The sequence below is a fragment of the Pedobacter arcticus A12 genome (genome assembly GCF_000302595.1).
GTDB lineage: Bacteria > Bacteroidota > Bacteroidia > Sphingobacteriales > Sphingobacteriaceae > Pseudopedobacter > Pseudopedobacter arcticus.
This window is the reverse complement of sequence record NZ_JH947126.1, coordinates 277,223-334,893: the sequence shown is the minus strand read 5'-3', so window position 1 is coordinate 334,893 and position 57,671 is coordinate 277,223. Positions and strand designations below refer to the sequence as shown.

Sequence of the window (57,671 nt, the reverse complement as noted above, 5' to 3'; positions counted from 1 at the left end):
TTTACCAGGACTTGGTTTAAAATTTTGAGATTCTTTTAATTTTTCTAATACTTCGCGTTCTTCGTTACTTACAATTTTTGGAGTCCAGATATTGACTTGAATCAACTGATCACCTTTATGGTAAGAGTTTACTTCGGGGATACCTTTTCCTTTTAAGCGTAGAATTTTGCCACCTTGCGTACCTGGATCTAGTTTTATCCGAGCTTTACCATCAATTGTGGGTACTTCAATGGTAGCACCTAAAGTTGCATCTACAAAACTTACGTGTAAATCATATATTACGTTAATACCTTCTCTCTTTAAAGTTTCGTGAGGAGTTTCTTCAATTAAAATAATCAAATCTCCCGGAACACCACCTCTCGGTGCTGCGTTTCCTTTACCACTCATACTCAGTTGCATTCCTTCGCTTACACCAGCTGGGATGTTGATGCTAATGGTTTCTTCTCCACGCGTTACACCGTCGCCGTGGCAAGTATTACATTTAGACGTAATGGTACTTCCTTCACCATTACAGGTAGGGCAGGTGCTGGTAGTTTGCATCTGACCTAAAATGGTATTGGTTACTCTTCTTACCGCTCCGCTACCACCGCAGGTTTTACAGCTAGAAAAAGAATTTTTATCTTTTGCTCCGCTGCCGTCGCAAGTATTACAAAGTACTTGTTTATTAACTTTTATCTTTTTTTCAACGCCGTTGGCAATTTCTTCTAAAGTAAGTTTTACCTTAATTCTTAGGTTGGTTCCTTTCTGCACTCTTCTTCCGCCACCACGAGACTGTCCGCCACCGCCACCAAAGAAACTATCGAACGGACTGCCACCGCCACCTCCAAAAATATCTCCGAACTGGCTAAATATGTCTTCCATATTCATGCCTCCGCCACCGCCGTAGCCACCACCAAAGCCTCCTTGTGCACCAGCATGACCAAATTGATCATAACGTTGTTTTTTCTCGGGATTACTTAAAATCTCGTAAGCTTCGGCTGCTTCTTTAAATTTATCTTCTGCGCCTTTATCATCTGGATTTTTATCCGGATGGTATTTAATGGCCATTTTACGATAGGCTTTCTTAATTTCATCAGCTGGAGCGCTTTTTGAAACTCCAAGTATATCGTAATAATCTCTTTTGCTCATCTGTTTTTTAGTTTTGATGGATTGAAGGAGAGAATGATAGAATTATGCGAAATACATTTTATTCATTCATTCAAAACTCAAACCTTCATTCATTATTTTATGCTCCAACAATTACCTTAGCATAGCGAATTACTTTATCATTAAGCATGTAGCCTTTTTCAGCTTCGTCAATTACTTTTCCTTTTAAATCAGGAGTAGGGGCAGGAGCGTTGGTAATAGCTTCGTGGATATCGGCATCAAATGGTTGGCCGATAGACTCCATTGCTTTTAAACCTTTTTGTGCTAACAATGATGTTAATTTGTTTTGAATCAACTCAACACCTTCTTTAACCGGCTTAACGTCTGAAGCGGTTTCCATTGCTTTATTAGCTCGTTCGAAATCATCTAAAATCCCTAATAAAGACACAATTACATCTTTTCCAGCAGTTTGTAAAAGCTCTATACGTTCTTTGGTTGTACGGCGCTTGTAGTTGTCAAATTCTGCATATAAACGTACATACTTGTCGTTAAGCATTGAAACCTCAGATTTTAACTTGTCGGTTTCGCTAAGTTCTGCTTCCTCTGGTTGGTTAACTCTAGCCTCGTTAACTTGCTCTATCTCTTCTTGAACGTCCTCTTGCTCGCGAGTCTCTTCGTTGTGGTCTGTCATTTTAGTACTTTCTTCAGTCTCTGAAACCTTTTTTCTATTAAACATAGCTATAAAATATAACGATTTGCAAATACCAAACATACTGCCATTCCATAAAAGCAGTCAACCTGTCAGTTTTCAAAATGAAACACTTACAAGTTGACTGCTTTAGACTGTAGTTTTGTTCGGATGGATTGTTTTTATACGGTGGCGTCTTCTATTACTCTGCCGTTTTCGCACTTGATAATACGAGACGGGAAGGTACGAATGATGTGGTAATCATGTGTTGCCATTAAAACCGCGGTACCAGATTGACTAATTTGGCGCAGTAATATCATAATTTCTTCTGAAGTCTCTGGATCTAAGTTTCCAGTAGGTTCATCGGCTAAAATAAGTTCAGGATCGTTCAATAAAGCCCTAGCAATTACAACTCTTTGTTGTTCACCGCCCGAAATTTCGTGAGGCATTTTCTTCATTTTGCTACGTAAACCTACTTTCTCTAAAACGTCTTTAATCCTTTCGGCAATCAGGTTTTTATCTTTCCAACCGGTCGACTTTAAAATGAAAGCCAAATTTTGTTCGATGGTTCTATCGGTTAACAGCTGGAAATCCTGAAAAACGATTCCTAGCTTTCTTCTCAGAAACGGAACATCATTTTCTTTTAAGTTTTTTAGCTGATAGCCCACTACATCTCCATCTCCGTTCACAATGTGTAAATCGCCATAAATAATTTTTAACAAGCTACTTTTGCCCGAACCTGTTTGCCCAATCAAATAAACAAACTCGCCGTTATCTACGTGTAAATTAACGTTAGAAAGAACCAAGTGCTTTTGCTGAAAAATATCAATGTTGTTGAGTGTTATAACTGAATTACCAACCATTAGATGTCTAATTTTAAAATTTGTCCGAAGGGTAAATCTTTTACCGCTTCCATAATATAACCAACCTTATCAGCCAGTCCAATTTTTTCAAGTGATTTATCTGGTCTATCAACCCTAAAATAGGCTAAAAGTGTAAAGTGATCATCTCTTAACTGCACATAATCGGGGATTTTTGCAACTCCCTTAACTTTTATCACATACATTTCACTCTCCCTGTTAAACCAATGCAAGCAAAGGTAAAATTTTTAAATACCTATTTTTAATAATTTTTGAAATCAAACTAACGCAGTTAAAAAAGCAATTGTATCAACACCATCAGCGTAATCCCATAATTTAGGGCTTTGGCTTTCTCCGAGTTTTACTTTAGCGGTTGGTAATTCTACATCGCTATTGCTTACTACAACCTGTATATTGTCTTTTTCGGTATTAATATAATTTATCGCTTCTTCCAAAGAACCATATTCTTGATAAAAAACTGCAGATAGGGGCGATGTTATTTTGTCGCTTTCGGTAACTAACAAAAAGCCATTGTCAAAATGCTTGTTTTTATTGATCAAATAAATAGACTTGTTATAGTCGTAATTGTTTTGATACTTATGATGATTTAGAATCTCGTTAAATGGTTCTATAGCTTCAAAAAACGGTATAAAATTATAGTCTTTTGGCACCAGTAATTTGGATACGTTTCTACAGCCTAAACCATAATAATCAAAAATATCGTTTCCTAAAAGGTGAAGTTCTTCCTTGCTTTCATCACCGGTTAAAAGCGCTATGCTGTTTCTGTTTTTACGGATAATGTTTGGCACTTTAGCAAAGTAATAATCGAAATAACGAGAACTGTTATTGCTTCCCGTTGCAATCACGGCGTCAAAATCTTCTAACTTTTGAACAAATACAATCTGGTTTTCAAATGCAGGCTCAATTTCCGTTAACTTTTTCAGTAGAAAAGGAATTAGGTTATCATCCTGCGAAGACAGTTTTATCAAAGCAATATTACCGGTTAAAAGTACCGCCAATACATCATGAAAACCTACCAATGGTAAATTCCCAGCTAAAATTAAGCCTACTTTTTTGGGTCTTTCAAAATTGAGATGATATCCTGATAGCCAATTGTTTAAATCATACTGATTTAACATTTGTCCATTTGCTAACACTGCTTTACCTACCTCATCTTTGGTGAACCAAGCGTTTTTATGTTTGGCACTTTCAACTAGGTTTTGCAATTCATCATCGCCGTTTAATAAATAATCACCCAACTGCTTTATTGCTATAATCCTTTTTTCTTTACTAAAAATCGACATTATTGAAATTCAAATCCTTAAAATGTGTTATATTTGCGATTAATTAAGAACTACAAAAATACGTTTAAAGACGTAAGAAAAAACAAGATATGGCAATTATAATTACAGACGAGTGCATTAACTGCGGAGCTTGTGAGCCAGAGTGCCCAAACAATGCAATTTATGATGCAGGTCAGGCCTGGAAATTTTCTGAAGGAACTAATCTAAAAGGAATTATTGATTTTGGTGACGGAGAAACACTAAATGCAGACGAAGTACAGTCGGCAATTTCTGATGAGGTTTACTACATTGTACCAGATAAGTGTACAGAATGTAAAGGATTTCATGATGAGCCTCAGTGTGCTGCAGTTTGTCCTGTAGATTGTTGTGTGGATGATGAAGACGTAAGAGAAACTGAAGAAGAGCTATTAGCTAAGAAAGCTTGGTTGCACCAAGAAGACTAGTGTTTTTTATATTTATTTAGAAGCATCTGTCTTTTAGGCAGGTGCTTTTTTTATGGGTATATTTTAGCTGTTAAATTTTTTATCTTTGACCCACTATGCTATCATTTACAGAAGAAAACTACCTAAAAGCATTGCTTAAGATAACCATTGATAACAATGTTGTTGAGGTAGGTACAAACGAGCTTGCGTCGCATCTTGATGTAAAGCCAGCAACCGTTACAGATATGTTGAAGAAGCTTAAAGAGAAGCAATTGATCAACTATGAAAAATACGGTAAAATTAGCTTGAATGATAACGGACGTAAAATAGCTTTAGAGATTTTACGGAAACACCGTCTTTGGGAAACGTTTTTATACCAAAAACTGGACTTTAACTGGGACGAAGTGCATGAGATAGCAGAACAGCTTGAGCATATTAAAAGTGCGAAACTAATTAATAAACTAGATGCGTTTTTAGATTTCCCTCAGTTTGACCCGCATGGCGATCCAATCCCGACCGAGCAAGGTGAAATTAAAGTGACTTATAAGAAAACACTCTCCGAAGTTTCTGTAGGCGATGTTTGTAAACTGGTTGCCGTTAAAGATAATTCTGCCGCTTTTTTACAGTACGTAGTTAAAATAGGTTTAGGAATTAGCAGTATAATTAAGGTTATTGGGCGTCAAGATTTTGATGCCATGATGATGATTGATGTGGACGGTACAACCCACCATGTTAGTGAGAAATTTGCTGAGAATGTTTTTGTGCTTTAAGCTTTTTTAACCTTTTATATTAAGTAACTGCGATGCTAATTAATTTAGTTTTGTAGGTTTGTGTTTCGCTAAATAATTATCATGCACAAACAGATTGTCCATATTGATTTAGATTCCTTTTTTGTTTCTGTAGAGTGCCGTAAAAACCCTGATTTACTGGGAAAACCTGTGGCTATAGGCAGTACCACTGGTAGAGGTGTGGTTTCGTCATGTAGTTATGAAGCTAGGAAATTTGGGGTGCATTCTGCCATGCCTTGTAGTCAAGCGCAAAAGCTTTGTCCCAGTATAATCTTTGTCTCGAGTAGTTATGGTGATTATTCTGACGCATCTAAAGAAGTTACCCAAATTATAGCCGACGCTGTTCCCTTATTTGAAAAAAGTTCTATCGACGAGTTCTACATTGATTTAACTGGCATGGATAAGTTTTTTGGAACCTTAAAATACGCAACCGATTTACGGGAAAGAATTATTAGAGAAACCGGACTTCCTATTTCTTTTGGACTTTCGAAAAATAAAACAGTTTCAAAAATTGCTACAGGTTTTGCAAAACCAAACGGATTTAAGTATGTGCCGTACGGTACCGAGAAAGATTTCTTAGCGCCTTTAAATATCTCAAAAATCCCGATGATTGGTAAAAAGACGACAGAAAAGTTGAACCAATTGGGCTATCATACCATTGCTGATTTACAACGACTATCTAAAAGTTTGTTAATTGCTAAGTTTGGTAAACAGGGAGAAGTAATGTATTTAAAAGCTAATGCGTTAGATGAAAGTGTAATTAGTCCCTATGTTGATCGGAAATCAATCAGTACAGAGAATACTTTTGGACAGGATACTAGCGATACTTCGATTTTGGAAACATTTATCATCTCAATGACGGAAGATCTTTGTTTTAAAATGCGGAATGAGAATTTTGTGGCTGGATGCATCAGTGTTAAAATCAGGTACGATGATTTTAGTACGTTCAATCAACAGGTAAAAGTAAGCTACACATCTGCCGACCACTTATTAATTAAGCAAGTGAAGCAGTTGTTTGCGCAACTATATCAGAAAGGCAGATTAGTTAGATTAATAGGAGTGAGGCTTTCTGATTTGAACAGAGGTCATCATCAGATTCATTTATTTGATGATAGTGAAAACCAAATTCAGCTTTATAATGCTTTGGATATTATCAATAATAAATACGGCAGCAAAACAATTCACAGAGCAGCCACAACGGCTATCAAAGTAAAATCTCATAATCCTTTTGGGAAAGAGTAACTAATATTTTAGCCTTATAATCTTGAAATGTAACAGTTTGCATTCATTCTCAATGTTTTTACATAAAAAAAGCAGATTGATAATAAAATCAATCTGCTTTCCTGTGCTTGTTATACTTTATTAAAATCTAACCCCAAAAGTCAATGCAATTTTATTTGTGCGTGTTTCAATTGCTGCGTTTGGTTGATTGCCAGCACTCAAAGTGTAGTTGCTGTAATTTAAATTTTCGTTGGTATTGATTAGCGCCGCATCTAAATAATAATCTCCGAACCTATAGCCCACACCTCCAGAAATTGAGTTTACAGCATAATCTTTATCATCGAGATTTTGATACGGATTTCCTACAGAGCGGTAGCCTGCTCTTAAAAGGAAACTCTTATCTAACTTATATTCACCTCCAATGCTATAATTAATCGTATTCTGATAGATGCTCGTAATATCTCGTTTAGTATCCATATCTATCCTGTTGTTTGTAGACGAAAGTTTTATAGTTGAATAATCTACAAAACCAATGTCGGCAGAAATAAACCCCTTGCTACCAATAAAGTAAGAAATTCCTCCGTTTAACTTTAAAGGTGTTCTTAAGCTATATTCGAAAGGATACGAATCATCATCGCTGTTGCCAGTTCTTATATTGTATAGAGACTCTGAATAATTATCAGTTACAGAAAACCAAGTTGGTGATTCAAAAGACAAACCCAAGCGCAGTTCTTCGACAGGTTTGAATATAGTACCAATCTTTAAGTTGACTCCAGAACCTTGGGTGTCAAAGTACTTTACGTAATCTACATCGTAGTTTTGATCTGCACTTGTCCCTGGGACGCGATAAACACCAATTTCACTAACTCTTTCGGTAGATGTGTAGTTAAAGTTTGCCAATCCAAATCCAGCACCTAAAAATAATTTATTACTGATGTTAAGTCCTACAGAAAAATCGACGTTTCCATTGGTTCCTTTTCTTTTTACATCATAACCTTGATCAGAATTTGTGGAAGTAATAGCTTCGTAAGGATCTGCGAAAGTTGCATCGTAATAAGTCAAGTTAGACTTATTGGCGAGATGATGTACATTTGATAAAAGTCTATCTGGTGCAGCAGGGTAGCCGTCGTCATCAATATCTTTGTTTGAACCCTCTGTAAACAAATCTCCCAACCCATTATTGTTGGTTATTCCTTTAAAATTAAAATCGTTGGTAAAGCTTTTTCTTTGCTGATACCCTATTCCAAAATTCACACTTAATAGGCCTTTTTTGGTGTCACCACTTTTATAGGTTCTCGTATGAAATACTACGCCCAGGTTGCCAAAGTCTAAATTGTTATTTTTAATATCTGATTTTGAGTTAAATGCGTTTACTTTACTGTTGTTCAAGCTAAGTTCTGGCGTTAAGCTAAACTCAGACCTACTGAACATCCCCAAACCCGCAGGGTTGCCGAAAACAGAACTGATATCGCCACCAACGGATGATTTTTGACCACCCATAGCTCCAAATCTAGCATCAACGCTGTTTTCGAATTGTGAAAATCGAAAAGCATCGCTGGTGTATTGAGCAAAGCTGTTAGTGCTAGCCATTAAAGAAATGGCTAGTATTATTGTTTTTTCTAATTTCATGTCTAATAGTTAATTACCGTGATGGTCTGCCAGATGATGAACGTCCGCTACTTGAAGAACCGGAAGATGACGAACCGCTGGAACCACTACTTTCTGTTGAACGTGATGGGGTGTAGCTAGGTGTCTCACTTCTAGTTGGTCTACTCGTAGGGCGACTTACGGGTTCTGAACTTCCACCTCTAGAATCACTTCCGCTATCTCTAGTAGGACGCGTTGGTCTGCTACTAGGTTGGCTTGTTGGCTGTCGCTGCCCCTCAGTTCTCTGATCTGTTGAGGTTCCTGTAGGTCTTGTGGGTCTGCCGTAAGGATTGTAATTCCCATCACGGTCTGCACTTTGCGTTCTTCGGCCATTATCGCTAGAACTTGGTCTTGTCACCCTTTCGTTCGGCATTGGAATTCTACTGTTTCTATCCGCACCTCGCATATTGTCATTACTTCCGGAAGGTCTTGGCTTTAGTGTTCTAGTTGTTCCGTAATATCCACTGCCATAGTATGGGTTTCCGTAATAACCGCCTCCATAATAACCTCCGTAATAATTTCCATAATAACCAGGGTTGTAGTAAGAGTAAATACCCCAATAAGGTGAATTACCGTAAAAAGACCCGTAATAATTAAAATAGCTGGTATTATAAAAAGGCATATTATAATTGTAGAACGGTGTATTGTATCCTAAAGAAAAACCCCAACCGTTTCCATAAAAATTGTTAAAACCTAAGTAAGATGACGGGCCAAAAAATGGGTCATAAGAATAACGATCCATGTAATAATAATCCCGCCAGCTATAATTATTTCTCCAGTTGTCTATATCAAACCTCGAAGTGTTTTCATAACGATCATAATAATAGTCGTCATTACGATCATAGCCGTTTCTGTCAGAATAATTTCCTTCCTTATAAGACTTCTCCGGCACACTAGCATAAGTTGCTGGAATGGCTTCTACATCTTTAAAATATACGTCATCTGCATTTTGTGTTGCAAGCCGTTCAGTAGAGCAGGAAGCAAGGCTAGCTGTAACTACAGCAAAAATTAAAAATTTGAATCTATTGTAGGTAAACATGGCAATATGGTTTGTTGGTGTAAAGCTTTACTAATTAAATTTATAACTTTGACCAAGTAAATATTATTATAAAAATACAAAAATTATTCCAAATAAAACATGAGCAAGGGCTTAACAAGCAGATCAGAAGACTATTCCCAGTGGTATAACGAATTAGTTACAAAGGCAGACCTTGCAGAACATTCTTCTGTAAGAGGTTGCATGGTAATTAAACCTTATGGTTACTCCATTTGGGAGAAAATACAAGCAGTTTTAGATCAAAAATTCAAAGATACTGGTCATAGTAACGCATATTTTCCTTTATTTATTCCAAAGTCATTTTTTTCTAAGGAAGCTTCTCATGTTGACGGCTTTGCTACTGAGTGTGCAGTAGTTACTCACTATCGGCTTAAGAACGATGGCAACGGCAATATTATTGTTGACGAAGATGCCAAGCTAGAGGAGGAATTAATTGTAAGACCTACGTCTGAAACCATAATCTGGAACACTTATAGAGGATGGATTCAATCATACAGAGATTTGCCGATTTTAGTAAACCAATGGGCCAATGTGGTACGTTGGGAAATGCGTACAAGACTTTTCTTAAGAACCACTGAGTTTTTATGGCAAGAAGGGCATACCGCTCACGCAACTTCCGAAGAGGCTGTGGCAGAGGCTACGCAGATGCTTCATGTTTATGCTGATTTTGCTGAAAACTGGATGGCTATGCCGGTAGTTAAAGGAACAAAAACAGCTAATGAACGCTTTGCAGGTGCTTTAGATACACTTTGTATTGAAGCTTTGATGCAGGACGGTAAAGCTTTGCAAGCTGGAACTTCTCATTTTTTAGGTCAGAATTTCGCCAAAGCATTTGATGTAAAGTTCACCAGTAAAGAGGGTAAATTGGAACATGTTTGGGCCACTTCCTGGGGTGTTTCCACGCGATTGATGGGTGCTTTAATTATGGCGCATTCTGATGACCAAGGGTTGGTTTTGCCTCCGAAATTAGCGCCGATACAGGTGGTAATTGTTCCTATTTATAAAGGTGATGAAGAGCTTGCTAAGATTTCTGCGGAGGTTGAAAAGATTACAATTGCTTTAAAAGCCAAAGGAATTTCTGTTAAATATGACAATAGAGATACACAACGTCCTGGGTTTAAATTTGCCGAGTACGAGTTGAAAGGTGTTCCTGTAAGATTGGCTTTTGGTGGAAGAGATTTGGAAAATAACACGATAGAAATGGCTCGTAGAGACACGAGAACTAAAGAAACAGTTTCTAGAGAAGGTATTGCAGATGTAATTGAAAAACTTTTGGAAGATATACAGGCTAATATCTATAAAAAAGCGTTTGATTACAGAACAGAAATGACCACCGAAGTAAATTCATACGATGAATTTAAAAAGGTATTAGCAGAAAAAGGTGGTTTTATTTCTGCCCATTGGGACGGTACATCAGAAACGGAGACCAAGATAAAAGAAGATACCAAAGCAACAATTAGATGCATTCCTTTAGATAACAAAAAAGAAGAAGGGGTTTGTATGGTTACAGGAAAGCCTTCACAAGAGCGAGTTCTTTTTGCATTGGCGTATTAGAAAAAGAGAGCCTCATCCTAAATCCTTCTCCGAAGGAGAAGGACTTGCCTGTTTTGTTGGAAATAGATGGGATTTAATTTAAGAACATACTAAATATTTTAGAGTACTGGGAATATAAATTAGCCACACTAACTTTAGGAAAGGTTTGGAAAGATAAAGATGACGAACGATATGACAGAAAAGAATAGCAACAATGCAAGTACTCCCTCTCCTTCGGAGAGGGCTGGGGTGAGGCCTTTTGGTTTCGGTACAAAAGCGATACACGCAGGTCAACAACCGGATCCAACAACCGGTGCGGTAATGACACCAATTTATCAAACATCAACTTATTGGCAGAAAACGCCGGGAGATAATAAAGGTTACGAGTATTCAAGAGGAACAAATCCAACTCGTAAAGCGTTGGAAGATTGTATGGCTGCGTTGGAAAATTGTAAGTATGGTCTGGCTTTTTCTAGCGGAATGGGTGCTACAGATGCAGTTATGAAAACGCTGATGCCTGGCGACGAGGTAATTACTGGCAACGATTTATATGGTGGTTCTTATCGGATTTTTACTAAGGTTTTTGCAAACTATGGAATCAAATTTCATTTTATAGATTTAACAGATCCAGCTCATATTTTGGATTATGTTAATGATAATACCAAGATGGTTTGGGTAGAAACACCAACAAATCCGATGATGCAAATAATTGATATTCAAGCAGTATCGGCTATTACTAGATCAAAAGGTTTAACTTTGGTAGTTGATAATACTTTTGCCTCACCCTACTTACAAAACCCGGTTGATTTAGGTGCGGATTTAGTGATGCACTCGGTAACCAAATATATTGCTGGTCATTCTGATGTGGTGATGGGTGCTTTGTTAACGAACGATGAAGAACTTTATAAAAAACTTTGGTTTATCTATAATGCTTGTGGCGCAACGCCTGGTCCGCAAGATTCATTTTTAGTATTACGTGGAATTAAAACTTTGCATCTACGGATGAAAGCGCATTGTGAAAACGGAGAAAAAATAGCTCAGTTTTTAAGAACGCATCCTAAAATAGAAAGAATATATTGGCCTGGATTTATAGACCACCCAAATCATGATATTGCAAAGAAGCAGATGCGTGGTTTTGGCGGGATGATATCGATAGTTTTAAAAGACGCGGATTTGGCCGAGACATTTAGAATTGCTGGTTCTTTTAAAGTTTGGACTTTAGCTGAGTCCTTAGGCGGTGTTGAATCTTTAATCAATCACCCTGCATCTATGACTCATGGCTCCATTCCTAAAGAAGAGCGAGAAAAAGTGGGCGTAGTTGATAACCTACTGCGCTTAAGTGTTGGTGTAGAAGATGCTGACGATTTAATTGCTGATCTAAAGAATGCGCTGAGTTAAGGTTTTTCGATAGTTCCGTTAAAAGAAATAGCATCGCGATTATTACTGTTTACATTTAATGTTGCGGTGCCACTTTCAGATATGCTTAAAAACAATCTACTTGCTTTATCTGTGTTTTTGGGTACAATGGTAAGCTCAATTATTTTACCCAACTGTTTTTTATCGTAAGTAAATTTAGTAGTGGTAAACTGAATTCCGTTGTCGTTTGAGCCATAGGGAGCTTGTTGCGCTACGCCAAAATAGGGTAAATAACAGTCGAGCGTATCTTTGTTGATTTTTAAATAATAGGAACCATTTAGCTGTCTTAAGCGAGAATCAATTAGCGAAGCTCGCAGAGGATTTGCTTGCTGGGCCACAAACTTAAACGAATTGCTTTTTACCAAACTATCAATTAAAGATACTCTGGCTTGTTTTTCTTTCTGAGTTGCACATGCGCTTAACAAAAAACAAAACCCTATAATAAAGCATATTTTATAATTTAGACCTAAGTTTTTCATAATTAATATTTTAATTAAAACTAATAACGTTGAAAGTACCTTCAAAATTTTCTGACCTAAAGGATTTTTTAGATGCCAAGGTCGAAATTTATAATCAGCCTAATTTTATTGAATTAGACCCAATTTCTATACCACATCTTTTTAGTAGACAGCAAGATATAGAAATCATGGGTTTTTGGAGCGCCATGCTTGCTTGGGGACAGCGTGTAACGATTATCAACAAGTGTAAAGAGCTAATTGAGTTAATGGACGGTACACCTTATGATTTTATCATGAATCATGCGGATACTGATTTAAAGCGACTGCTGAATTTCAAACATCGCACTTTTAACGCTACAGATACGCTTTACTTTATTGAGTTTTTTAAAACGCATTATTCAAATTATCAATCTCTGGAAGATGCTTTTTTACCTTTTAACAAGAAAACCGATTTTAGAGAGGACTTTTTAGATACATCGATTAAAGAGCATATAGCCCCCACTCCAAAATCTGAAGTGTGTTTAGCCTCTAAACTTGCTATAGATACCGTAGAAGGTAATTTGAATTATTTTAGATCGTATTTTTTTTCCTTGGATGATTTTCCACGCCGTACCATTAAGCATGTTTCTTCGCCTTTGCAAAAATCAACCTGTAAGCGTTTGAACATGTTTTTGCGTTGGATGGTGCGAGCTGATGATAACGGTGTTGATTTTGGTATTTGGAAACGTATTACACCAAACCAGTTAATTTGTCCGTGTGACGTTCATGTGGATCGGGTAGCTAGGCGATTAGGTTTGATTAGCAGGAAGCAAACCGACTGGCAAACTGCTTTAGAACTCACTGGAAACCTACGGAAGTATGATGCTACCGATCCAGCTAAGTATGATTTTGCTTTGTTTGGATTGGGAGTAGAAGAGAAGCGAATGTCTGATAAAAAGGAACTATTCTCTAAAAATTAATACTTCATATAATCTGTGTAAATAGTTTGCATTAAAGCTTTTGAGTTTTTTAAAGCTTCGAATTTAGCTTTTTCATTACTAAACTTATCTTCATAAATGAGTTGCTTACCAATTGGGTCAAAACTAACCGCTTTTTTATTCTCGTTGATAAATCCAAAACCGTTGTTCCAACTGTAAAATGCAAAACCTTTTACGGCCGGCGATAACAGATTTTTACTGTAGTGGAAAGCAGTATCGCTAAGGTTTAATTGGTTTAAAAGCGTGGAGGCAAGATCAACTTGGGCGCCAACTTTTTCAACCCTTTGATTCTTAAATTCTGTTTTCAAAGCTCCTCCAAAAAATAAAATCGGTATATGATAACGCCCCGGTTCAAAAATGTCGTTTTGTTCTGTAGGTAAACGGTGACCATGGTCTGCAACCAGAATAAAGAGCGTATTGTTGTACCAAGCCTGCTTTTTTGCTTGGTTAACGTAATCGTATAAAATAGAATCGGTGTAAAAAGCCGTACTTCTGAACATATTGCTTACCGTTTTATCACCAAATTTATATTTACCTTTTAAATAAAAAGGTTCGTGGTTTGATAGCGTTAAAAGCGTGGTAAAGAATGGTTGTTTTTCCGCTTTCAGATCTTTTAAATGCGTTGTCATGGTTACATCATCTGCAACGCCCCATTTCGTTAATTTCTCGTTGGTTTTTATATCGTTAACATCTTTAACATTCTCAAACCCATGACTGATAAGGTATGATTTGAAATTAGCGAAGTTTAAATCTCCTCCGTAAATAAAAGAAGTGTGATAGCCGATGTTTTTAACCTCTTGTGAGATTGAGGGTAACTTTACCTGTTTGTCGTTGGTTTTGATGATGCTTTCCGTTGCCTGTGAAGGGAAACCACTTAAGATGGCTACAATTCCCTTGTCCGTTCTGTCTGATGCCGAATAAATGTTTGTAAACAGCAATCCTTCAGCAATTAATTTACTGAAGTTTGGTGTTACGTTTTTTTCGGGACCTATTTCTTTAATAACATCGGCTGTAAAGCTTTCTAAAATTATTAGAACGATGTTGGGTTTTGATGTGTTTAAAATTAAAGGAAACTCAACTGATTTGTTAAACAAACTATCTTTTATTGCTATTGCTTCTTCGGGTTTAAAATATAAATACGGATTACCTTTTATTTTGCTTTGGCTTAAGATGTTTGAGATTAAAAACCAATTGGTGTTAATGGCAGCTATATTTAATATCTGGTGCTGGCTAAAATACACTCGGCTGGTATTCATCGGTGCAACCGTTAAACTTCCTCTGATTGCTAAAAATGTTAATCCTATAATCAGGAAAGAAATTATTGGTTTTATAATCCATCTCGCTTTGTTTAAACCCAATGTAGCCTGAGGGAATAATTTGCGGTACATCAAAATGCCTAGGAATGCCAATACAAGAAAACCAATTATATTGCTAAAAATAGGAGAGGAAGAAGAAGAAGCTACAGCTTCTTTGGGCGAGTCTATAAAAAAGCCGATTGCTTTATAATTTAATTTAGTGCCCCATTCCCGGTATATATTTACATCTATAATAGCTGTGATGGCAGTTATCACCACTAAGATATAGCTGTAAATATGAATAGATTTTAATGAAATGCTTGATTTATTGAAGAACCATGCAATAATCACCAAAAGAAATGGTAACGCACAAAAATAGCCAGCCATCGAAGCGTCCATGTGCAAACCATGCCCAAAGGTTTTTAAAATATCGATAAAAGAAAATTCGGTCAGCTTTTTGAAATTCCAAAGTTCAAATACTACTTTGTTAAGTACAAAAAAGAGAACCCAAAAGATAAAATATCTAACAAAAAAAGAAAGGCTTTTAAGCATGTTGCAATTTATAAAAAAAGCAAAGCTTAAAAGCCTTAAAAATATAATTTTATGGGTGATTTTTAGCCGCCCATCTGACTTAGTAATGCGTTAAAATCCATTACTTCGTAACCTGCGGGTACTTGGAAATCAATATCAGCAACAGCGGTTTCATCAATGCTTTTTAAAGTCATTTTTGATTTCATGCCGCTAGCATCTTGGCTAAACTCAACAGGAACGCCTTTTACACCGTTAATTGGAGAGGTTAAGGAGTTTGTTGGTATTTGAATATCAGTAGTTGTCCAAATTTCACTTTGCACTCCTGACTCTTTATCCTTTAAAAGATATTTTACACAGTTATATCCAGCAATCTTTTTTTGTGCTGTGGTTGGTGTTACTTCAAAATCCTGTTCACCCGACTGTAACTCACGCATTTTTTTAGACTGGTCTTTGTTCATCTTTACAGCAATCTTTTTCCCCTGCATGGGCACTTCTGTTAAACTTAAGGTTTCGTTTGAGGCGTTGTTGAAAATTACAGATGTTGCGTACATTCCCATATCCATTTTAAATTTGCTGTAATCACCCTTGAACACTACTTTAAACTCTTTAGGTAGCATGCCAGCCATTGATTGCTGGTCGGCAGGTAAATTGTATTCTACCGCATAAGTTACTGTACCCTGTTTAATTGTTTTTTGTGCCTGCGCCATAAATGTATATCCCATACAAATGGCTATTGTTAATACTGCTTTTAGTTGCTTCAAAATATTTGTTTTTAAGTTAGATATTAGATGATTAACGATGTTACAAGATAAATTATTTTAATGTTGTTTAGCTATTGAGAAATCGAAATGAATTTTTTAAAGTTTATATTCTACAGCAAACTCTCTTTTTAAAGTTTTTATGGGGAGTTTTAGTATTTCTGCTTGCGATCTCAGGTTTTTAATAACAAAGTCTCTATTTCTGCCATCTATTAATAAAGTATTAAAATTATTTGATGATAAAATTTCAGTTAAGTTGAAAATGCGGTCGCTACTTAAAAGCAACCAATTTTCTTCTGACAGCATCTTGTTAAAACCACCTTTGCCAATTATTTTCAACGCCTTGCCTTCAAAATTATAGACTTTCTCAGTTTCGGTTAGGTGTGGATTCAAAAATTGGATGTTGTTTATATGGCAACTATCTAAATAGGGTTTTACCGAAAACACATAAGTAAACTCGTCGGTATCTAAATCGGTTACTAAAACTGCACTTCTTCCTTTTATAAATGCAATGGCAGTGTTTTTTCTTAGCGAAAAAAAAGTAACGTTTCGCTGTTGTATGTGGTTAAATTCTTTCCATGTTAAACTGATGATAAGGCATGCTGCTAAAATAATGCTTAGCCTTAAAAAAAGTAAGTTTTTTAACGAGAAAAGGATAGCGATAATCAAACAGTAACCCAAAAATATCTCAGTTTTATCAAACCAAACTTGAGTAATATTTGCATGTGGAATTTCCTCTATAAATTTTAACCCGGTATTGGTAAAAATGATAGTTTGTTCTAAGATAACAGCGAAAACTTTTAGCTGAGGAATTAGCGTGGCAAATAGTAAAAAAGCAAAACCAGCATACATAATTAGCGTTGCTGGTATCACTATAAAGAGGTTGCTTAATATAAAATAAACAGGAAATTGATGAAAGTAAAATAAACTAAACGGAGCTGTAACCAACTGCGCCGATATAGAAACAGCCATCACAGACCATGCAGCTTTGATGATAGGATTCTCGGGACTGTACCACAGGCTGACTTTTGGATAAAGATAAATTAAACCGCCAACGGCAATGTACGATAGCTGAAAACCAACATTTACCAAACTAAAAGGATTGTATAGTAAAATTAGGAATGCAGAAAGACCTAGAACGTTAAAGATGTTAACGTTTTTAGATTTTGCCTTGGCAATCAAAACAAAACTGATCATAATTGCCGCCCGCGTAACAGACGGAGCTAAGCCAGTTATTAACGCATAAAACCAAACCAGTGAGATTATCAAAAGCGTTTTTGCAATTATTAACTTCTTTTTACGGTTCATAAATCCCAGCAAAAAGTTTAAAAGAAAAGCCACAATGGCCACATGCATTCCAGAAACAGAAAGCACATGCATAGTTCCTGTATTAGAGTAAGTGGCCAGTAGCTCTCTGTCTAAGGTTTCTCGATAACCTAAAACCAAGGTAGACGCTACGCCTCTAGCATCTTTATCTGCCAAATAATTTTTGATTTTTGCAACCTGCTGATCTCTAAACGCTAAGGCAAAGGCTATTATCGGGTTTCCTTGGTCTGTTTCAATTACTGCAATCTGTTTTTGATTAATAAAAGTTTGATGATAAATGTTTTGTAATGCTAAAAAACGACGATAATTGAATTCAGCAAAATTATAGGGCGGTTCTGTTTCTTTATATTTTGATACCAATATAATACGATCGCCATATTTTAAACCTAAAGTTTTTGTACTATCTATCCGCAATGCAACAAGTAATTTTCCGGTAGTTTTGCTTAGCTTTTCACCGTCGATATTAGCATCAATAATTAAAACGAATCTAGCAATGTCTCCCTTTAACTTTGGGTTTTCCTCAATTACTCCAATCAGCTCTTTTGAACTAATTTTAGAGAAATGATTAGCGTAGTATATCTGTTTTCGATGATTGGTTATTACAATACCAGCCATTAGCACAGTAGTGTAGATGATAAATCCAGTAATGTCTCGCCTTAAATAAAGCCGCAGGCGCTTGTAAAAGATTGCGAAAAATAAAGTTATTCCGCAAAGGCTATAAAATGTGATTTCGTAAGCAGGGTTAGGAGCAAGGTTTTGCGTTGTAGAAATAGAAATCCCTATTATGAAACATAAAACCAACCTTAAAAATGGAACCTCGGTTTTATAGTAAGCAATCATAATCTAAAACTGTACCCTTAGTTGAACCTTCGCTTCTGAACGGTTATTTCCCTGAATTTCATCGAGTCCCGACCCCACAGTGATTACCCCATTAAATTTGGTGTAGCTGTACTTTACCCATAAATCAACGCCTCGTTTTACGTTATACCTCACATTCGTATAAAATTTAATCCCTTGATTTTGGAAACCAGGGATAGAAAAGCCATATAAAACATCGTTTTCGTAGGTATAGATCCGCGTATCAAAACCATCTGTATCAAACAAAGTGAAACGCATATTTCCCGACCATCTTGAACTTAAAGGACTATAATTCACATCCTGATAAGCTAAGAAACCGAATTTAGTAGTTGTACTTTCTTGGTTGTACTGAACAATTTCTAAGCGATTGCGTAAAGAGAAAATACTGTTCACCTGGTACTGAACCTCTGCTCGATAATTTGATTTTTTTTCGAAATCAAGTATGTTGGTAAATAACTTTTCCGGAGCATTCTTCTGTTTGTTCTGAAACTGGTAACGTAAGGTAAAGCGAGTTGTTTTATTTGGAGTATAGTTGAACTGACCTAAAATATCATAGCCACTTGATGGCGCATCCACTCCGAATTTCAACCACGGAAATTTGAATAGATCGGTATAAAAATCTATTCCAAACTTCCTGTTGGGCTTAATCTGTACACCGGCGTAAAAACCTTTTTCATTTACTGCAGTACTGCTTTCGCCGATTCCCTGGTTGTAAAACGAGTAATAATCTTTTTGGTAATTTCTATGGAACAAAACCGCAGATACAATAGGGGATAAGCTCGTTATTAAGCCGTTGATGTAGGCAAAGCCGTAATTTAGGCTATGTGCAACCTCACCAAAAAAGTACGTGTTATTTAGGGTATAGCTGTAATTAAAACCAACGTTAGTTAATTGGTTTCCGCTAAAATCAAATTTGTTGTATAATGCATTTCCGGGTGCGAAATTTTGCTCGTACTTAGAGTGGTACGCTGTTAAACCTAAAGATAATTTTTGGTAGTTATATTGTACGTTACCACCAAATACCAGCTGACCTACACGTCTTCTGTTTTTTAGCTCATTTTCTGTTCTGTGTAAGCCACTTTGCTGTAATGATGATATGTCTTCGAGGTTGGTAAGTGGGTTTAAAGCTACGCCCGCATCCAATTTGTTGTAAGAAATAAAGGGCGTGAAATCGAATCTGCCGAAGTTAATCTGCGTAGCAGCACCTCTAAAATAAGAGAATTCGTTTACCGAAGTGTACGGTTTTAAACCTAGATTTTGTTTTGCAACTGCAAAAATATCTGCTCCTTTACCAAAACCTAAACCGCTCCATAAAGTTAAGCCTTGTCCAAATTGCAATGAGTAATCGCCGAGGGCAATCTTTTTAAGCCGTTTTATATCCTTTACATATAAACTAGACGATAAAAAATCGGGTCCGGTTTGGTCGTTGGTGTTGTTCCAGTATTTTTCTCCCGCATCTTTTTCGAGGTTTAAAGAAAATTGAATATTGTTACTGAAGGAAAAGCGGTAGCGGGTGAAAACTCTTTCTGGAGTACCCAGATATCTAGATTTACCAGAAGAAGCAGGGATGGAAAAACCTTTTTGTTTTTCCAAGTATCTGCTGTATCTAATTAATAAGTCGTTTTCTCCATCAGTAAAAAGCTTTTTAAAACTAAAGTTTTCGAAGCCAGTGGGAGCGCTTATATCTGCAAAATATAATAGATTTCTAATTGCCTCTAAGTCAAGCCCTCGGATACTCTGTAACTCTAGATCACTAATTAGTTTTCCATTAGTTACAATGTGCTCGAAAATAGCATTGATCTGTAAGGGATTTAGAAAAACCAGTTCTTGAAGTTGTTCTTTGTTGGTTTTATTCAGATTTATCTTGTTCTTTTTGTAGTAATTAAGCCGCTCTACAAGTTCGGTATAATCGTAATCGTCGGTTTGGTTGGCTACCACACTTTCAATAATCTCTTCTATTATCGGGTCATTATCTTGCTGGGCAAAAACAGAATCTGCGCATCCCAATATCAATAAAATAAAGAATAGCCTAACCCTAAAATTCATAACCTAAAGATATTTGCGGTGAATATCCCAGTACCGGATGAGAGGCAACGGCGAAATCTATATTTATTTTTTGATAATGTACGCCAAAACCAGCATACTGCTTAAACGGATTAACAGAAATACCACCTCGCAAAGCAACAAATTTCACAACTTTGTACTCAAGGCCGGTCTTAAAATCAGCTTCGCGGTCTAGGACTTTTTCAAACTCAGTAGTAATCATCAGCTGATCAGAGAAGATATAAGTTCCGCCAAATTGGATATGTGCAGGGATAACTTGCTCTGCATCGTCACTATATTTACTCTGATTTGGGTTGGCAATGTGCGATGCAAGCCATAGTTTTGGCAATACATTATACTGTAAACCTACCTCAATGCTAGCTGTATTTGCATTTCCATAATTTGTAATACTTAGCTGATGATAGTTTAAACCGATACCGATTAGCAGTTTTGGACCAAAAGCTTTTGCCAAGCTAATGCCGGTTTTAATTTCGTTATAGGCATCTATACCATAAGAATTAAAAATTGCGCCAACAGTATAGTTTTTTAAGGGTAGCGTAAAAACAGCCGACTTATTACTTAACTCTTTAAGTCCAAACCGGTTTTCGTAACCTGCCGAAATAGTTGGTTTAGTTAATAATGCAATTCCAGCTTGATTTTTACTGGCCGACCAAACATCTTGAATAGCTACGCCTGCTGTACCCAACGCGGTTATTTTTGGACCATAGTTTTCTTGTGCTTTTATCTCAAGATGAAGAAATACACATAAAAGCGATAAGTAAAATTTCGTCATGCGTAATTGATTTGAGTTGAATTTAAGAAATCAAATTAAATTATCTGCATAAGCTTTCAAATTGGTGTTTTTTTTGTAGTTTAAGTGCATGACTGAGAGCAAATTGATGTGTGAAGTTTTGGTGATTGGTGATTCTGGAAACGTAAAACGTAGGCAAGAAGATGAGGTACTAAGCTTGCTCAAAAACCATTTACCCAATTCCACAGAGTCTGTACTTTTGTTTTTAGGAGATAATATTTATCCACATGGTTTACCGGCAGAAAACGATGTACTGCGTGATGATGCAGAGCTGGTTTTAAAAGCACATTACAATGCCGTTAAAGATTTTAAGGGTAAAACCGTTTTTATATCGGGAAATCATGATTGGAACAAGGGAAAGCGTGATGGCTTGGCTTACGTTTTAAGGCAAGAGGATTATCTGAATAATCTTTTTAGACCCCAACAAGTTTTTTTTCCGGAGAACGGTTGTCCAGGACCTAAAGAGGTTTTTAGTAATGAATTTTTAGCAATTATAGCCATAAATACACAATGGTGGGTTCAAAAAGGAGTGAGGCCAATTGGGAAAACCTGTGGTTGCGAACAAGAAACGGAAGAAGATTTTTTTGTTCAGCTTAAAGCATTATTAGAGAAGCATAAAAATAAGCGGATTCTGGTTGCAGGCCATTATCCTATTTATAGTAATTCTTTGCATGGCGGTAAGTATAAGATTAAACATCACCTATTTCCGTTTACGATTTATAAAAAAAATGCATATTTTCCACTACCTTTTATTGGATCTTTACTGCCGATGTATCGTAAATATTTTGGAGCAAAGGAAGATCTTTCGCATCCACGCTTTAGAGTTCTGAGAAAAAAGCTAAAAGCGATATTTAGAACGTATCCCGGCTTAACTTACGTTGCAGGGCATGAACACAATTTACAGTTTATAGAAAAGTACGAGAACAATTTTATCGTTAGTGGTGCAGCGTCAAAATCAACCTATGTTATGGATAGTAAGTATTCAAGGTTTGGTATGTCTGCAAAAGGATTTTTTAAGCTTAAATTTTACGAGGATTTACGCGTAAAAGTGGAGGTTTTGATTGTGGATGATCAAAATAAGGACGGTGAATTAGTCTATGATGGTTGGATGCGATAAGTTCGGGTCGATAATTACCTGTAAAGCTTTAGGTAGTGTTTCTAGATAAACACAACTTACCTTTGACATCAGTTCCCCGTCGTTTTGTAAAAGTGTTCTTTTTGTACAGGTCACCTCCGCTTTTTTACATTTTAATACCTGAAAAAATTCCGAGTATTTAATGGTGTTTCTAAACATTTGATAAGCTATATTTATAATGTGGTATTTTGGAAAAGGTTTTACAATACAGATTTCAAAGTAGCCATCGTTCAAAATCCCATCAGGGTTAATTACTGCGCTAGTCCCATATTTTGTTGCATTTGCAAACGTTAACGACACAGCTTTAACGTTCATGATTTTGTCATCGTATTTGATTTTGAACCTGTAGCGCTTCAGTAAAAACATTTCATAAAATAGATGTTTTCCGTACGTAAATAAACCTCTGTTTGGGTCTAATTCAAATCGTTTTACGATACGGGCATTTAATCCAACATCTGCCAAGTGGACAGATATTTTATCATTTACTTTTAATAGGTCTATTTTTTGGGTTTTTCCGTGTTTAATTAAATCTAAACACGCTGGTAAAGTAGCAGGGATTTGTAGCTCTTTAGCCATTCCGTTTGCAGAACCGCTTGGTATAATAAGCAAAGAGATGTTTGTTGATTGGATAATAGAAGCAACTAAGTTCACAGTTCCGTCTCCACCTACAGCGCAAACGATATGCGGGGAAAAATCGCTTACAGCTTTTCTAATTTCATCCTCAAAATTTTTCTGGCAAACCACAATCTCAAACAAATAATTATTTGATTCAGCGTGTTTTTCGATGGTTTGATTAATCAGTGTGTCAGCTCGACTACCCGATTTTTTATTGATAACAAATAAAACTTTTTGTTTTTCATCCATATCGGAGACTAAATCTGGGTTCTTTTCAAAAGATATTCAGTGACCTTATAATTGCTCCTTTAGCTCAAGCATAAAAGATTTGATTTTTTCCAAAGCTTCAATAACTTTTTGTTGCTCATCAACCTCTTTTTTGTTTTTCTTCATAAAGTCTTTGGCACCTTGTATGGTAAAACCTTTGTCTTTAATCAAATTAAAAATTATTTTCAGGTTTGTGATATCCTCAGGTCGAAAAAGCCTATTGCCTTTAGCATTCTTTTTGGGCTGTAGAATGTCAAATTCTTTTTCGTAAAATCTAATCATTGATGTGTTTACATCAAACATTTCTGCTACCTCTCCAATAGGGTAATATGATTTTTGGATTTCTTTTTCTTTATAAGGCATGGTTAATTTGTTAATCTAATGATTGATTGTCTCTTGAAGCCACTTCTAGCAAGGTAACATATTCAGATGGGGTTAAATCGTTAAAAAAGAAATTTATAGGATTTATGGGTTTTCCCGATTTATAAACCTCATAGTGGCAATGGGGACCAGTTGATGCTCCGGTATTTCCTACATAGCCAATAATATCTCCACGTTTTACCCGATCACCTTTTCTTACTTTAAATTTGCTCATGTGCGCATATTTGGTCACATAGCTATAACCGTGGTTAATCATAACTCTGTTTCCATAACCACGTTCAACACCCGCTGCAATTATACTACCATCACCTGTTGCATATATAGGAGTGCCAATTGGGGCGGCAAAATCTATCCCATCATGCATTTTTCTTATTTTATAAATTGGGTGCATTCTATAACCAAAGCCAGATATCGAACGTAATTTTCTACTATCAATAGGTTGGATTGCCGGAATACTGGCCATCATTTTTCCTTTTGAATTAACTGCTTTGGTTAATTCATCGTAAGATTTTGATTGTACATAAAGTTGTTTTGATATAATGTCCAATTTTTTGGTAGTTTCAATCATCAAACTACTATAGTCGTAGTTTTCTAAATCCTTGTACCGATTTACGCCTCCAAAGCCAGCATTTCTTACTTCTGGTGCAATTGGTTCAGCTTCTAATATTACGCGGTAAATATTGTCGTCTCTATCTTGCAGGCTCTTCATAACCACATTTACCTGCTTCAGTCTGCTCTGTAAAATTTCGTATTGCAAAGTAAGCGAGCTGATTTCTCGCTTTAGCTGTTTTTCTTTTGGAGAATCTAGAAAAGTATAGGCGAAGGCAATGATGATAAAAGAGAAAACCAAAGCCGTTGACAAAAAGCCGAATCCTTTCAATATTTTAAGCCCCAAGCTTAACTTAACCTTTTCGTATTTAAGTGTTTGAGAATTAAAATAATATTTTGTTTTCGCCATTAATTGTAATTAATAGGTTTTGTATATCTATTGAGCTAACAAATGTAGTAAAAATATAGAACGTAGGTTTTGGCGAAAAAATATAATGAAGCTGGTAAAAAGAGAAGCTGAAAGAAAGGTGCCAAAATGTAAATTTTACATTTTGGGAGAGATAGAATTGCCTTGAAAACAAAAAAGCATCACTAAATAGCGATGCTTTTTTAAATTTTAGATTTTTAAATCTTATTTAGCAGCAGTAGTATCTACAGCAACCATAGAAGAATCACCAGCAACTGTATCAACAGCAGCAGTATCAACAGTGATTGAATCTAAAGAAGTAGAATCTTGAGTTGCGTCAGTAGCTTTGTTAGAGTTACAAGCAACAACTGATAAAGAGATTGCTAAAGCGAAAAATCCGAATTTGAATAAGTTTTTCATGTTAATTTTGTCTTTTTAATTATGATTAATTTATCCTTAATGCCAGAAACTTTAAAAGGTAACCCGGTAACCTCGAAAAAAAACTTAATTTTTTTAAAATAATTGTAATGAGCTAAAAATCAAGTAAATTAAACGTTTGCGTAAGAATGTGAAAATTAAATTTTTTTTTACCGAATAAGGGTTACAATTTAGCAAAAACAGTATTAAACAGTGAGCAGAAAGATAAATCATTCAATACCAACAGATAATGAAATTATTTTAGGAATACTGAATAATTCGTCTTCTACACTTCAATATCTTTACAAAGCTTATTACCCGATGATCCTACAATTGATCATTAATAATAACGGTAGCGAGCATGATGCAAAAGATATTTATCAGGAAAGTATAATTATACTTCACGATAAAATTAAAAGTGGAGATTTTGAATTAACTAGTAAACTCAAAACATTTTTATATTCTGTTTGCAGAAGGCTTTGGCTAAAAAAACTAAGTCATAAAAGTAGATTTAGTGAAAATATAAAAGATTACGAAGATCATTTTGAAGTGGAACCTGATTTGGCGCAACACGAAGAAAAAGATCAGCAATTCGTATTGATGAATAGTGCTTTAACACAGTTGGGAGAGCCTTGTAAAACTATTATTGAGGATTTTTATATCCACAGTAAATCCATGCAAGATATCTGTGAGAAATTTGGTTACACCAATTCAGACAATGCAAAAACACAAAAATATAAGTGTTTGCAACGATTAAAAAAGCTGTTTTTTAATCTAAAATAAGAGATATGAAAAGTGAAATAGATTTAATCAAAAGAATTGAAGCCTACTATAGTCATGAAATGACTGCAGAAGAAGCGCTGGCTTTTGAGGAAGACCGCAAGACTAATTCTGCTTTAGACCATAAAGTGATTGCGCATTTAGATTTTCTAAAAACGTTGAAATCTTTTGGTGAAGTTAATGCTTTAAGAGTAGCTTTGAACCAGATTCATGACGAATTAGATGTGGATAGCTTAACGGAAGAGTATAAAGAAACACCTACTTTACTATCTGTATTGTGGGTTAGATATCGTAAAAACTTGGCCGTTGCAGCAACTGTTGCTATTTTCATGACGTTAATCACCTTGTTTTCTACTGGCCAGTTTAACAGTAGTGAACATGGTTCTAATTACAGTGAACTGAAACGAGATATGGAGAACATCAAACGTTCTCAAACGGCACTTATTAGAAATATCAACAGCACCAGCAAACAGCCAAAGGATATTAGCCAATATAGTGGTACAGGTTTTATTTTATCGGCAAATGGTTATTTGGTAACCAATTACCATGTAATTAAAGACGCAGATTCTGTGTATGTACAAAATAATAAAGGCGAATCTTTCAAAGTTGAAACAGTATATGTTGATCCAGAATTTGATATTGCCGTATTACATATTAAAGATACTACGTTTAAGCATTTAGCTACCGTTCCTTATACTTTCAAAAAATCGAACTCTGATTTAGGCGAAGATGTTTATACCATTGGTTATCCTAAAGACGATGTGGTTTACGGAAAAGGCTATTTAAGTTCTTCTACTGGTTTTGCTGGCGATTCAATTGCGTATCAAATCTCTATCCCGGTTAATCCAGGTAATTCTGGAGGTCCCTTAATGGATAGCAAAGGAAATGTGATTGGAATTGTAAGTGGTAAACAAACCCAGGCAGACGGCGCTGCATTTGCTGTGAAATCCGATTATTTAATGAGGGCTGTAAATAGCATTTCGCAAGATTCTTTAACGCAAAAAATTTCAGTTAATAAAAGAAATACATTGGCTGGATTGAACCGCACCCAACAGATTAAAAAGATGCAGGATTATATATTTATGGTTAAAGTATATAACTAGTTTTTATTAGCGTTTATTGAAAAGTCCTGCCGTTTGGTGGGACTTTTTTTGTGAATTCTATTTGGCTATGAATCTCTTGTATGAGTTTATAAGAGTTAGTTTATTTCTAAATATATAGAATCCATTAATTAGGTTTTTATGTTTTCCTTCTTAGCTTTTGTATAGTTAGGGCGTTTTAACACGCCATCCGTTGTATCTTTTTGCTCTTGTATAGCTACCTGTAAAAAGAGCAAAAAGGATGTCACTGCTGTCGTTAACGCATAGGATGGTCGATAACAAGATTCGGCTATCAGTCTAAAAATCAACAAAAAATTCTTCCCGATCTTCATAAAAAAAAAGACCCAGATAACTCCGAGTCTTTTGATAATTTCAATATTTAGAAATTCTTATTGAAAGGTTATTTCATAAGGTAGTTTAGCTTGCAAACCACTCATGTTGTTAACTTCTTTTATTTTTTGATAATACTGGTAACTTTTCCCCAGCTCTTGTTTTACAAAATAAGCTTTGATCTTTTCGTCAGAACTACCTAATAACCCCATTAAACCATCTTTAATTTCTGGATAGTTTGAGATTTTGTAGTCTTTAATTTTTGCTCTTTTTGCAGCTTCGGCAATTGCATCGTCCAAATGCCCAAGCTTATCTACTAATTTTAGTTTTAATGCTTGTTCGCCTGTCCAAACACGGCCCTGTCCAATACTGTCAACATAAGTTTGAGATAATTTTCTTCCGTCTGCAACACGTTTGGTAAAATCATTATACGTTCTGTTGACTTCATTTTGTAGAATTAGTTTTTCTGCATTGTTTAACGGGCGACTTACGTTCCCTAAATCTGCAAACTGACCAGTTTTAACACCGTCAAAGGTAATTCCTAATTTATTGTTGAAAAAGCCTTTCATGTTTGGAATTACTGCAAATACCCCAATTGAACCTGTGATTGTTGTTGGTTCGGCAAAAATCTCATCAGCTGCGCAAGCAATATAATAACCGCCAGAAGCCGCGTAATCACCCATTGATACAATTACCGGTTTTGCTTTTTTAGCAAGCAATACTTCTCTCCAAATCACATCAGACGCCAAAGCACTTCCGCCAGGGCTGTTAACTCTCAACACAATCGCTTTAACTTTATCGTTTAAACGAGATTTTCTTATTGCTTTTGAAATTCCTTCAGAACCAATGGTATTTTCATCTCCCTCGCCACTGTTAATATCTCCATTTGCGTAAACCACAGCAATCCTTTCTGATGATGACCCTGTGCTTTTAATTGATTTTGCATAATCAGAAATGCCAACGGTATTTAGGTTTTTGTCTTTTGCTATTCCAGTTTTCGTTTTTAGTTCCTCTAAAATCTCATCCTTATACTTTAATCCATCAATCAGTTTGTAGGTCAAGGCATCCTGTGGCGAACGCGATTTTAGACCATCAGCAATAGCGATAATAGAATCTTGTGGAATTTTACGGCTTTTAGATATTTCTGTAGTTAAGTGGTTGTAAAGTGAACCTAACAATGCAGTTGTTTGTAAACGGTTAGCATCGCTCATTTTATCCAGAAAAAACGGCTCTACAGCGCTTTTGAATGTTCCTACTTTTATAATTTGAGCTTCAATATCCAGTTTGTCTAAAGCGCCTTTAAAAAACATAACCTCAGAACTCAGTCCTTTAAGTTCTAGTATGCCTTGTGGGTTTAAGTAAACTTTGTTGGCAACTGATGCCAAATAATATGCGCCTTGCGTATAAACTTCACTATAAGCAATAATAAATTTCCCTGATTTTTTAAAATCCAATAAAGCCGTTCTTATTTCTTCAATAGTGGCAAAGCCAGTCATCATATAATTTACATCCAAATAAATCCCCTTGATATTAGGGTCGATTTTGGCATTTTTGATGCTTTTCAAAATATCGTTTAGACCTATTTTTTTCTCACCTTTTAAGGGTCCGAAATCCAAATCATCTAAAGGACTGGAAGCACTGCGCTCGGTAATTGGCAGATTTAAGCTGAGGTGTAAGATACTGTTCTCTTTAACCTCCACATTTTCCTTTGCGCCACTTACCAAGGCAGTAATACTGCCGATAACGATAAGTATAATAACAAACGTAGAAATGAGAACGCCGACAATAGACGCGAAAACAAATTTGAAGAATTGTTTCATTATAATGAGTTGGATTTAAATGCTATTTTGCAAATATAAATTTTAGATAGGCATTTAAAGCAATTGTTACAAATTTATGAACACGATATTTTTAGGTTTAGGGAGTAATTTGGGAGATCGGTTAAAAAACCTAAAGAAAGCAATTGAAGAAATAGAACTTTTAGTTGGAAACATCGCCCTAAAGTCTGCTGTTTACGAAACTAAAGCTTGGGGTAAAAATGAGCAACCAGATTTTTTGAATATGGTGATTGAGGTGAAATCCCGGTTTTCTGCTGAAGATGTTTTAAATAAAACGCAAAAAATTGAAACCGATTTAGGGAGAATACGTAAAGAGAGATGGGGGTCAAGAACAATGGATATTGATATGCTATTTTACAATAACGAAATAATAGTTACAAATAGACTTAATATACCACATATTTTGATTGAGAAGCGTAAGTTTGTGTTATTACCTTTGGCAGAAATTGCAGCAACATTTTCTCATCCGGTGTTGAAAAAAACGATAGATCAGTTATTGTTTGAAAGTACCGACAACTTGGATGTAATAAAATTGGATGCTGTTTTACAATGATTTTTAATGGATAAAGACAATAAAGTAGCGGTAGACCTTTCTTATTTAAAAGAAGTGGCAAGCGACAACATCGAATTTATGGTAGAAATGATAGATATTTTTCTTGCACAAACGCCAGACTATGTCTCAATTTTAAGTAACGCCGTTTCTGATGAAAATTGGAGTAAAATTGCCGAAATGTCGCACAAAATCAAGCCAACATTGGCTTTTATGGGTGCAAATGAAGCAAAAGAGACCATGGCGACTATCGAATCAAGAGCTAGGGAAAAGGATGACTATCAAGGTATAGTGGTTGATTTTGGTAAACTTAAAGAAGATTTTAATCTAATTTTCTCTGGTTTACAAGAAAAGAGAAAAGAGCTTTTAGCCAGTAGCTAAAGGCTCTTTTCTTATTGTAGCTAATTTCAAAAGTAATTAACTGCTGATTTGTGGTTAATTTCGCTGTTTATTAACGAATAGCATAAAACCTTCTGTTCTGTTATAAAGCACTAATATCCACATATTAGCTTTTCAAATATCCTTTAATGTAAATCTTTCCTCGAGTATATTTTATTGGCAATTGCTAAGTTCGGCAAATACCACGGTATTATACCGTACATCAATCTATAGGCTTAATTTCTGCGATCTAAAATGTAGTTGTGAAAAAACGATATATAAAACTAAAATTAAGGGTATCGCTATAAATTGTAGGAAAGCAAGCAACAGAAGCGAAACTATTAAGAAAATAAATTTATATTTATTCGCTTGCCATTGTAAGCCCGACATTTTCATAGAAAACAACCTTAATTCACTCACCAATAGGTACGAAAGCAACGCTGTTAAGGTAATTAAGAAATAAGGGTTTGAGATAAAAGAAAATGTATCTAATAAATAGGGGAGAGAGATGATCAAAAATGTATTCATTGGCGTATTTAAGCCAATAAAATCCTCGGTTTGGCGAGTATCAACATTAAACTTTGCTAACCTTAATGCAGAAAAAATAGTAATTAAAAAACCTGTGTAAGCAATCCAGCCTAAGCCGGAAAGCATTAAAAGTTTGTAGATGATCATCCCTGGTAAAAAACCAAAACTTACAACATCGGCCAAAGAATCAAGCTCTTTACCTATTTCCGATTTTACGTTGAGCAACCTTGCTGCAAAACCATCAAAAAAATCAAATATACCAGATATTATTACAAAAAAAGCAACCGTTTTAAGGTCGCCATTAAATGCATAAATACTTCCTATACAACCCGACAAAAGGTTCGCACATGTTAAAGCATTAGGAATATGTTTTTTTATCATTCTTTTTAAAAGATGAAAGAGTCAAGAAACAAGAGCTAAGACTTCTTGCTGAGTCTCTACTCTTGTCTCTAAAAATCTTGAATCTAAATATTAGCTGTTCATCGAAACCAAAAATTCTTCATTAGATTTAGTTCCACGCATTTGAGTTAGTAAGAACTCCATAGCTTCTTGAGGATTCATGTCTGCTAGGTGATTTCTTAAAATCCAAAGTCTCTGCAAGGTTTCTTTGTCTAACAATAAATCGTCTCTTCTTGTACTTGAAGCTGTTAAATCAATAGCAGGGAAAATACGTTTGTTAGATAATTTTCTATCTAACTGTAATTCCATGTTACCAGTACCTTTAAATTCTTCGAAAATTACTTCGTCCATTTTAGAGCCAGTATCTGTTAAAGCAGTAGCCAGGATAGTTAATGAGCCACCGTCTTCAATATTACGGGCTGCACCAAAGAAACGTTTTGGTTTGTGCAAAGCGTTAGCATCAACACCACCAGAAAGTATTTTACCTGAAGCAGGTGCTACAGTATTGTAAGCTCTTGCTAAACGAGTGATGGAGTCTAAAAGAATTACCACATCATGACCACATTCTACCATACGTTTTGCTTTTTCTAAAACGATGTTAGCAATTTTTACGTGGCGTTCTGCTGGTTCGTCAAAAGTTGAAGAAACAACCTCAGCTCTTACACTACGGGCCATATCTGTAACCTCTTCCGGACGCTCATCAATCAATAAAATAATCAAATAAACTTCTGGGTGGTTTGCTGCAATGGCATTTGCTACTTCTTTTAATAAATTTGTTTTACCAGTTTTAGGTTGTGCAACTATTAAACCACGCTGACCTTTACCGATAGGGGTAAACAAATCCATGATCCTTGTAGAATGATCACTTGGTTTCATAAACAAGTTTAATCTTTCTGTAGGGAAAAGTGGCGTAAGGTAGTCAAACGGAACACGGTCTCTTACTTCCAATGGTACTCTGCCGTTGATAGATTCAACACGTACTAAAGGAAAATATTTTTCACCTTCTTTAGGTGGTCTTATGCTACCTCTAACGGTGTCTCCAGTTTTTAAACCGAATAATTTAATCTGCGATTGAGAAACGTAGATATCATCTGGAGAGGTTAAATAATTGTAATCTGATGATCTTAAGAAACCATAGCCATCTGGCATAATTTCTAAAACACCCTCATTTATAATTACGTTATCAAAATCAAACGCACTTTCTTGACTTCTTTGTTTTCCGTTTTTATCGGGTCTTATCTGCTTTGGCTCCGATCTGTTTTCTGAAGTTTCAGTAACAGCTGTTGCTTCTTCATCTTGTGTTTCTTCAGCTACTGCAACTTGTTTGGTTTTTCTAGCCAAAGGCTTCGCCGAAACTTCGTTCTCTTCATCATCGAAAAGAGAAACACTTTGTTTTGCTGTAGGCGTGATCTTTTCTTCCGCAACAGTTGTTTTAACTGTTCTTGCTCTTTTCTTGGGCTTTTCTTCTGGCGTACTTTCTTCGCTAACTGCACCAGAATTTCTAGCTGCCTCTATTAAGTCTTGTTGTTCTTTAATTTTAGCTACCAGATCAGCTTTACGCAATACGTCGGTGTTTTCTACACCAAAACTTTTTGCCATTTCACGAAGCTCAGAAACAAGCTTGTCGTTCAATTCGTTTGTATTAAACATTAATATGAATTATTATCAAGGGATTATATTTGTGATTTATCCTAGGAAATCAGGCAACGTACATTTAAAGTTCTTATGATTTTTATCTGTTTTACTTAATCCGTAGACAAAGGATAAATTGAGATTATGATGCAATAATATCGATTAATTTGTAAATCCTAAAATTTTATATTATTTTTTTTCAAGTTCCTTATAAAATTTATCAATTTAGCGCCTAAAATAAACAGTATGACGCGTCAACAACTTATCGAACAAATAAAAATAAAGCAATCTTTTTTAACCATTGGGTTAGATACTGATATTAATAAAATACCTAAGCATTTATTAAATACAGAAGATCCAGTATTTGAATTTAATAAGCAGATTATTGACGCTACCAAAGATTTGTGCGTTTCCTACAAAATAAACACTGCTTTTTACGAATGTAGAGGCGTAGCAGGTTGGAATTCATTAATTAAAACCGCAGATTATTTGCCGAAAGATATTTTTTCCATAGCGGATGCAAAGCGTGGCGATATAGGAAATACATCAGCAATGTATGCCGATGCTTTTTTTAATAAAGAAGTTTCGGGGATGAGTTTCGACTCGATTACCGTTGCGCCGTATATGGGTAAAGATTCTGTTACGCCTTTTTTAAAATATGAGGACAAGTGGGTAATCTTGTTGGCGCTAACCTCAAACGAGGGTGCAAAAGATTTTCAGTTTACACAAAATGAAGAAGGTTTTCTGTTTGAGAAGGTTTTGAAAAAATCTCAGGAATGGGCTAACGATGCAAATATGATGTATGTGGTTGGCGCAACCAGAGGAGAAGCTTTTTTAGAAATTAGAAAATCCGCTCCAAATCATTTTTTATTAGTGCCAGGAGTTGGTGCGCAAGGCGGTTCATTGGCCGATGTTTGTAAATACGGAATGAATGAAGATTGTGGGCTGTTGGTAAATTCGTCCAGAGCAATCATATATGCATCGGCAGGAGTGGACTTTGCCCAAGTAGCTAGAGCAGAAGCTTTGAAAGTTCAACAACAAATGGCAGAAGAGCTAAAAGCTATTGGTTTTTAGATTTTTGGGTTCGTTATATTGAGTTTATTCTCTCTTCAGACCGTCATCCCGAGGATAAGAGGAATCTCACAAATAGAGTTTTTTTTAGCGTGTGAGACTTCTATTTGTGAGCTAAGTCAAATCGTTCAACATGCCGAGGTTTTTTACTAACGACATTTAACCATAATTATAAAAATAATTTGCATTTTTAGGAATGCCATCGTCCGAAGCCATTCTTCATTTTATATGGAAGTATAAGTTGTTCAGCCTTTTAGGTTTGTACACCGTTGATGGTGAGCAAATTCAGATTTTGCAGTCTGGAATTCATAATATGGATTCGGGACCAGATTTTTTCAACGGAAAGGTGAAAATTGGAGAGACGCTGTGGGCAGGAAATATCGAAATCCATTTAAAGTCATCAGACTGGTTAAAGCATAAACACAATACAGATAAAGCATATGACAACGTGATTTTACATGTTGTTTGGGACCATGACGCACCGATTTACAGGACAGACAAAACTCTTATTCCAGTTTTGGAGCTTAAGGATGTTGTACAAACATCGGTGCTTGAAAATTACGAGCTGTTAATCGCAAATAATTATTGGATCCCTTGCGAAGCACAGCTTCCTTTTGTTGATGATTTTACCAAAAGCCAATGTTTGGATAGGATGTTGATTGAAAGGTTGGAAGATAAGGCATCAGCAATTAAAAGTATTTATCAAACAACAAACAGCAGTTGGGAAGATACCTTTTATACTGTTTTAGCCAGAAGCTTTGGCTTTAAGGTAAATGCATTGCCGTTTGAACTGTTGGCTAAAAATCTTCCTCAGCTAATTTTAGCAAAGCACAAAAACTCGGCTTTTCAAATTGAAGCGCTGATTTTTGGTGTCGCGGGTTTTTTAGATTTTAATTTTGAGGATGAATACCCAAAAGAATTGAAAAACGAATTTCAGTTTTTGAGAGCCAAGTATCAGCTTTCGGTTTTGGATGTGAGTTTATGGAAGTTTTCTAAAACCAGACCTGATAATTTCCCGACAATTAGATTAGCGCAATTTGCTGGACTAATTTTGCAATCAGAGCACCTGTTCTCGAAAATTATCAATATCCAAAACAAAAAAGGATTTGGAACGCTTTTTATTTCTTTACCTACAAATAATTACTGGGAAACGCATTTTAGGTTTGATAAAAACGTAGAAAACAAAAGCGTAAATATGGGCTTAAGTAGTATTGACAATCTGTTGATCAATGCAATTGCTCCGCTTTTATTTTTCTATGGAAAAGAAACAGGAACAAAAAGACTTGTTGATTTAGCTTTAAATTTGCTTTTGGAAATTAAACCTGAAGAAAATCAAATTGTTAGAGGATTTAGGCAAAGCGGGGTAAAGGCTGGCAACGCTTTTGATACACAAGCACTTATTCATTTAAAAAAAAGTTACTGTGATTTAAAAAAATGCTTAAATTGTGGCATTGGTTTGAAAATTATTAAGAAACAACAGGATGATTGACAAGATATTAGTTTTTTTTGAACGCTACTCTTTTGGGGTTTGTACCTATTTGGGCGACAAATTCAAGATTTCTCAGTCTAAAATTAGGTTATTTTTTATTTACACTTCTTTTTTATCTGCTGGTTTTCCTTTGGTTTTTTATTTTTTCGCTGCTTTTGTTTTGGACATTAGAACCTTTATTAAGCGTAAAAAAATGCAGTATTGGGATATCTAATTGGAAGTAAAAAGATAAAAGTAGAAAGTCAAAAGTAAAAAGACTTTGCTAATGTTGATATAATTATTTATTCTCCGTCAAAAAATTCAAATAACTCCCCAAAGTAACTGGTATTCCAACCATCAACAAATTCATCGTAAACTTCGTCTGGGATGTTAGTATGAACTAATTCAATTGAACATCCCTTTTTATGCTCATGAAGTTTCATCGTAACAATTGAAGCCTCATCTTGCCCTTCAAAATACCACTGTTGAACTATTTTTTTGTTCTCTTCAAATTCTAAGTTTTTACCTACAATATCTCCATCAAATAAAGAAAATTCTGATTGAGCTTCGGTACTCATTTCGGCTTCGGCTCCGCTCCATAATTTAATACTCAAAGGAATGGTTAAGGCTAAATAAACCTCTTCTGGTGGGGCTGGTAATGTGTAATATTTTTTAAAATCTTTCATTTCGGAAATTAATGTTGAGCGTAAAACGCTTTTAAGAGCAATAAAAAAGCATCTCAATTAAAAAAATTAAGATGCTTCGAAATTAAGGTTATTTTGAAGATTTATTGTTTGAAATTGTAATTTAAACTAGTTTTTTTTAGCGGTTACCAAAACTACAACTCCTGCAACTAATATAATTCCACCTGCATAAGGCGGCCAGTTTACCGTCTTTTGTTTATCTGCAGAGATTTGAATTGGGCCTGCATCAACTACTTTTTCTTTTTTGGTGTAGGAGAAACCTCCCCATATTAGCATTGCAATTCCTACAACTACTAAAATAATTCCGACTGTTTTGTTCATGATAAAGTTTTTAAGGTTTGTAACTGCTGGTGTAGAATACAAGTTTTAAGCCAAGTTTTTAATCATGGAGGGAACAGGGTTTTACATAGAGGACACGCAATTGTTTGCGAAACGGGTATTTTGTAACCACGGAGAACGCGGAGTTCACAGAGCTGGTTGTGAAAAAATGTGAAAATCAGAACCGGACTCTTTTCTGTTGACGATAGGAAGCATCATACAAGCAGGTTCTACTGATAGCGGTAAATATCTATTTCATTATCCTCCAAATGCATTTTCACCGGTAATATCCATTCCAGTAATCAGTAGATGAATATCGTGTGTACCTTCGTAAGTAATTACAGATTCTAAATTCATCATGTGGCGCATAATTGGATATTCACTGGTAATTCCCATTGCACCTAAAATCTGCCGAGCTTCTCTGGCTATATTTATTGAGGTTTCAACCGAGTTTCTTTTTGCCATTGAAATTTGAGCAGGAGTGGCGCTACCTTCATTTTTTAATACGCCCAAACGCCAAACTAACAACTGGGCTTTGGTTATTTCGGTAATCATTTCGGCTAATTTCTTTTGTTGTAACTGAAACGATGCGATGGGTTTGTTAAACTGTTTCCGATCTTTGGCATATCTTAAAGCAACATCGTAACAGTCCATTGCTGCACCCAAAACTCCCCAAGCAATTCCAAAGCGGGCTTGGTTCAAACAGCTGAGTGGTGCTTTTAATCCTTGAGCATTAGGTAAAATGTTTTCTTTTGGGATTTTTACGTTATCAAAAACCAATTCTCCGGTGGCAGAAGTCCTTAATGACCATTTTCCATGAGTTTCTGGTGTAGTAAATCCTTCAAATCCTCGTTCTACAATCACACCTCTTACAATTCCATTTTCGTTTTTAGCCCAAATTACCGCTATATCAGCAAACGGTGCATTTGAAATCCACATCTTTGAACCATTTAAAATAAAGTGCGCTCCTGCATCTTTAATATTAGTGCTTAATCCAGAAGGATCAGAGCCATGGTTGGGTTCCGTTAAACCGAAACAACCAATAAGTTCGCCTGTAGCTAATTTTGGAAGGTATTTTTGTTTTTGCTCCTCACTGCCAAAAGTAAAAATGGGATACATCACTAAAGAACCTTGTACGGATGCCATAGATCTAATGCCCGAGTCTCCACGTTCAATTTCCTGCATCATTATTCCGTAAGAAATATAATCTAAGCCTGCGCCACCATATTCGATAGGGATTGTTGGCCCAAAAGCAGCCATCTCGCCTAATCCTTTTATCAATTGCTTCGGACATGCCGCTCGTTGTGCAAAATCTTCAATAATTGGGGTGATTTCTGCTTTTACCCAATCTCTCAAGGTCGAACGTATTAATTGGTGTTCGGGAGTTAGCAAATCATCCATCAAATAATAATCTGGATGTTTGTAAAGGTCTTTTTTTAGAGATTTTTTTTGGCTCATGGCATTGGCTTATATCCAAATTTAATTAAACTAATCAAGCTCAGCTAGCGTTTGATTTAATTTATTAATGCGTTTGTTCCATATTTTTAACAAAATCAATATCTGAACAAGAACTACAAAAGCCAATACTGTTAAAATGCTGTATTTGAAATTATTGAATCGAATGTTGTATGTAAAAAACAAAAGCAGACCAGAGCAATAAATCGTTCTAGAAATAATCGATAATAAAGCATAGGTTTTTAATCTCGAAATAAACCTTTTTAAAGCTTCCCTAAAATTAGATTGATCAACTAAACCTCGATGTAAAATGTAAGCATACAAGTTGTGTGTAATTGGAGTTAAAACGCTAGCAACCAATATCAAATTGATGAAAATAGGTTTGTCTGCACCGTCAAATAAACTATAGTAAGTTACTAAAAAAGCAATCCAGCCTATTAATTCTATGATGATCTGTTTCCTGATTTTCCTTAAAACTGGATGTTTGTTTTCTTGCAGAAGTTTCTTGATCTCATTTTCCGACGTTTTCGGTGTGGCTATATTTTTCCAAGTTGTTCTTAAATCCTCTAACTCCATATTATTTAATTAAAAGTTTTTGAATTTTAATTCTTATTCTATTCATTTTTACATTGACATTATTCTCACTTATTCCAATAATTTCAGCAATTTCTTTATAACTCAGCTCTTCAAAATAAAGTGTTAAAATAGCCTTCTCACTATCGTTCAGTTGCTTAATAACGGTAAACAATTGCTCTTGTCTGCTTGCTAATTCTTCGTTAGGTTCATCATCAATATATTCCGGTAAGATTGTGGAATAAATAACAGCCAATTTCTTTTTCCTAAAAATGGCTACCGCGGTATTTAAGGCAATCTTATAAATCCAAGTACTTATTTTTGCATTTTTTTGAAATGAAGGGAAAGCTTTCCATAGCTGGAGAATAATTTCCTGAAAAAGGTCTTCTCTATCTTCTTTGCTATCGCGATACAACTTGCAGATCTTGTGAATAAGCCCAATGTTAGTTTGAATAACCTCTAAGAATTCCTTTTCAATCATCGATTAATCTGCTTTAATATGATCTCCTTTTACGAGCGAATAATCTTTTTGAAGTATTCCATTTACTAAAATGTTATTAAAAAAGCATTTTATGCCTGTGGCTTTATTAAAGTTTTCCAGATCTTGTATATGGAAATGTAAATGAGGTTCTGAGGAATTTCCAGAATTGCCACTCAGTCCTAAAAAGGCACCTTTTTTAACAATATCTCCCTGCTTAACTTTAATTGTATTTTGTTTAAAATGAGCCAATAGAATATATTCCTTGTTGTTGGTTTTTAATAAAACGGAATTTCCAAGGATAAACATCTTATTAAGTTCTCCCGGAATATTGTCTTTCACTCCATCTACTGCATAAGCCACTTCAGCATTACAAGGCGCTATTATTTCTTTTCCAAAACAATAATAATCCTCATTTGTTTTGCCATCGGTTTTATAGCTTTTCCCATTTTCTTGAATGATCAAATCGAAAGCATTTTGCTGAAATTTAACAACAACATGGTAATTCTGTTCTCTGGTATCACCTCCCCAAAATACTGTCCACTCGTCTTTAAAAGGTAAACGCATAGGTGTAATGTTTCGCTTTGTTTCGGCGAATTTGTTTGGGTCATAAGGTAAAGCATATATGCCTCCTATTTTTTTGCCATCCATCGAAATAAATAAAGACACTACGCCTTTTTCTAATTCAGTTTTATAGACATTAAAATTGCCTTCATACGCTAGCAAATCCATTTTTTTGATAGTTCCAAATTTAGTTTGAAGTTGAGATAAAAAGTTCTTCGTGTCTTTCAAGGATAAACTCGCTTTTGCGTGGTCAGAGAAATTGGCATATATATGATCGAACTGACTTTCATTATATAGTTTTTGAAATCTACTTAGTACAATTTCACTATTTGAACTTTCGATTTGCGGATACGCAATAGCGAAAGTGAACATCAATATGATAGTGTAGCAAATTTTTTTCATGTTTATGTTATTGAGTTATTTCTCCTTTTTTAGCAAGTGAATTTCCGTGTTAATTGCATTGATGCTATCTAAAATTGCTTCGTTTTGGTCATTTAATTTTCTGATTTCTTGTTCCAGTTTTTCATCTCTGATTTTTGAACGACCTTCTGGCGATGATGCTTTATTACAGGCACTCATTGCTAGCAATAAAATAATGGCAATTGCTTTCATAATTTATTTTTCACTATTAGTTGTTTAAAGCGTTTAAACATTACATCAAATAAAAAATAAATTAATAACCATTTTGTAGATCTAAAGTGCAGTTTCAACGCCACTAACACAAGTGCTTTTATCCAGATACTGGTGTGTATAGATTTTGAAACCTCATTAAGCTCATCGTTTTTTCGGTTTTGATTAGTATAACTAATCCAATCATAGGGTTAATTCTTATCAAATTTAATAAATACTCACCGATATTATTTTGATTTAAATCTATTAACCATCATCTTTGAACATGAGTGAAACTTTAGCAACCGTTGGTTTAAATGGCGTGAAATTTAATGCAGCAATTGGTTGGTATCCCGAAGAACAGATTTTTAAAAACAACTTTATAGTTGATTTGTCGGTTAGTTTTAAAGCGAGCAAACCTTTTACCGAAGATAATTTAGGGCAAAGTATAGATTATATGCAATTGCATGAAATATGTAGAGAAGCTTTTGTTGAAGAAGTTAAGTTGATTGAATCTGTTGCTCAAAAAATTATTGATAAAATCATCGCTAGATTTCCAAGGGTACAGCAAGTAACTATTACTATTAAAAAGTTAAGTCCGCCTGTTAAAGCGCAGATAGAGAGTGTGTTTGTTAGTTTAATTTATAACAAATAAGAGAAGATGTAGTGTTCTTGCGTTAACGGTAGAATTTTGGGATACCACATCTAGTGAACGTGGCATCGGTTGATAAAAAAAAATTATGTCAATAAAGTAAAGCAGAATTCACTTGAATTTGATGCGTGGAATCAAGCAGGTTTTTGATCCGAGTGGAATAGGGCTTTCTGCTTCGACTGAGTTTATTCTGAGCGTATCGAAATGCTCAGCAGGACCTTGTTAATAAAACAATAAAAATGTCAATGATAACGAAGCGAAACATCACACAAGCAGGTGCTTTAGCATGGCAACCTAGCGTGTAAAATGTCTCATATCCTTACATGACGGGGGGTGACAGGAAAATAAGCTTTTTTACACCTCCTCAAATCTACAAATCAATACTTTTCAATCTCAAGGAATTCGCAATTACAGATACAGAGCTAAAACTCATCGCCAAAGCGGCAATCATCGGCGAAAGCAACATTCCAAAAACGGGATATAAAACACCTGCTGCAATTGGGATTCCGATTACGTTATAGGCTAAAGCGAAGAATAAGTTCTCTTTAATATTCCTCATTACTTTATGACTCAGTAGTTTTGCTTTTGCAATTCCGTTTAAATCGCCTTTCACTAAGGTTATTGAAGCACTTTCAATGGCTACGTCTGTTCCTGTTCCCATGGCAATTCCAATATTTGCTTGCGAAAGGGCAGGAGCATCGTTAATTCCGTCGCCCGCCATGACTACTTTTTTACCTTCGTTTTGTAAACGTTTGATTTCTTCTAATTTATCTTGTGGCAACATCTGGGCTTTGTAACCATTTAAACCTAGGTTTTCACTTACTGCTTTTGCCGTAGCTTCATTGTCTCCGGTAAACATAAATACCTGTAAACCTTCATTTTGTAGTTTTTTAATTGCAGTCTTACTTTCGGGTTTAATCTTGTCTGATATCACCACAAAACCAATGGTTTTTTTGTTTATGGCTAAGTATGAAACGGTTTTGCCTTTCTCTTGTTCCTGCTTTACGGATTTTGCTAATTCATCAGAGATTGATGCATTTATCTGCTCCATCAACTTTTGGTTCCCTAAAGCTAACTCATCGCCGTTAAGGTTGCCAATTACGCCTTTACCTGTAACCGCTTCAAAGTTTTTGATTTCTTTGGTTTCGATATTCTTTTCTTCGGCATATTTTAAAGTTGCATGTGCCAAAGGATGTTCACTACTGCTGTTTAAAGAAGCAATTAGCATCGTTAAATCTTCTTCGGAACGTTCTGAATTATAGCTTATGATTTGTTCTACAGACGGTTTTCCTTCGGTAATTGTACCGGTTTTATCAATTACCAGCACATCCATCTCGTTCATTTTTTCCAAAGCTTCAGCATTTTTAATTAAAACGCCAGCTGTTGCTCCTTTACCCACGCCAACCATCACAGCCATGGGGGTAGCCAATCCTAAAGCACAAGGACAAGCAATAATCAACACGGCTATCGCATTTACGAACGCAAAAACGTAAGCTGGATCTGGTCCGAAAATAGCCCAAACAATAAAAGTAATAACGCATACCAAAACCACAATAGGCACAAAGTAGCCCGAGATTCTATCAGCTAATTTTTGAATCGGCGCCTTTGAACGACTGGCGTTGTTGACCATCTCAATAATCTGCGAAAGCAAAGTTTCTGCACCCACTTTTTCGGCCGTCATCACAAAGGAACGGTTGCCATTTATGGTTCCAGCATTCACTTTATCACCGTCATTTTTTTCTACGGGAATAGGCTCACCAGAAATCATCGATTCATCAATAATAGGGTTGCCATCTTTGATACTTCCATCCACAGGAACTTTTTCTCCGGGTTTTACCCTGATCAAATCACCAATTTCCACATCGTCTATAGCAACTTTTTGTTCCTTGCCGTCTATGATTTTAACAGCTGTATTTGGAGCTAATTTTAAAAGCTCTTTTATGGCGCTATTGGTTTTGCTATGTGCTCTTGCTTCTAAAAGTTGTCCCAATAAAACCAGTGTAAGTATAACCGTTGCGGCTTCGAAGTAAACATAAACTGTACCTGCATGGCTTTTAAACTGATCGGGGAAAACATCGGGAAAAAACAAAGCCACCAAGCTAAAAAGCCAGGCAACGCCAGAACCAATCCCGATAAGGGTGAACATGTTCAGATTCCAAGTTACTACGGAGCGCCATGCTCTTTCGAAAAACATCCAACAGGCGTAAAAAACCACTGGAATAGATAAAGCGAACTGCATCCAATCCCAATATTTTAAATCCATTATTTTATAGATCGGATTGTTTGGAATCATATCCGACATGGCAATTAAAAATATAGGCAAGGTAAACCCGACAGCAATTTTAAATTTGCGAACCAACTTATCGTAGGCGGCATTATCCTCGTTCTCTTTTGGTTCCATGGGGACTAAATCCATCCCACAGATGGGGCAATCACCAGGTTGATCTTTAACAACCTCGGGGTGCATTGGACAAGTGAATTTTGTTTTTTCGGTAACTGCTTCGGGTACTAAATCCATTCCACAGACTGGGCAATCGCCCGGTTTATCATAGGTTTTATCTCCCTCGCAATGCATGGGGCAGTAATAAACCGCTCCTTTAATTGCTTTTTGCGGTATTTTTTTTATTGGGGAGGCTTGGTGCTCATTACTATAGCAAGATTTATTTTTTAGCGTGTAGTGTGTTCCTAATTCCTCTTGGAGTTTTTCGATGGTGATGGGTTCTTCTGTTTCAACCTCAGCTTGTGGTGGATCTAAACTTACCGTTGCTTTTACACCTTCAATTGCATTCAATTTATTTTCAACGTTGGTTCTGCAGCCGTTACAGCTCATCCCATCAACGATATAGGTCTGTTTCATGATTGTTTTGTGTTTAAATTGTTTTCCCGTAATACGGAAGCAAGTATTGCTCCAACAAAAACAAACTTACAAAACGATTACCGGCAAGTGGTGTGCTAAAGTCTGATAGATATCATTTTATCTTAAAAATGGCTATGGAAACCGCTAAGAATAAGACCGCTAATTAAACAATCCTTACAGTGGCTAAAAGTGATGAGGCAATCTAAGGAATCGGTAAAAACATGTAGTACTAAGCCAATGCCAATGATACTGAACGGCTTACGAAAGAATAGCAAAGCAAAATAAAAAGGGATGATGTAAAAGCTATGGAGCGGATGAAATCCGATACTACATCGGTCTGGCTGAAATATAGGGTTGGCCAAAAGGTGGTCGAGATCAATCAGCATTGTGGCTAATAGAATTAGGTAGACCTTTTTCCAATCGTTTCTAAAAAAATAGTAAGCGATAAAAAAGGGAACTATAAAATGTAAGGAATAATGAATTATAGTTTGCATTTTTCTGATCTATCAGTGCTTTAAATTTAGAAATATATTTTTGACTTTTGATCAGCTTGCTTACCATCACAAGACTATTGCCACGAAGAAAATAACTCCCTCTCCTTCGGAGAGGGTTGGGGTGAGGCTACCCCGCTTTTTCAATAATAATACTCGCTGCATTTCCTCCAAAGCCAACCGCATTAATCATTATTTTTTTTAGCGCTCTATCTTGATTTTGAGCTTGCAAATAAGGCGGAGCTATAAATTGGTTATGCTGTATCATCAACAGCGCCATCTCTAAACTCAAAGCGCCGGAAGCGCCAAAAGTATGTCCCAGTTTCCATTTATTGCAGGTTAATAGCGGGAGATGATTCCCGAAAACAGCTTCAATGGCTTTCATTTCTGCAACATCGCCTAAAACGGTACCTGGTGAATGCATTATAACTACATCAATTGATTGTGGATTGTGGTTTTTCAATGCTTTTTGCATGGCTTTTTGCATACACGTTGCATCTGCAGATAGGGAAGCTCCGTTTTTTATAATTTCCACACCGTAGCCTATACCGGTAATATTTGCAATGGCATTTTCTGGATTTGCTTCTAAACTGAAACAGGCAGCGCCTTCCCCTAAAATCATGGAGCTTTTCTGTTTATCTAAATCCATCGCCTTACAAGGAAAGTCCTCGGTTGAGCTGGAATAAATTTTTAAAGCTTTCATCTGTGCTAAGGTGAAAGGCGTTAATGGCGCTTCGCTTCCGCCAGCTAAAAAATGATCGGTGTAGCCAGAAGTAATCCAAACTACTGCGTTGATTATGGCATGTAATGCCGTACTGCAAGTAATGGAATGTGATATTGCTGGTCCATCTGTTCCTAAATCTGTAGCAACCCAACTCGCAATGTTTCCTAACGTTGTAGCAGGCGAACAAAGCGGATAAGTTTCTTTTTCCTGACTGGCGATAAAATCGGCGTGGTATTTTTCGAAAAGGGTGGTGGCTCCTCGAGATGAACCGATATTTATTCCAAATTCTTTATCGTTATTATTCCAGAGTGCATCTTTTACAGCCAACCTAGAAGCTTGGATAGCGTAAATTACACTTGGATCTAAATTTTTATAAGCGTGTTTCTCGTTTTTTATAGCATAAATTATTTCTTTCGAAGTCTCGGCTAATGGTGCGCACCAATCCTCCTCTTGTAAAAAGGTTTTCTTTTTGAAGAAATGCTGATTGCCTAAATAGTTTTGCCAAATTTCTTTTTTATCTGAACCCAAAGCAGAAACACTTCCCCAACCCGTAATACCAATTTTTGTCGCTTCCATGGGGGCAAATATCTTTATTTATCGTTTAAAAGCCTTCAAAATTTAAATCTACTTGCTGTTTTTTTGTGTATTCAAGGTAATTCATAAAGTATATTAGCATTAATAGTTTATTCTGAATAGCTTATTTTCACGCTCAGATTAAAAACAACGATAATCTAAACGGTTTTTTTATGTTTTTTCGGTTAGGTATTGGAGATTACAGAAACAAAAAAAGCTGTTCCCAAAGAGAAACAGCCTATATAATCGCAATTAAAAAATTAATTTCCTCTAATTCCCAGTTCTAAGCCTCGTAATTCTGCAAGACCTTTTAATCGGCCAATTACAGAATAGCCAGGATAGGTATTGCGGTTAAAATCATCTAAAATCAAATGGCCATGATCAGGGCGCATTGGAATATTTACAATTCCTTTTCCGCTAGCAACTCTTTTCTCTTGCTCATTCACTACGGCTTTCATAATGGCATACATACTGTTGCTGCCTTCTAAATGTGGCGCTTCATAAAAACTTCCATCAACTTCGCGTTGAACGTTACGTAAATGCCAGAAATGAACTTTATGCCCTAAACGCTCAATCATAGCCGGTAAATCGTTAGCGGGATTTGCACCTAAAGATCCGGTACAAAAAGTAATACCATTACTGTCAGAGTCTACCGCATCAACAATAAACTGCAAATCCTCTTCATCGCAAACAATACGCGGTAAGCCTAAAATAGGAAAGGGAGGGTCGTCTGGGTGGATACACATTTTAATTCCTTCTGCTTCGGCAGTTGGGATAATCCCTTTTAAAAAGTAAGCTAGGTTTTCACGTAACACTGTTTTGTCCACTTTACTATATTTTTCCAGATGTTCATTAAACTCTGGGATGGTAAAAACCTCATCTGTACCTGGCAAGCCAGCCATTATAGTTTCGGTGAGTAGCTTTACCTCATCATCTTTGAGATTTGCTAAGTAAGCTTTGGCTCTTTGCTGTACATCTTCGCTAAATTCAGTAAAAGCTTCCAGGCGCTTTAGGATATACAGATCAAAAGCAGCAAGGGCAATTGCATCATAACGTAAGGCAACTGCTTTGTCTGGTAAGGTAAATCTTAAATGCGTTCTTGTCCAGTCTAATACTGGCATAAAATTATAACAAACTACATTAATGCCAGCTTTTGAAAGGTTTTTTAGCGAGATTTTATAGTGCTCGATATATAAATCTCGCTCAGCGGTTCCAGTTTTAATACTCTCGTGGATGTTCACACTTTCTACCACAGACCATGTTAAACCTGCATCTTCAATCATTTTTTTACGTTCCATAATGTCGGCTTCTGTCCAAACATCTCCACAAGGGATTTGGTGTAAAGCGGTAACAATGCCGGTTGCGCCAGTTTGTTTAATATCCGCCAGTGTAACTTCATCTGCCGGACCAAACCATCTAAAAGTCTGTTCTAATTTTTGATCGTTCTTATTCATTTCGGTTAGTAAATTCTTTTTAACTGTATAGATAGCTTAAAGTTGGTTTTCTGTCGTCCTGTTGAAGAACGGTTATTTACGTTTACACGGATTGTTGTGGCGTATGCAACTTTGAGAACCAGCTCGTTTTAGTTATTAAGTTGTATTAAGGGGAAAGGAAAGCGCTTGCTTAGGCAGGGATTTTTGCTAAAACTTTTTTATCAACGTAGAAGGTTGCAAAGGGAAAAAAGCTAGCTATGCTTACCCAAAAAATCTTTTTTAAACTCCAGTTATAATTAACAGCAAATAGGATTGTATAGGCCACATATGCTAAAAACAGTGCACCGTGTATGGGTCCAAAGATTTTAGACACTATTGGGTTTTCAAAATAATACTTCATAGGCATTGCAATAAATATCAACACCAAAAGTGTGATACCTTCTAAAAAGCAAATTAACCTGAACTGTCCAATACTAGATTTTAAATTCTCAATCATTATTTTAAGCGTTTGTTTGTAATTTTGTAGCGTGGATTACTATTTTTTGGTCTTTATAATTAGTGCTAAAAAACAAAAAATCGTTTCCACCATCTTTCAGTTTAAATTGCTTCTTTAGCTCGTCGGGCTTTAAATTGAAATTTCTACAAACTAAGTTAATTTGTTTGGGAACTTGTGCCTTTGTAAAGTCATTAAACAAAATAGTTTTTACAATTTTAAATCGCTTACCGGGGAAATCAATCAATTCGTTTGAAGTGTAAATATGACTATGTTGATGAACTTTTGTAACCGGATAACGTTCTGTCAGCAATTTAAACATGCCTGCTTTTAATAAAGATGCATCAGGCTCGTATAAGTAATTCAATAGCTTTCCGGCCTTACTTTCTGCATTTCGCTCTTCGGCCAAAGTAAAACTGATTACTTTACTGTCCTGAGCGTTTAAAACCACACAATTTATAGTAGGTTCAGCAACAGCATCTTGTTCTAATACAAAAAGCAGCTCTTTACATTCGTTTTTTAAGCTCACTACATGCACTTCGCTAACGTTTTTCAAATCTTTTAAAGCCGATTGGATATCAAGCATTGGCGCTGCTTTGATTATTACACGTTTGGCTTTTTTTAGATACAATGCTTGGTTGGCAAGCACATCGGGTTCGCAATCTTTCAACATAAATACGCGTCCTGCATTTGCTCTACGAGACGGGTCGATATAAATGGTTTCGAAAAATTCTTCGCTATCTTTTAAAACCGCAGTGCTATCACCAACTACAGTGGTGACGTTTTTAATTCCCAAAACTTCGAAATTGTGTTTTACAATTTCTGAGAGTTCTTCGTTGGTTTCGCAATGCGTAACCGAATTTGCGTTTTGTGCAAAGTAATAGGTGTCAGAACCAAAACCGCCGGTTAAATCTATCAGGGAACCGTTGCTGATTAAGGAAGCTTTGTAATTTGCCGTAACTTCTGATGATGCTTGCTCTAAATTTAATTTTGGCGGATAAATAATGCCATTGGTTTTATACCAGGTTGATAGCTTTTTTACCGCTTTGTTTTTGCTTTCTATTTGTGTGGCAATTGTTTTAATGTCAACATCGGCAAAGGGAGAACCTTTTAATATGATTTTTGATAAATCTGTTTTTAGGTTTTTATTTATAAAATCCTGAACTTCTTTGCTGATTAGCTTTTTAAACAATTCCCTCATACCTTAATTACAAAATGAGCAGTATTTCTGTTCCGCTCCTCTAAATAAATCTCTCCGCTTACGTGTTTTTTTATCGCTTCGTTATTTGGATGACGGATGGTAATTAATTTTAAATCCGTGTTATATCGTAAATCTAAGTCGGCAGATAATAAAGTCTTAAATCTATCGAATTTATTCTCATCAAAGTCAAAACTAGCCGAGAAAGTTAATGCAGAGATTTGCAAGGTGTTTACCTTAATATAAGCATCGGCGAAAGCCTTGAAAATATCACTAACCTGATTCTCGGTTACAAAAGCCAGATCTTTGGTGTGCAGTGTAATTAATACCTGACTGTTTTTAACGATGATGATAGGAGTAGAGATGGCAATTGTAGCTTCTCTAATTACTGTTCCCGATTCGTGAGGGGCTAAAAAAGGCTTCACATAAAGTGGGATATGTTTGTTTTGTAATGGCTTAATTGTTTTTGGGTGAATAACGGTAGCGCCATAATAAGTCATTTCTATGGCTTCCTCGTAAGAGAGCTCATCAAATTTGATACAATCATCAAACAGTTTAGGATCGGCATTTAAAATCCCAGACACATCTTTCCAAACGGTTACACTTTCCGCATTTAAACACGATGCAAAAATAGCGGCGGTGTAATCAGAACCTTCTCTGCCTAGGGTTGTGGTGAAGTTTTCTGAAGTGTTGCCAATGAAACCTTGGGTAACAGCAAAACCGTTTGCTAATATTTTAGGAATGTCTTTCTGAATCAATTCCGAGGTTTTATCCCAGTTGATATGTGCTTCTCGGTAAACGTTATCTGTTTGAATATAAGAACGAGCATCTAACCATTTTGTAGTTAAACCGATGTGATTTAAGTACTGACCAATAATTTTACTGGAAACCAACTCGCCTATAGATACAATCTGATCGTAAATGAAATCATATTCGTCTACAGGTTCATCCTCAATGATCCAATCAATTTCTACAAAAGTATTGCTCACCTCATCATAAACGGAATGCTGTTGGTCAAAAAGCTGATGGATAATTTCGAAATGATAATTTTTAACTTCCTCAAAAATCTCATGGACATCGTTACGCTGGTTAAAATAGCTTTCTGCCAGTTTTTCTAAGGCGTTTGTGGTTTTGCCCATTGCAGAAACTACAATCAACAGAGGTTTGGATGTATAGGACTGTAATATTGTACCAATATTTTTTATTGCTGTGGCATCTTTTACAGATGCACCTCCAAATTTGAATACTTGCATTATTTGTTAACGTATTTTGAGATAAAGCTATTGGATTTAATAAGGTCTTTTATTGCTACATACGGAATCAACAAATCTGTAGTTCCGTCTGAGTAGGGTTTAATTTCGTAAACATTGTAGGTAAACAATAAACCTTTGGCTGTAATTGCGAAGTTATCATTTAATTTAAAAACCTTGTTTTCAAAAAAGTATTGGTCAAGAGGTTCGTCCGCGGTAATTCCTTCGTCTTTTCTAAAAATAGATGCTGCTACGGCGGTCAATTTCTTATTGTAATCTGCAACCAACAAGTCTTTAAGTGTAAGCTCTTTCTGATTTTTTAAGTCGATATTATGATAAACTGTACTGCCAATACCATGTGCACCACCAGTATAAACATATGTTTCAGCGGTAAATACCACTAAGTTTACGTCTTGAAAAGATACCTTTAAATTTTCGTCCCAAGTGTAACCACCTGGGGCGTCCGGATAATCTTTTTTAAAGTCTAGGTAATCTTTAAAAAATGACTGACTCGCCTTATCTAAGCTATAAGTTTTGTTTCCAGTCCAAGGCTCTGCAGTAACAATGCTTAGAACTTTATTAGACAAATACTTTTGGCTATCTCCAAATTTGGGATAAACGGCTTTAACATAAGCATAATCGCTACTGTCTTTCGGATTGCGACTTTTTTCTGTGGTTTTATAAAAGTGAACAATGCTATATTTTAAACTGTCTTTAAATATAGGCTTGTTAACTGTATCCGTCTCAGTAGTTGATTGATTAGTAGCTTCCGTGTTGGTTGCTTTTTTGTTTTGACAAGCAACAATCGTTAAACAACAGAGTGCAATTACAATAATTCTCATATTAGCTTTTTATTTGCTCATGCGATAAAGAGGCGTTAATCCAACCGCTTTCAAGTCGAGCTTGGTATTTATTATAGAAATTGATTGCTGGCTGATTCCAATCTAGCACTTGCCATACCATACCTTTGTAGTTATGATCTTTTGTTTCTTGAATCACGCGTTCAAATAGCATTCTACCAATTCCTTGCCCACGCATTTTTTCGGTAACAATAAAATCTTCCAAATATAAACGCGAACCTTTCCAGGTTGAGTACCGGATGTAATAAAGTGCAAAACCTTCTATATTACCATCGCAAACTGCTACAAAAGCTTTCCAAACTGCATTTTCTTCAAAACCAGCTTTTTTAAATTCGGCTAAGGTTACGGTAACTTCTTCTGGTGATTTCTCATACTCTGCCAATTCACGAATCAGCTCCAGCATTCTTTCGCAATCACTTTCTTTCGCAAACCTGATTTCTGTTTTCATATATAAAGAGCCTCACCCCAGCCCTCTCCGAAGGAGAGGGAGCTACTTGCTAATGGGAATAAATCGTGAACTAAAATTGCCATTTAATAAATATTAATGACCAATGAACTAATTGAACTTAAATTACCATTCGCAAGTACTAATCAACTAACAATCTAACCAACTAAACGACTTCCAAAAATATCGCTACCAATACGTACTAAAGTAGAACCTTGCTCAATGGCTATGCTATAATCGGCAGACATTCCCATAGAAAGCTCTTTAAAGCTGTCCTCGTTTCTAAAATAGCTCGATTTAATCCCTTTAAATAAGGTTTGTAACTCGTAGAACTCTTCTTTAATTTGTTTGGGGTTTTCGCTGTTGGTGGCAATTCCCATTAAACCTACAATCCTAATATTTTTAAGCGCTGTAAATTCTTGTGATTCTAAAAGCTCAATCGCCTCATCAAACCCTAAACCAAACTTAGTTTCCTCATCAGCAATATAAATCTGTAATAAACAATCAATTACACGGTTGTTTTTAAGAGCTTGTTTATTAATCTCTATCAGTAGTTTTAGGCTGTCAACACCATGTATTAAGCTTATAAAAGGTGCGATGTACTTTACCTTATTGCTCTGTAAATGGCCAACTAAATGCCACTGAATGTCTTTAGGTAAAGCTTCGTACTTTTCAAGCATTTCCTGCACTTGGTTTTCTCCAAAAATACGTTGGCCAGCATTGTAAGCTTCTAATATATCTTCGTTGGGTTTAGTCTTAGAAACAGCAACCAATTTAACCGCTACGCTTTCAATTTCGTTCTTTATTGCTTTTATATTGTCTGTAATGCTCATTAATGTTTAATTTTATACGATTATTTGCCAAAAATACGAATGCTTGCGCTATAACACGAACGTAAGTAGCTATGAAATGTTAAGTTTGGCGTTTTATTTTATGAGAAGATTATTATTACTGATTGCTGTTGTACTTTTTTACGTTTCCTGTCAGCAGAATAATGCGCCGAAAGGAGTAATTGAGCGTGGTGAAATGCTAAATGTAATGTTGGATATGCAACTGTCAGATGCAGCTTTGAACCAAGTTTACAACAACGATACCATGAAAATGCAGGCCAGAAGTAGGTATAGTTATGTTTTTGCGAAATATAAAATTGATTCTACTGCTTTTACAAATAGCCTTAAATACTACAGTAAAGATCCAAGCGATTTAGATTTTATGTACACCCAAGTTTCTGATAGCTTAACCCGTTTACAAGAAATTTTGAGACCAAAACACGATAGTTTAAAAATGCAGAAACGTACTTTATATGGATATATACTTAAAAACCTTAAAATAGATTCGTCAAAGGTTATCAATAACTTGAATTACTACACTTTAGATGCTAAAAAATTATATGCCAAATACACACGATCTTCGGATAGCTTAAAGCGCTTGCAAGACAGTATAAAAAAAGAACAGGTAGAAAAAATCAAAAATTTAAAGAAAGCGACAAAGATTAAGCATGATTTATCCACACAATAGTTTACATAAGTTAGGTTTTGATGATATAAAAACCTCAATCAAAAACTTATGTATGAGCGAGATGGGCAGGGGAATGGTGGATAAAATCCAGTTCATGAGCCAATATGACCAGATTAATAAGTTTTTAAGACAAACTTCGGAGTTTAAAAACATTATTGAGAATGATCAGCCTTTACCAATCCAGAGTTTTTACGATATCAAAAGGCTTGCAGAAAAAGCGAAATTAGAAGGCGCTTTTTTAAACGAAGAAGAGGTTTTTCAGATTTATGTTTCCTTGCAAACAGTTTTTGCCGTTATCAGGTATTTTGAAGAAAGAAATGGCTTATACCCGAACTTGGAAGCATTGTTTGAGCATCTTCCGATAGAAAAAGATATCATCAGACATATTGAGGCGGTAATTGACCCTAAGGGTAAGATGAAGCCCAATGCTTCTCGTTTATTGGCAGATATTACAACGGCTATTGCCAAAGCAGAGCAAGAAGCTTTGCGAAAGATTGACCAGATTTATAAAAACGCCCAGACCAATAATTGGGTTGCTGACGGAAGCTTAACGGTTAGAGATGGAAGAATCTGTATCCCAATTTTAGCAGAAAACAAGCGAAAAGTTAAAGGTTTTGTGCATGACGAATCTGCATCGGGGCAAACCGTTTACATTGAACCAGAAGAAGTATTTACGCTCAACAATAAAATCCGAGATTTAGAATTTGAAAAACGCCGGGAAGTGGTGCGTATTTTAACCGAGCTTACCAATCAGTTACGACCTTATGTGCCTATCATTTTTTCGTACCACAGCTTTTTAACCAAATTAGATTTTGTGAGGGCAAAAGCACTTTTTGCAATACAGACTGATGCTGAAATGCCTGTTCTGATGAAAGAGGCTCGTTTAAAACTGATTAATGCCAAACATCCTTTGTTGCTCCTGAGCCATAAAGAGAGCGGTAAATCTGTTGTTCCACTAAATGTTCACTTAGATGAGAAAGTAAGAATATTATTGGTTTCGGGCCCAAACGCGGGAGGGAAGTCTGTAGCGATGAAAACTGTTGGCTTGCTACAGATTATGACCCAGGCTGGTTTATTGATTCCTGCCGATGCAGAATCTGAAGTCGGGATTTTTAAACAGCTTTTCGCAGATATCGGTGATGATCAATCTATTGAAAGTGATTTAAGTACTTACAGTGCGCATCTGTCTAAAATGAAGTACTTTACAGAGCATACCTCTGCTAAAACTTTGATTTTAATTGATGAGTTTGGAACAGGAACCGATCCTTTATTTGGCGGGCCTATTGCCGAAGCGGTATTGGAACAGCTGAACCAGAAACGATGCTTCGGGATGATTACCACCCACTACTCTAATCTAAAACTTTTTGCAAATAGTGCAGAGGGTTTAGAGAATGCATCGATGATTTTCGACAATGAAAAGCTGCAACCGATGTATATGTTAGAAATGGGTAAGCCTGGAAGTTCATACGCTTTTGAAATTGCACAGAAGATTGGATTGTCTAAGCATCTGATTGACCTCGCGAAAAGCAAAATCAGTGTTCAGCAGCGTAAAATAGATACACTTTTAGTGGATTTAGAACGCGATAAAAAAGATGTTTTTGATGCTAAGCTAGCGCTCGATAAACAACAACGAAAATATCAGTCGCTTTTGGAAGAAAACGAAAAACTAAAGGCGTTTTACGATGAAAACAAACGAAATTTAATTAGAGAGGCTAAAACCGAAGCACAGCAGATTATAAAAGACGCCAATAAATTGGTGGAGAATACCATTGCTGGTATAAAGGAATCTAAAGCCGATAAAACCACCACCCAGGAATTAAGGGCAAATTTAAATACGGCGCTTAAGGCAAATGAAATAAAGCCACAAGCTCCAACAAAACAGCAACAAAAGGAAGTTGAAGATATTGAAGTTGGCGACTGGGTTAAAATGCCCGATTCGGAAAATTTGGTTCAGGTTTTAGAAATTGCAAAAGACAACTTGATTGTTGCTTTTGGCGAGTTGCGGTCGGTAGTTAAGAAAAAGAAGGTAGTAAAGGTTTCTAATAAAAGTGTTCCTAAGGCAGTTAAGCGTTTTGGTACGTCGGGCTATACCGAATCTTCCGCAAGTTTTTCTGCAGAGATTGATGTACGCGGAAAAAGAGGTGAGGATGCTTTAGGAGAAATTGAACGTTATTTTGACCGAGCGGTAATGTTTGGTTTTCCGTCATTCAAAGTGATTCACGGTAAAGGAGACGGTATTCTAAGAAAGCTGATTCGCAATTACCTAAAAGCATATCCACAAGTTGCTAAAATGGAAGATGAGCATGTGGATAGAGGAGGTGATGGAATTACTTATGTTTATTTGAGTTAATTTCCGTTTCGTAACCTCGACCTTAGGAGAGGTCTGTAAGTTCCTTTCCTATGTCTCAACTAAAAGTACAAGCTCAAAGCTTGTGAGTAAAAACGGGGTTCAAATTCCATCGCTTTCAGATTCCTCCTCGTACCTCGTTCGGAATGACGGCGTTTAATGTCACTCCGCTGGTACAAACTTCAACGCTGCAGAGTTAACGCAATAACGCAAACCAGTAGGGCCAGGACCATCATTAAAAACATGACCTAAATGTAAACCAGTTTTGGCTTCAATAACTTCATCCCTTGTCATACCGTATGAAGTGTCTTTTGTCCAGATCACTGCAGTATCATTAATTGGTTTTGTGAAACTTGGCCATCCGGTACCAGAGTCAAATTTGTCATCAGAACTAAATAAAGGTTCACCAGTAGCAAGGCTTACGTAAATACCTTTTTTATGATTGTTGTAATATGCATTTTTAAAAGCAGGTTCTGTCCCTTCTTTTACCATAACTTCAAAGGCTTGAGGACCTAAAATCTCTCTCCATTGAGATTCTGATTTCTCTATGGGAAACTTTCCTTTTCTCTCTTCAATAGAACTTGAATTTTCAGAAGTGTTTTTCTTAGATTGACCGCATGAGCTAAGCGCACTAACCGCTAGGGCACACACCAAAATATATTTTAAACTTTTCATGATTTATGTATTTAAACTATATACGATAATAAACGAAAGTCAGATTTTGTTTTACCATCCCGGAGAAAATGCCAATCCGAAAACTGGCTTTTTAACATCTTTACGGTTGAATGGGAAAGCCAAATAAGGTTCCAAAACAAAATAGCCAAAAACGTTTACCCTTGCCGAAATTCCAGCACTATAAGCAGGCACTTTAACACGCGTATCAAAACCTTTACTCGGGTCTGTTGCGTCTAAAAGTGGTGCGCCACTACGACCAAAATCTACTGTTTGACCCTTATCCCAAGCTAAACCAGCATCAAAAAATAAGTTAAGTTCCGAAAAAAGAAACTTTGATGGAATTACGGATAACTTTTCTGGACCGGTAAATGGCAGGCGGACCTCAAAGTTAAGCACTGCAACCCTGTTACCAATCAATTGATCAATGGTAAAACCGTTGGACGATGTACTCACATTGCCGTTATCTCCGTAAAAACTATTAGCCTCATAACCTCTAATCAAATAAGGATAACCTATAAATATTGGGTACAGTTGGTTGTTAGTGTCTCCTAAACGCCCGTAGCCGTAAATTCTACCAGCGAAAGTTACTGGCTTTGCCCTAACGTATTTTCTTAAATCAACCGTTGGTGCGGTATAAGTGTAGGTTCCGAAATACTGCTCAATCCCAATTCTGTAACGGTATCCGTTTAACGGCGATGCTATTCCCGAAACTGAGTTATCACCAACCAACGCAGTATTCAATTGGAAAATAGTATAGGGGTTTAGTCTGTAATTTCCATAACCACTACTGTTATTTTGGTTAGCTGGATCGTTGAATTCTTCTAAAGGAATTTTTCTTTTATCCTGATAGATTGGGTAATAAGTTACCGGATCATAATAAGTACTAAAACGATCTACTCTATAAGAATAATGGGAAGCTCCGGCACCAAACTCCAACCTGGTGATTTTGTTGAACGGATATGCAGTGAAGGCCTGTGCCGATTCTTCGAAAATCCTGATCAGATCAATATATTCTTCAACCGCGGGTTGATTGTATTTAGGGGTTGTTGCATTAAAATCGTACCCGTAAGTACCAAATTGGTAGGGAATATGAGAAACTGCACCACCCCAACTCCAACGGCTCTGCTCGTTTACGTAGGCTATTTGTGCTCCAGCATCATAGATTTCACCATTTACGGTAGCAGCAGCATAAATTTTATTTCTGCTCAATATGTCACTAAAAATTGCCTGTACACCGCCAGATAAGCCAGTGCCAAAACGACTTGTGGAAATCCCTGCGCCGTTATTGGCTATGTAATCTAACTTAAACTGTGGTTTAAATGGAATCCTTTTTACCGAGTCGGTTGGTAAATCATCATAAGCTGCAAAATTCTCTAAGTTTTTGTTGATGATATTTACGCCTACAGAATTTGCCGGGGGCAAAGTAGCAGCTGTCAAATCAACACTATTATTATCTACTGCCTTAGCTGTAAACTCAGTGCTTTTAGCATTGTACAAAGTATAGCGTTGCGCGAGCGATAGTAGGAGTAAACAATATCGTTATCTTTTGAGATACTTAGGGCAGGAGAGTTCTCTGTTATCCCACTAATGCCGGTAAAATAATCTGTAAGCTGTTCTGTTCTAGCACTTGCAAAATTGTAACGGTAAAGATTTCTAAAACCATCTCTGTTTGATAAGAAATAGAGGTTGGTGTCATCATCTGCAAAAAGCGGGTTAAAGTTATTTGCACCAGAGAAAACATTGATATCTGTTATAGATTTAGTTTCCAGATCTAAAACCGCCATTCCCATAGGTATGGTTGATCTAATGTCGTCACTTTTTGCACTCATCCGGTCGGTAGAAAAAACAATTTTTTTACCGTCGCTTGCATATGATGGCTGATAATCAGTATACATATCATCAGTAAGCTGGGTAACTTTTTTAGTGGTTAAATTGTAGCTAAACAAATCACTATGTCCGTTTTTCAAACCCGAAAAGGCAATATTTACCCCATCTGGCGACCAAGTTAAGTTACCGAATTGCTCTACTTCGCCCATTCCCTCGTTTAAAAGGGTTTTTCCATTTTTGATATCTACTATCACTAAGTTATTACGACCTTTTGAGAAAACACTAAAGGCAAATTTCTTACTATCAGGCGACCAAGCTCCGGCAGATTCTATAAAGTTAAACTCATCAATATGGCTGTTGCTGATTTTAGACGTTAGTTTCCGAATTACTTTTCCCGTTTTTGCATCCGCCAAATACAAATCAATTGAAAACAGTTCTCGTTCAGATAAATAGGCTAAATATTTTCCGTCGGGGCTGATGGCCGGAGCTACGTTCATTTCTCCACCTGTGATTGTATCCGCAACGCTAAAACCGATTGGTTTTTGTTCCAGGTCTTTTAAATAGGGCTTATAAGTGTTTTCTAAAGAGCTTTTCCATAATGTGGAAAGCGTTTTGTCATCTAAACCAAAACTTCTACGGATGGCCATTTCGTAACCATATTTGGCGGTAGCTTTAAAGAAAGGAAAAATCGTAGAATCACCATA

The 57,671-nt window shown here is 36.0% G+C and carries 56 protein-coding genes and 1 pseudogene (1 of these 57 cut by a window edge); 17 read left to right on the top strand and 40 right to left on the bottom strand.

What is annotated here, in order from left to right:
• From dnaJ to B176_RS0108360, 5 genes are all read right to left on the bottom strand, one after another.
• Nucleotides 1–1,128 carry the 5' portion of a molecular chaperone DnaJ gene (gene dnaJ / locus B176_RS0108380; protein ID WP_017258352.1) on the bottom strand. Its footprint begins 45 nt before the window's first position, so only the first 1,128 of its 1,173 coding nucleotides appear in the window; it begins with the start codon at nt 1,126–1,128; the stop codon falls past the left edge of the window.
• A gap of 97 nt (nt 1,129–1,225) precedes the next feature.
• On the bottom strand, nt 1,226–1,822 hold the full coding sequence (locus tag B176_RS0108375; protein WP_017258351.1) for a nucleotide exchange factor GrpE: 597 nt from the start codon (nt 1,820–1,822) through the stop codon (nt 1,226–1,228).
• 134 nt (nt 1,823–1,956) lie between these two features.
• Nucleotides 1,957–2,637, bottom strand: a complete 681-nt coding sequence (locus B176_RS0108370) for a cell division ATP-binding protein FtsE (RefSeq protein ID WP_017258350.1) — start codon at nt 2,635–2,637, stop codon at nt 1,957–1,959.
• Nucleotides 2,637–2,840 (bottom strand): hypothetical protein, encoded by a 204-nt coding sequence (locus B176_RS0108365; protein ID WP_017258349.1) that lies wholly within the window; start codon nt 2,838–2,840, stop codon nt 2,637–2,639. The genes B176_RS0108370 and B176_RS0108365 overlap by 1 nt, the downstream gene beginning before the upstream one ends.
• A gap of 72 nt (nt 2,841–2,912) precedes the next feature.
• Nucleotides 2,913–3,938 (bottom strand): acyl-CoA reductase, encoded by a 1,026-nt coding sequence (locus tag B176_RS0108360; protein WP_017258348.1) that lies wholly within the window; start codon nt 3,936–3,938, stop codon nt 2,913–2,915.
• Between the two features lie 89 nt (nt 3,939–4,027).
• Between B176_RS0108360 and B176_RS0108355 the strand changes: the two genes are divergently transcribed.
• The 3 genes from B176_RS0108355 to dinB all read left to right on the top strand — a co-directional run bounded on the left by B176_RS0108355 (nt 4,028) and on the right by dinB (nt 6,390).
• Nucleotides 4,028–4,381 carry a 4Fe-4S dicluster domain-containing protein gene (locus B176_RS0108355; RefSeq protein WP_017258347.1) on the top strand — a complete coding sequence of 118 codons (354 nt, stop codon included), beginning with the start codon at nt 4,028–4,030 and terminating at the stop codon, nt 4,379–4,381.
• Between the two features lie 95 nt (nt 4,382–4,476).
• Nucleotides 4,477–5,130, top strand: a complete 654-nt coding sequence (locus tag B176_RS0108350; RefSeq protein ID WP_017258346.1) for a metal-dependent transcriptional regulator — start codon at nt 4,477–4,479, stop codon at nt 5,128–5,130.
• Between the two features lie 81 nt (nt 5,131–5,211).
• Nucleotides 5,212–6,390 carry a DNA polymerase IV gene (dinB, locus tag B176_RS0108345; protein ID WP_017258345.1) on the top strand — a complete coding sequence of 393 codons (1,179 nt, stop codon included), beginning with the start codon at nt 5,212–5,214 and terminating at the stop codon, nt 6,388–6,390.
• Between the two features lie 120 nt (nt 6,391–6,510).
• On the opposite strand, the gene B176_RS0108340 is transcribed toward dinB, so the two are convergent.
• Complete coding sequence (locus B176_RS0108340) at nt 6,511–7,998, bottom strand: OmpP1/FadL family transporter (protein ID WP_017258344.1); 1,488 nt, start codon at nt 7,996–7,998, stop codon at nt 6,511–6,513.
• 13 nt (nt 7,999–8,011) lie between these two features.
• A complete protein-coding gene (locus B176_RS0108335; protein WP_017258343.1) occupies nt 8,012–9,055 on the bottom strand; it encodes a hypothetical protein in 1,044 nt (347 codons plus the stop codon).
• A gap of 99 nt (nt 9,056–9,154) precedes the next feature.
• On the opposite strand from B176_RS0108335, the gene proS reads away from it, so the two are divergent.
• Both proS and B176_RS0108325 read left to right on the top strand, forming a co-directional pair.
• The gene (gene proS, locus B176_RS0108330) at nt 9,155–10,627 is read left to right on the top strand and encodes a proline--tRNA ligase (RefSeq protein WP_017258342.1); all 1,473 of its coding nucleotides are present in this window, start codon (nt 9,155–9,157) and stop codon (nt 10,625–10,627) included.
• A gap of 159 nt (nt 10,628–10,786) precedes the next feature.
• Nucleotides 10,787–12,004 (top strand): cystathionine gamma-synthase, encoded by a 1,218-nt coding sequence (locus B176_RS0108325; protein WP_237739813.1) that lies wholly within the window; start codon nt 10,787–10,789, stop codon nt 12,002–12,004.
• Here B176_RS0108325 and B176_RS0108320 read toward each other — a convergent pair.
• On the bottom strand, nt 12,001–12,501 hold the full coding sequence (locus B176_RS0108320; protein WP_017258340.1) for a DUF4251 domain-containing protein: 501 nt from the start codon (nt 12,499–12,501) through the stop codon (nt 12,001–12,003). The two genes, B176_RS0108325 and B176_RS0108320, sit on opposite strands and share 4 nt — an antisense overlap.
• A gap of 29 nt (nt 12,502–12,530) precedes the next feature.
• Here B176_RS0108320 and B176_RS0108315 point away from each other — a divergent pair, with 29 nt between their 5' ends.
• The gene (locus B176_RS0108315; protein ID WP_017258339.1) at nt 12,531–13,439 is read left to right on the top strand and encodes a TIGR02757 family protein; all 909 of its coding nucleotides are present in this window, start codon (nt 12,531–12,533) and stop codon (nt 13,437–13,439) included.
• On the opposite strand, the gene B176_RS0108310 is transcribed toward B176_RS0108315, so the two are convergent.
• The 5 genes from B176_RS0108310 to B176_RS0108290 form a co-directional block, all read right to left on the bottom strand.
• Complete coding sequence (locus B176_RS0108310; protein WP_017258338.1) at nt 13,436–15,304, bottom strand: LTA synthase family protein; 1,869 nt, start codon at nt 15,302–15,304, stop codon at nt 13,436–13,438. The two genes, B176_RS0108315 and B176_RS0108310, sit on opposite strands and share 4 nt — an antisense overlap.
• Before the next feature lie 62 nt (nt 15,305–15,366).
• A complete protein-coding gene (locus B176_RS0108305) occupies nt 15,367–16,044 on the bottom strand; it encodes a DUF4412 domain-containing protein (RefSeq protein WP_154647929.1) in 678 nt (225 codons plus the stop codon).
• A gap of 96 nt (nt 16,045–16,140) precedes the next feature.
• Nucleotides 16,141–18,207: a ComEC/Rec2 family competence protein gene (locus tag B176_RS0108300; protein ID WP_017258336.1), complete on the bottom strand. Its 2,067-nt coding sequence runs from the start codon at nt 18,205–18,207 to the stop codon at nt 16,141–16,143.
• 3 nt (nt 18,208–18,210) lie between these two features.
• Nucleotides 18,211–20,271 (bottom strand): helix-hairpin-helix domain-containing protein, encoded by a 2,061-nt coding sequence (locus B176_RS0108295; RefSeq protein WP_017258335.1) that lies wholly within the window; start codon nt 20,269–20,271, stop codon nt 18,211–18,213.
• A complete protein-coding gene (locus B176_RS0108290; RefSeq protein WP_017258334.1) occupies nt 20,261–21,061 on the bottom strand; it encodes a PorV/PorQ family protein in 801 nt (266 codons plus the stop codon). Before B176_RS0108290 ends, B176_RS0108295 begins: the two co-directional genes overlap by 11 nt.
• Before the next feature lie 88 nt (nt 21,062–21,149).
• Between B176_RS0108290 and B176_RS0108285 the strand changes: the two genes are divergently transcribed.
• Entirely contained in the window at nt 21,150–22,196 is a 1,047-nt protein-coding gene (locus B176_RS0108285; protein ID WP_026063228.1) for a metallophosphoesterase, read from the top strand.
• Here B176_RS0108285 and B176_RS0108280 read toward each other — a convergent pair.
• The 4 genes from B176_RS0108280 to B176_RS0108260 form a co-directional block, all read right to left on the bottom strand.
• A complete protein-coding gene (locus B176_RS0108280; RefSeq protein ID WP_017258332.1) occupies nt 22,170–23,078 on the bottom strand; it encodes a diacylglycerol/lipid kinase family protein in 909 nt (302 codons plus the stop codon). The genes B176_RS0108285 and B176_RS0108280 overlap by 27 nt on opposite strands.
• A 45-nt stretch (nt 23,079–23,123) precedes the next feature.
• The gene (locus B176_RS0108275; RefSeq protein ID WP_017258331.1) at nt 23,124–23,459 is read right to left on the bottom strand and encodes a MerR family transcriptional regulator; all 336 of its coding nucleotides are present in this window, start codon (nt 23,457–23,459) and stop codon (nt 23,124–23,126) included.
• Between the two features lie 10 nt (nt 23,460–23,469).
• Nucleotides 23,470–24,435, bottom strand: coding sequence for a M23 family metallopeptidase (locus B176_RS0108270; protein WP_017258330.1), 966 nt, complete (start codon nt 24,433–24,435; stop codon nt 23,470–23,472).
• Between the two features lie 222 nt (nt 24,436–24,657).
• Nucleotides 24,658–24,852: a hypothetical protein gene (locus B176_RS0108260; protein WP_017258329.1), complete on the bottom strand. Its 195-nt coding sequence runs from the start codon at nt 24,850–24,852 to the stop codon at nt 24,658–24,660.
• A gap of 210 nt (nt 24,853–25,062) precedes the next feature.
• Between B176_RS0108260 and B176_RS0108250 the strand changes: the two genes are divergently transcribed.
• A complete protein-coding gene (locus tag B176_RS0108250; protein ID WP_026063227.1) occupies nt 25,063–25,632 on the top strand; it encodes an RNA polymerase sigma factor in 570 nt (189 codons plus the stop codon).
• A gap of 5 nt (nt 25,633–25,637) precedes the next feature.
• Nucleotides 25,638–26,732, top strand: coding sequence for a S1C family serine protease (locus B176_RS0108245; protein ID WP_017258327.1), 1,095 nt, complete (start codon nt 25,638–25,640; stop codon nt 26,730–26,732).
• Nucleotides 26,733–27,118: 386 nt separating this feature from the next.
• Here the strand turns inward: B176_RS0108245 and sppA are convergent, their stop codons facing one another.
• Complete coding sequence (gene sppA / locus B176_RS0108235) at nt 27,119–28,879, bottom strand: signal peptide peptidase SppA (RefSeq protein WP_017258325.1); 1,761 nt, start codon at nt 28,877–28,879, stop codon at nt 27,119–27,121.
• A 76-nt stretch (nt 28,880–28,955) separates the two neighbouring features.
• Between sppA and folK the strand changes: the two genes are divergently transcribed.
• Both folK and B176_RS0108225 read left to right on the top strand, forming a co-directional pair.
• Nucleotides 28,956–29,450 (top strand): 2-amino-4-hydroxy-6-hydroxymethyldihydropteridine diphosphokinase, encoded by a 495-nt coding sequence (folK, locus tag B176_RS0108230; protein ID WP_017258324.1) that lies wholly within the window; start codon nt 28,956–28,958, stop codon nt 29,448–29,450.
• A 6-nt stretch (nt 29,451–29,456) separates the two neighbouring features.
• Nucleotides 29,457–29,828, top strand: a complete 372-nt coding sequence (locus B176_RS0108225) for an Hpt domain-containing protein (protein ID WP_017258323.1) — start codon at nt 29,457–29,459, stop codon at nt 29,826–29,828.
• A gap of 225 nt (nt 29,829–30,053) precedes the next feature.
• On the opposite strand, the gene pssA is transcribed toward B176_RS0108225, so the two are convergent.
• Both pssA and rho read right to left on the bottom strand, forming a co-directional pair.
• Nucleotides 30,054–30,734, bottom strand: a complete 681-nt coding sequence (pssA, locus tag B176_RS0108220; protein WP_017258322.1) for a CDP-diacylglycerol--serine O-phosphatidyltransferase — start codon at nt 30,732–30,734, stop codon at nt 30,054–30,056.
• 90 nt (nt 30,735–30,824) lie between these two features.
• On the bottom strand, nt 30,825–32,402 hold the full coding sequence (gene rho / locus B176_RS0108215; RefSeq protein WP_017258321.1) for a transcription termination factor Rho: 1,578 nt from the start codon (nt 32,400–32,402) through the stop codon (nt 30,825–30,827).
• 228 nt (nt 32,403–32,630) lie between these two features.
• Between rho and pyrF the strand changes: the two genes are divergently transcribed.
• The 3 genes from pyrF (at nt 32,631) to B176_RS0108200 (ending at nt 35,158) form a co-directional block, all read left to right on the top strand.
• On the top strand, nt 32,631–33,458 hold the full coding sequence (gene pyrF / locus B176_RS0108210) for an orotidine-5'-phosphate decarboxylase (protein WP_017258320.1): 828 nt from the start codon (nt 32,631–32,633) through the stop codon (nt 33,456–33,458).
• Between the two features lie 193 nt (nt 33,459–33,651).
• Nucleotides 33,652–34,944, top strand: coding sequence for a DUF2851 family protein (locus B176_RS0108205; protein WP_017258319.1), 1,293 nt, complete (start codon nt 33,652–33,654; stop codon nt 34,942–34,944).
• Nucleotides 34,937–35,158 (top strand): PspC domain-containing protein, encoded by a 222-nt coding sequence (locus B176_RS0108200; RefSeq protein ID WP_017258318.1) that lies wholly within the window; start codon nt 34,937–34,939, stop codon nt 35,156–35,158. Before B176_RS0108205 ends, B176_RS0108200 begins: the two co-directional genes overlap by 8 nt.
• Nucleotides 35,159–35,225: 67 nt before the next feature.
• Here the strand turns inward: B176_RS0108200 and B176_RS0108195 are convergent, their stop codons facing one another.
• From B176_RS0108195 to B176_RS0108165, 7 genes are all read right to left on the bottom strand, one after another.
• Nucleotides 35,226–35,609 carry an SRPBCC domain-containing protein gene (locus tag B176_RS0108195; RefSeq protein WP_017258317.1) on the bottom strand — a complete coding sequence of 128 codons (384 nt, stop codon included), beginning with the start codon at nt 35,607–35,609 and terminating at the stop codon, nt 35,226–35,228.
• A gap of 126 nt (nt 35,610–35,735) precedes the next feature.
• The gene (locus B176_RS0108190; RefSeq protein WP_026063226.1) at nt 35,736–35,948 is read right to left on the bottom strand and encodes a hypothetical protein; all 213 of its coding nucleotides are present in this window, start codon (nt 35,946–35,948) and stop codon (nt 35,736–35,738) included.
• Nucleotides 35,949–36,203: 255 nt separating this feature from the next.
• Nucleotides 36,204–37,403, bottom strand: coding sequence for an acyl-CoA dehydrogenase family protein (locus B176_RS0108185; RefSeq protein WP_017258315.1), 1,200 nt, complete (start codon nt 37,401–37,403; stop codon nt 36,204–36,206).
• A 30-nt stretch (nt 37,404–37,433) separates the two neighbouring features.
• Entirely contained in the window at nt 37,434–37,976 is a 543-nt protein-coding gene (locus tag B176_RS0108180; RefSeq protein WP_017258314.1) for a hypothetical protein, read from the bottom strand.
• A 1-nt stretch (nt 37,977) separates the two neighbouring features.
• Nucleotides 37,978–38,454 carry an RNA polymerase sigma factor gene (locus tag B176_RS0108175; protein ID WP_017258313.1) on the bottom strand — a complete coding sequence of 159 codons (477 nt, stop codon included), beginning with the start codon at nt 38,452–38,454 and terminating at the stop codon, nt 37,978–37,980.
• Nucleotides 38,455–38,457: 3 nt separating this feature from the next.
• On the bottom strand, nt 38,458–39,417 hold the full coding sequence (locus tag B176_RS0108170; RefSeq protein ID WP_051130017.1) for a M23 family metallopeptidase: 960 nt from the start codon (nt 39,415–39,417) through the stop codon (nt 38,458–38,460).
• A 15-nt stretch (nt 39,418–39,432) separates the two neighbouring features.
• Nucleotides 39,433–39,627, bottom strand: coding sequence for a hypothetical protein (locus B176_RS0108165; RefSeq protein WP_017258311.1), 195 nt, complete (start codon nt 39,625–39,627; stop codon nt 39,433–39,435).
• Nucleotides 39,628–39,910: 283 nt separating this feature from the next.
• Here B176_RS0108165 and folB point away from each other — a divergent pair, with 283 nt between their 5' ends.
• The gene (folB, locus tag B176_RS0108160) at nt 39,911–40,279 is read left to right on the top strand and encodes a dihydroneopterin aldolase (RefSeq protein ID WP_017258310.1); all 369 of its coding nucleotides are present in this window, start codon (nt 39,911–39,913) and stop codon (nt 40,277–40,279) included.
• A 367-nt stretch (nt 40,280–40,646) separates the two neighbouring features.
• Here the strand turns inward: folB and B176_RS0108155 are convergent, their stop codons facing one another.
• The 10 genes from B176_RS0108155 to B176_RS0108115 form a co-directional block, all read right to left on the bottom strand.
• Nucleotides 40,647–43,133, bottom strand: a complete 2,487-nt coding sequence (locus B176_RS0108155) for a heavy metal translocating P-type ATPase (protein ID WP_017258309.1) — start codon at nt 43,131–43,133, stop codon at nt 40,647–40,649.
• A gap of 122 nt (nt 43,134–43,255) precedes the next feature.
• Nucleotides 43,256–43,627 carry a DUF6122 family protein gene (locus B176_RS21395; protein ID WP_083852697.1) on the bottom strand — a complete coding sequence of 124 codons (372 nt, stop codon included), beginning with the start codon at nt 43,625–43,627 and terminating at the stop codon, nt 43,256–43,258.
• A 127-nt stretch (nt 43,628–43,754) separates the two neighbouring features.
• Complete coding sequence (locus tag B176_RS0108150; protein WP_017258308.1) at nt 43,755–44,924, bottom strand: beta-ketoacyl synthase N-terminal-like domain-containing protein; 1,170 nt, start codon at nt 44,922–44,924, stop codon at nt 43,755–43,757.
• Between the two features lie 257 nt (nt 44,925–45,181).
• Complete coding sequence (uxuA, locus tag B176_RS0108145; RefSeq protein ID WP_017258307.1) at nt 45,182–46,375, bottom strand: mannonate dehydratase; 1,194 nt, start codon at nt 46,373–46,375, stop codon at nt 45,182–45,184.
• Nucleotides 46,376–46,544: 169 nt separating this feature from the next.
• Complete coding sequence (locus tag B176_RS0108140) at nt 46,545–46,850, bottom strand: DUF3817 domain-containing protein (protein WP_017258306.1); 306 nt, start codon at nt 46,848–46,850, stop codon at nt 46,545–46,547.
• A 4-nt stretch (nt 46,851–46,854) separates the two neighbouring features.
• Nucleotides 46,855–48,048 (bottom strand): THUMP-like domain-containing protein, encoded by a 1,194-nt coding sequence (locus B176_RS0108135; protein ID WP_017258305.1) that lies wholly within the window; start codon nt 48,046–48,048, stop codon nt 46,855–46,857.
• Nucleotides 48,045–49,298, bottom strand: coding sequence for an aspartate kinase (locus tag B176_RS0108130; RefSeq protein WP_017258304.1), 1,254 nt, complete (start codon nt 49,296–49,298; stop codon nt 48,045–48,047). The genes B176_RS0108135 and B176_RS0108130 overlap by 4 nt, the downstream gene beginning before the upstream one ends.
• Nucleotides 49,298–50,137, bottom strand: coding sequence for a DUF3298 and DUF4163 domain-containing protein (locus B176_RS0108125; protein WP_017258303.1), 840 nt, complete (start codon nt 50,135–50,137; stop codon nt 49,298–49,300). Before B176_RS0108125 ends, B176_RS0108130 begins: the two co-directional genes overlap by 1 nt.
• Before the next feature lies 1 nt (nt 50,138).
• A complete protein-coding gene (locus B176_RS0108120; RefSeq protein ID WP_017258302.1) occupies nt 50,139–50,603 on the bottom strand; it encodes a GNAT family N-acetyltransferase in 465 nt (154 codons plus the stop codon).
• Between the two features lie 155 nt (nt 50,604–50,758).
• Nucleotides 50,759–51,433, bottom strand: coding sequence for a YggS family pyridoxal phosphate-dependent enzyme (locus B176_RS0108115; RefSeq protein ID WP_017258301.1), 675 nt, complete (start codon nt 51,431–51,433; stop codon nt 50,759–50,761).
• Between the two features lie 100 nt (nt 51,434–51,533).
• Between B176_RS0108115 and B176_RS0108110 the strand changes: the two genes are divergently transcribed.
• Nucleotides 51,534–52,118, top strand: a complete 585-nt coding sequence (locus B176_RS0108110) for a DUF4296 domain-containing protein (RefSeq protein ID WP_161603018.1) — start codon at nt 51,534–51,536, stop codon at nt 52,116–52,118.
• Nucleotides 52,099–54,468: an endonuclease MutS2 gene (locus B176_RS0108105; RefSeq protein WP_017258299.1), complete on the top strand. Its 2,370-nt coding sequence runs from the start codon at nt 52,099–52,101 to the stop codon at nt 54,466–54,468. Before B176_RS0108110 ends, B176_RS0108105 begins: the two co-directional genes overlap by 20 nt.
• A 159-nt stretch (nt 54,469–54,627) precedes the next feature.
• Here B176_RS0108105 and msrB read toward each other — a convergent pair whose 3' ends face one another.
• The 3 genes and pseudogenes from msrB to B176_RS21385 all read right to left on the bottom strand — a co-directional run.
• A complete protein-coding gene (gene msrB, locus B176_RS0108100) occupies nt 54,628–55,140 on the bottom strand; it encodes a peptide-methionine (R)-S-oxide reductase MsrB (RefSeq protein WP_017258298.1) in 513 nt (170 codons plus the stop codon).
• Nucleotides 55,141–55,191: 51 nt separating this feature from the next.
• Nucleotides 55,192–56,637: a BamA/TamA family outer membrane protein gene (locus B176_RS21390; protein ID WP_051130016.1), complete on the bottom strand. Its 1,446-nt coding sequence runs from the start codon at nt 56,635–56,637 to the stop codon at nt 55,192–55,194.
• Nucleotides 56,595–57,671: pseudogene (locus B176_RS21385) on the bottom strand (tolB protein precursor); the annotation flags it as partial. The pseudogene B176_RS21385 and the gene B176_RS21390, both read right to left, overlap by 43 nt.

Excerpts from the sequence above, each read along its gene's own strand:
- B176_RS0108280 (WP_017258332.1), bottom strand. The coding sequence starts at position 23,078 with ATGGATGAAAAACAAAAAGTTTTATTTGTTATCAATAAAAAATCGGGT.
- B176_RS21395 (WP_083852697.1), bottom strand. The coding sequence starts at position 43,627 with ATGCAAACTATAATTCATTATTCCTTACATTTTATAGTTCCCTTTTTT.
- B176_RS0108120 (WP_017258302.1), bottom strand. The coding sequence starts at position 50,603 with ATGAAAACAGAAATCAGGTTTGCGAAAGAAAGTGATTGCGAAAGAATG.
- B176_RS0108320 (WP_017258340.1), bottom strand. The coding sequence starts at position 12,501 with ATGAAAAACTTAGGTCTAAATTATAAAATATGCTTTATTATAGGGTTT.
- folK (WP_017258324.1), top strand. The coding sequence starts at position 28,956 with ATGAACACGATATTTTTAGGTTTAGGGAGTAATTTGGGAGATCGGTTA.
- folB (WP_017258310.1), top strand. The coding sequence starts at position 39,911 with ATGAGTGAAACTTTAGCAACCGTTGGTTTAAATGGCGTGAAATTTAAT.
- B176_RS0108135 (WP_017258305.1), bottom strand. The coding sequence starts at position 48,048 with ATGAGGGAATTGTTTAAAAAGCTAATCAGCAAAGAAGTTCAGGATTTT.
- B176_RS0108335 (WP_017258343.1), bottom strand. The coding sequence starts at position 9,055 with ATGTTTACCTACAATAGATTCAAATTTTTAATTTTTGCTGTAGTTACA.
- msrB (WP_017258298.1), bottom strand. The coding sequence starts at position 55,140 with ATGAAAAGTTTAAAATATATTTTGGTGTGTGCCCTAGCGGTTAGTGCG.
- B176_RS0108260 (WP_017258329.1), bottom strand. The coding sequence starts at position 24,852 with ATGAAAAACTTATTCAAATTCGGATTTTTCGCTTTAGCAATCTCTTTA.
- B176_RS0108165 (WP_017258311.1), bottom strand. The coding sequence starts at position 39,627 with ATGAAAGCAATTGCCATTATTTTATTGCTAGCAATGAGTGCCTGTAAT.
- B176_RS0108275 (WP_017258331.1), bottom strand. The coding sequence starts at position 23,459 with ATGCCTTATAAAGAAAAAGAAATCCAAAAATCATATTACCCTATTGGA.
- dinB (WP_017258345.1), top strand. The coding sequence starts at position 5,212 with ATGCACAAACAGATTGTCCATATTGATTTAGATTCCTTTTTTGTTTCT.
- sppA (WP_017258325.1), bottom strand. The coding sequence starts at position 28,879 with ATGAAACAATTCTTCAAATTTGTTTTCGCGTCTATTGTCGGCGTTCTC.
- B176_RS0108155 (WP_017258309.1), bottom strand. The coding sequence starts at position 43,133 with ATGAAACAGACCTATATCGTTGATGGGATGAGCTGTAACGGCTGCAGA.
- B176_RS0108300 (WP_017258336.1), bottom strand. The coding sequence starts at position 18,207 with ATGATTGCTTACTATAAAACCGAGGTTCCATTTTTAAGGTTGGTTTTA.
- pssA (WP_017258322.1), bottom strand. The coding sequence starts at position 30,734 with ATGATAAAAAAACATATTCCTAATGCTTTAACATGTGCGAACCTTTTG.
- rho (WP_017258321.1), bottom strand. The coding sequence starts at position 32,402 with ATGTTTAATACAAACGAATTGAACGACAAGCTTGTTTCTGAGCTTCGT.
- B176_RS0108185 (WP_017258315.1), bottom strand. The coding sequence starts at position 37,403 with ATGAGCCAAAAAAAATCTCTAAAAAAAGACCTTTACAAACATCCAGAT.
- B176_RS0108225 (WP_017258323.1), top strand. The coding sequence starts at position 29,457 with ATGGATAAAGACAATAAAGTAGCGGTAGACCTTTCTTATTTAAAAGAA.
- B176_RS0108150 (WP_017258308.1), bottom strand. The coding sequence starts at position 44,924 with ATGGAAGCGACAAAAATTGGTATTACGGGTTGGGGAAGTGTTTCTGCT.
- B176_RS0108190 (WP_026063226.1), bottom strand. The coding sequence starts at position 35,948 with ATGAACAAAACAGTCGGAATTATTTTAGTAGTTGTAGGAATTGCAATG.
- B176_RS0108175 (WP_017258313.1), bottom strand. The coding sequence starts at position 38,454 with ATGATTGAAAAGGAATTCTTAGAGGTTATTCAAACTAACATTGGGCTT.
- B176_RS0108130 (WP_017258304.1), bottom strand. The coding sequence starts at position 49,298 with ATGCAAGTATTCAAATTTGGAGGTGCATCTGTAAAAGATGCCACAGCA.
- B176_RS0108140 (WP_017258306.1), bottom strand. The coding sequence starts at position 46,850 with ATGATTGAGAATTTAAAATCTAGTATTGGACAGTTCAGGTTAATTTGC.
- B176_RS0108310 (WP_017258338.1), bottom strand. The coding sequence starts at position 15,304 with ATGCTTAAAAGCCTTTCTTTTTTTGTTAGATATTTTATCTTTTGGGTT.
- B176_RS0108170 (WP_051130017.1), bottom strand. The coding sequence starts at position 39,417 with ATGAAAAAAATTTGCTACACTATCATATTGATGTTCACTTTCGCTATT.
- B176_RS0108290 (WP_017258334.1), bottom strand. The coding sequence starts at position 21,061 with ATGACGAAATTTTACTTATCGCTTTTATGTGTATTTCTTCATCTTGAG.
- B176_RS0108365 (WP_017258349.1), bottom strand. The coding sequence starts at position 2,840 with ATGTATGTGATAAAAGTTAAGGGAGTTGCAAAAATCCCCGATTATGTG.
- B176_RS0108195 (WP_017258317.1), bottom strand. The coding sequence starts at position 35,609 with ATGAAAGATTTTAAAAAATATTACACATTACCAGCCCCACCAGAAGAG.
- B176_RS0108180 (WP_017258314.1), bottom strand. The coding sequence starts at position 37,976 with ATGGAGTTAGAGGATTTAAGAACAACTTGGAAAAATATAGCCACACCG.
- B176_RS0108370 (WP_017258350.1), bottom strand. The coding sequence starts at position 2,637 with ATGGTTGGTAATTCAGTTATAACACTCAACAACATTGATATTTTTCAG.
- B176_RS0108200 (WP_017258318.1), top strand. The coding sequence starts at position 34,937 with ATGATTGACAAGATATTAGTTTTTTTTGAACGCTACTCTTTTGGGGTT.
- B176_RS0108205 (WP_017258319.1), top strand. The coding sequence starts at position 33,652 with ATGCCATCGTCCGAAGCCATTCTTCATTTTATATGGAAGTATAAGTTG.
- B176_RS0108245 (WP_017258327.1), top strand. The coding sequence starts at position 25,638 with ATGAAAAGTGAAATAGATTTAATCAAAAGAATTGAAGCCTACTATAGT.
- B176_RS0108270 (WP_017258330.1), bottom strand. The coding sequence starts at position 24,435 with ATGGCGAAAACAAAATATTATTTTAATTCTCAAACACTTAAATACGAA.
- B176_RS0108325 (WP_237739813.1), top strand. The coding sequence starts at position 10,787 with ATGACGAACGATATGACAGAAAAGAATAGCAACAATGCAAGTACTCCC.
- B176_RS0108285 (WP_026063228.1), top strand. The coding sequence starts at position 21,150 with ATGACTGAGAGCAAATTGATGTGTGAAGTTTTGGTGATTGGTGATTCT.
- B176_RS0108115 (WP_017258301.1), bottom strand. The coding sequence starts at position 51,433 with ATGAGCATTACAGACAATATAAAAGCAATAAAGAACGAAATTGAAAGC.
- proS (WP_017258342.1), top strand. The coding sequence starts at position 9,155 with ATGAGCAAGGGCTTAACAAGCAGATCAGAAGACTATTCCCAGTGGTAT.
- B176_RS0108360 (WP_017258348.1), bottom strand. The coding sequence starts at position 3,938 with ATGTCGATTTTTAGTAAAGAAAAAAGGATTATAGCAATAAAGCAGTTG.
- B176_RS0108295 (WP_017258335.1), bottom strand. The coding sequence starts at position 20,271 with ATGAATTTTAGGGTTAGGCTATTCTTTATTTTATTGATATTGGGATGC.
- B176_RS0108125 (WP_017258303.1), bottom strand. The coding sequence starts at position 50,137 with ATGAGAATTATTGTAATTGCACTCTGTTGTTTAACGATTGTTGCTTGT.
- pyrF (WP_017258320.1), top strand. The coding sequence starts at position 32,631 with ATGACGCGTCAACAACTTATCGAACAAATAAAAATAAAGCAATCTTTT.
- B176_RS0108355 (WP_017258347.1), top strand. The coding sequence starts at position 4,028 with ATGGCAATTATAATTACAGACGAGTGCATTAACTGCGGAGCTTGTGAG.
- B176_RS0108110 (WP_161603018.1), top strand. The coding sequence starts at position 51,534 with ATGAGAAGATTATTATTACTGATTGCTGTTGTACTTTTTTACGTTTCC.
- B176_RS0108340 (WP_017258344.1), bottom strand. The coding sequence starts at position 7,998 with ATGAAATTAGAAAAAACAATAATACTAGCCATTTCTTTAATGGCTAGC.
- B176_RS0108375 (WP_017258351.1), bottom strand. The coding sequence starts at position 1,822 with ATGTTTAATAGAAAAAAGGTTTCAGAGACTGAAGAAAGTACTAAAATG.
- B176_RS0108350 (WP_017258346.1), top strand. The coding sequence starts at position 4,477 with ATGCTATCATTTACAGAAGAAAACTACCTAAAAGCATTGCTTAAGATA.
- B176_RS0108105 (WP_017258299.1), top strand. The coding sequence starts at position 52,099 with ATGATTTATCCACACAATAGTTTACATAAGTTAGGTTTTGATGATATA.
- uxuA (WP_017258307.1), bottom strand. The coding sequence starts at position 46,375 with ATGAATAAGAACGATCAAAAATTAGAACAGACTTTTAGATGGTTTGGT.